The sequence below is a fragment of the Curtobacterium sp. MCBD17_030 genome, assembly GCF_003224255.1.
In the GTDB taxonomy this organism is placed as follows: domain Bacteria; phylum Actinomycetota; class Actinomycetes; order Actinomycetales; family Microbacteriaceae; genus Curtobacterium.
This window is the reverse complement of record NZ_QKLI01000004.1, coordinates 171,834-228,504: the sequence shown is the minus strand read 5'-3', so window position 1 is coordinate 228,504 and position 56,671 is coordinate 171,834. Positions and strand designations below refer to the sequence as shown.

General features: G+C 70.9%; 53 protein-coding genes and 2 tRNA genes (2 of these 55 only partly in view). 13 read left to right on the top strand and 42 right to left on the bottom strand.

Features of this window, described 5'->3' with window-relative positions:
* Positions 1–208 carry the 5' portion of a hypothetical protein gene (locus tag DEI89_RS06325; protein ID WP_110903179.1) on the bottom strand. 131 nt of this gene lie to the left of the window's left edge, so only the first 208 of its 339 coding nucleotides appear in the window; the start codon lies at positions 206–208; its stop codon lies beyond the left edge, outside the window.
* A 187-nt stretch (positions 209–395) separates the two neighbouring features.
* Here DEI89_RS06325 and DEI89_RS17310 point away from each other — a divergent pair, with 187 nt between their 5' ends.
* Positions 396–830 carry a hypothetical protein gene (locus DEI89_RS17310; protein ID WP_146236690.1) on the top strand — a complete coding sequence of 145 codons (435 nt, stop codon included), beginning with the start codon at positions 396–398 and terminating at the stop codon, positions 828–830.
* A 1,110-nt stretch (positions 831–1,940) separates the two neighbouring features.
* Positions 1,941–2,624, top strand: a complete 684-nt coding sequence (locus DEI89_RS06320) for a L,D-transpeptidase (RefSeq protein ID WP_110903178.1) — start codon at positions 1,941–1,943, stop codon at positions 2,622–2,624.
* On the opposite strand, the gene DEI89_RS06315 is transcribed toward DEI89_RS06320, so the two are convergent.
* Together DEI89_RS06315 and DEI89_RS06310 are read right to left on the bottom strand one after the other, a co-directional pair.
* Positions 2,617–3,546 carry an alpha/beta fold hydrolase gene (locus DEI89_RS06315; RefSeq protein WP_110903177.1) on the bottom strand — a complete coding sequence of 310 codons (930 nt, stop codon included), beginning with the start codon at positions 3,544–3,546 and terminating at the stop codon, positions 2,617–2,619. The two genes, DEI89_RS06320 and DEI89_RS06315, sit on opposite strands and share 8 nt — an antisense overlap.
* 72 nt (positions 3,547–3,618) lie before the next feature.
* The gene (locus DEI89_RS06310; protein WP_110903176.1) at positions 3,619–4,107 is read right to left on the bottom strand and encodes a peroxiredoxin; all 489 of its coding nucleotides are present in this window, start codon (positions 4,105–4,107) and stop codon (positions 3,619–3,621) included.
* Positions 4,108–4,349: 242 nt separating this feature from the next.
* Here DEI89_RS06310 and aceE point away from each other — a divergent pair, with 242 nt between their 5' ends.
* The 6 genes from aceE (at position 4,350) to DEI89_RS06280 (ending at position 12,078) form a co-directional block, all read left to right on the top strand.
* Entirely contained in the window at positions 4,350–7,094 is a 2,745-nt protein-coding gene (aceE, locus tag DEI89_RS06305; protein WP_110903175.1) for a pyruvate dehydrogenase (acetyl-transferring), homodimeric type, read from the top strand.
* 10 nt (positions 7,095–7,104) lie between these two features.
* Positions 7,105–8,328 carry a CdaR family transcriptional regulator gene (locus DEI89_RS06300; RefSeq protein ID WP_110903216.1) on the top strand — a complete coding sequence of 408 codons (1,224 nt, stop codon included), beginning with the start codon at positions 7,105–7,107 and terminating at the stop codon, positions 8,326–8,328.
* A gap of 79 nt (positions 8,329–8,407) precedes the next feature.
* Positions 8,408–9,352 carry an ACP S-malonyltransferase gene (locus DEI89_RS06295; RefSeq protein ID WP_110903174.1) on the top strand — a complete coding sequence of 315 codons (945 nt, stop codon included), beginning with the start codon at positions 8,408–8,410 and terminating at the stop codon, positions 9,350–9,352.
* A complete protein-coding gene (locus DEI89_RS06290) occupies positions 9,349–10,413 on the top strand; it encodes a beta-ketoacyl-ACP synthase III (RefSeq protein WP_110903173.1) in 1,065 nt (354 codons plus the stop codon). Before DEI89_RS06295 ends, DEI89_RS06290 begins: the two co-directional genes overlap by 4 nt.
* Before the next feature lie 83 nt (positions 10,414–10,496).
* Positions 10,497–10,745, top strand: a complete 249-nt coding sequence (locus DEI89_RS06285; RefSeq protein WP_058741348.1) for an acyl carrier protein — start codon at positions 10,497–10,499, stop codon at positions 10,743–10,745.
* Between the two features lie 88 nt (positions 10,746–10,833).
* Positions 10,834–12,078 (top strand): beta-ketoacyl synthase, encoded by a 1,245-nt coding sequence (locus DEI89_RS06280; RefSeq protein WP_110903172.1) that lies wholly within the window; start codon positions 10,834–10,836, stop codon positions 12,076–12,078.
* Between the two features lie 263 nt (positions 12,079–12,341).
* On the opposite strand, the gene DEI89_RS06275 is transcribed toward DEI89_RS06280, so the two are convergent.
* From DEI89_RS06275 to DEI89_RS06255, 5 genes are all read right to left on the bottom strand, one after another.
* Positions 12,342–12,875, bottom strand: coding sequence for a DUF3145 domain-containing protein (locus DEI89_RS06275; RefSeq protein WP_110903171.1), 534 nt, complete (start codon positions 12,873–12,875; stop codon positions 12,342–12,344).
* Between the two features lie 164 nt (positions 12,876–13,039).
* Entirely contained in the window at positions 13,040–14,110 is a 1,071-nt protein-coding gene (locus tag DEI89_RS06270; protein WP_220034517.1) for an AI-2E family transporter, read from the bottom strand.
* 64 nt (positions 14,111–14,174) lie between these two features.
* A tRNA-Ile gene (locus DEI89_RS06265) sits at positions 14,175–14,249 on the bottom strand.
* A complete protein-coding gene (locus tag DEI89_RS06260) occupies positions 14,240–15,472 on the bottom strand; it encodes a glycosyltransferase (RefSeq protein ID WP_110903170.1) in 1,233 nt (410 codons plus the stop codon). The genes DEI89_RS06265 and DEI89_RS06260 overlap by 10 nt, the downstream gene beginning before the upstream one ends.
* Positions 15,473–15,666: 194 nt before the next feature.
* The gene (locus DEI89_RS06255) at positions 15,667–16,581 is read right to left on the bottom strand and encodes a DMT family transporter (protein WP_181421525.1); all 915 of its coding nucleotides are present in this window, start codon (positions 16,579–16,581) and stop codon (positions 15,667–15,669) included.
* A 39-nt stretch (positions 16,582–16,620) separates the two neighbouring features.
* Between DEI89_RS06255 and def the strand changes: the two genes are divergently transcribed.
* A complete protein-coding gene (gene def, locus DEI89_RS06250; RefSeq protein ID WP_110903169.1) occupies positions 16,621–17,196 on the top strand; it encodes a peptide deformylase in 576 nt (191 codons plus the stop codon).
* An 11-nt stretch (positions 17,197–17,207) separates the two neighbouring features.
* On the opposite strand, the gene DEI89_RS06245 is transcribed toward def, so the two are convergent.
* The 11 genes from DEI89_RS06245 to dusB all read right to left on the bottom strand — a co-directional run bounded on the left by DEI89_RS06245 (position 17,208) and on the right by dusB (position 30,450).
* Positions 17,208–17,729, bottom strand: a complete 522-nt coding sequence (locus DEI89_RS06245; protein ID WP_110903168.1) for a hypothetical protein — start codon at positions 17,727–17,729, stop codon at positions 17,208–17,210.
* Positions 17,730–17,921: 192 nt separating this feature from the next.
* Positions 17,922–17,994: transfer RNA gene (locus DEI89_RS06240), tRNA-Asn, on the bottom strand.
* A 99-nt stretch (positions 17,995–18,093) separates the two neighbouring features.
* Positions 18,094–19,119, bottom strand: a complete 1,026-nt coding sequence (locus tag DEI89_RS06235; protein ID WP_110903167.1) for a D-isomer specific 2-hydroxyacid dehydrogenase family protein — start codon at positions 19,117–19,119, stop codon at positions 18,094–18,096.
* A gap of 86 nt (positions 19,120–19,205) precedes the next feature.
* Positions 19,206–20,081 (bottom strand): ATP-binding cassette domain-containing protein, encoded by an 876-nt coding sequence (locus DEI89_RS06230; RefSeq protein ID WP_110903166.1) that lies wholly within the window; start codon positions 20,079–20,081, stop codon positions 19,206–19,208.
* 143 nt (positions 20,082–20,224) lie between these two features.
* On the bottom strand, positions 20,225–21,931 hold the full coding sequence (locus DEI89_RS06225; RefSeq protein WP_110903165.1) for an ABC transporter ATP-binding protein: 1,707 nt from the start codon (positions 21,929–21,931) through the stop codon (positions 20,225–20,227).
* Positions 21,928–22,926, bottom strand: coding sequence for an ABC transporter permease (locus DEI89_RS06220; protein WP_110903164.1), 999 nt, complete (start codon positions 22,924–22,926; stop codon positions 21,928–21,930). Before DEI89_RS06220 ends, DEI89_RS06225 begins: the two co-directional genes overlap by 4 nt.
* Positions 22,927–22,928: 2 nt before the next feature.
* Positions 22,929–24,026, bottom strand: a complete 1,098-nt coding sequence (locus DEI89_RS06215; RefSeq protein WP_110903163.1) for an ABC transporter permease — start codon at positions 24,024–24,026, stop codon at positions 22,929–22,931.
* Between the two features lie 71 nt (positions 24,027–24,097).
* The gene (locus DEI89_RS06210; protein ID WP_110903162.1) at positions 24,098–25,717 is read right to left on the bottom strand and encodes an ABC transporter substrate-binding protein; all 1,620 of its coding nucleotides are present in this window, start codon (positions 25,715–25,717) and stop codon (positions 24,098–24,100) included.
* Between the two features lie 312 nt (positions 25,718–26,029).
* Positions 26,030–27,952: a DNA primase gene (gene dnaG, locus DEI89_RS06205; RefSeq protein ID WP_110903161.1), complete on the bottom strand. Its 1,923-nt coding sequence runs from the start codon at positions 27,950–27,952 to the stop codon at positions 26,030–26,032.
* 66 nt (positions 27,953–28,018) lie between these two features.
* Positions 28,019–29,299, bottom strand: coding sequence for a deoxyguanosinetriphosphate triphosphohydrolase (locus tag DEI89_RS06200; protein ID WP_110903160.1), 1,281 nt, complete (start codon positions 29,297–29,299; stop codon positions 28,019–28,021).
* Positions 29,296–30,450, bottom strand: a complete 1,155-nt coding sequence (gene dusB / locus DEI89_RS06195) for a tRNA dihydrouridine synthase DusB (protein WP_110903159.1) — start codon at positions 30,448–30,450, stop codon at positions 29,296–29,298. Before dusB ends, DEI89_RS06200 begins: the two co-directional genes overlap by 4 nt.
* Before the next feature lie 47 nt (positions 30,451–30,497).
* On the opposite strand from dusB, the gene DEI89_RS06190 reads away from it, so the two are divergent.
* Positions 30,498–30,986, top strand: a complete 489-nt coding sequence (locus DEI89_RS06190; protein ID WP_110903158.1) for an aminoacyl-tRNA deacylase — start codon at positions 30,498–30,500, stop codon at positions 30,984–30,986.
* Between the two features lie 260 nt (positions 30,987–31,246).
* Here the strand turns inward: DEI89_RS06190 and DEI89_RS17600 are convergent, their stop codons facing one another.
* The 4 genes from DEI89_RS17600 to DEI89_RS06175 all read right to left on the bottom strand — a co-directional run bounded on the left by DEI89_RS17600 (position 31,247) and on the right by DEI89_RS06175 (position 34,877).
* The gene (locus tag DEI89_RS17600; protein ID WP_181421524.1) at positions 31,247–31,414 is read right to left on the bottom strand and encodes a hypothetical protein; all 168 of its coding nucleotides are present in this window, start codon (positions 31,412–31,414) and stop codon (positions 31,247–31,249) included.
* The gene (locus tag DEI89_RS06185; RefSeq protein WP_110903157.1) at positions 31,411–32,130 is read right to left on the bottom strand and encodes a DsbA family protein; all 720 of its coding nucleotides are present in this window, start codon (positions 32,128–32,130) and stop codon (positions 31,411–31,413) included. The genes DEI89_RS17600 and DEI89_RS06185 overlap by 4 nt, the downstream gene beginning before the upstream one ends.
* 182 nt (positions 32,131–32,312) lie before the next feature.
* Complete coding sequence (locus DEI89_RS06180; RefSeq protein WP_110903156.1) at positions 32,313–33,698, bottom strand: glycine--tRNA ligase; 1,386 nt, start codon at positions 33,696–33,698, stop codon at positions 32,313–32,315.
* A gap of 99 nt (positions 33,699–33,797) precedes the next feature.
* Positions 33,798–34,877, bottom strand: coding sequence for an aminotransferase class V-fold PLP-dependent enzyme (locus DEI89_RS06175; RefSeq protein ID WP_110903155.1), 1,080 nt, complete (start codon positions 34,875–34,877; stop codon positions 33,798–33,800).
* 71 nt (positions 34,878–34,948) lie between these two features.
* Here DEI89_RS06175 and DEI89_RS06170 point away from each other — a divergent pair, with 71 nt between their 5' ends.
* Positions 34,949–35,899, top strand: a complete 951-nt coding sequence (locus DEI89_RS06170; protein WP_110903154.1) for a LysR substrate-binding domain-containing protein — start codon at positions 34,949–34,951, stop codon at positions 35,897–35,899.
* 20 nt (positions 35,900–35,919) lie between these two features.
* On the opposite strand, the gene DEI89_RS06165 is transcribed toward DEI89_RS06170, so the two are convergent.
* From DEI89_RS06165 to hrcA, 15 genes are all read right to left on the bottom strand, one after another.
* Entirely contained in the window at positions 35,920–36,717 is a 798-nt protein-coding gene (locus tag DEI89_RS06165; RefSeq protein WP_110903153.1) for an isoprenyl transferase, read from the bottom strand.
* On the bottom strand, positions 36,714–37,559 hold the full coding sequence (recO, locus tag DEI89_RS06160; protein WP_110903152.1) for a DNA repair protein RecO: 846 nt from the start codon (positions 37,557–37,559) through the stop codon (positions 36,714–36,716). Before recO ends, DEI89_RS06165 begins: the two co-directional genes overlap by 4 nt.
* Before the next feature lie 119 nt (positions 37,560–37,678).
* On the bottom strand, positions 37,679–39,448 hold the full coding sequence (gene leuA / locus DEI89_RS06155) for a 2-isopropylmalate synthase (protein WP_110903151.1): 1,770 nt from the start codon (positions 39,446–39,448) through the stop codon (positions 37,679–37,681).
* Between the two features lie 255 nt (positions 39,449–39,703).
* The gene (locus DEI89_RS06150; protein WP_110903150.1) at positions 39,704–41,110 is read right to left on the bottom strand and encodes an FtsX-like permease family protein; all 1,407 of its coding nucleotides are present in this window, start codon (positions 41,108–41,110) and stop codon (positions 39,704–39,706) included.
* Entirely contained in the window at positions 41,107–41,856 is a 750-nt protein-coding gene (locus DEI89_RS06145) for an ABC transporter ATP-binding protein (protein WP_110903149.1), read from the bottom strand. Before DEI89_RS06145 ends, DEI89_RS06150 begins: the two co-directional genes overlap by 4 nt.
* A 108-nt stretch (positions 41,857–41,964) precedes the next feature.
* The gene (locus DEI89_RS06140; RefSeq protein WP_258366490.1) at positions 41,965–42,663 is read right to left on the bottom strand and encodes a response regulator transcription factor; all 699 of its coding nucleotides are present in this window, start codon (positions 42,661–42,663) and stop codon (positions 41,965–41,967) included.
* 13 nt (positions 42,664–42,676) lie between these two features.
* A complete protein-coding gene (locus DEI89_RS06135; RefSeq protein ID WP_146236689.1) occupies positions 42,677–43,888 on the bottom strand; it encodes a sensor histidine kinase in 1,212 nt (403 codons plus the stop codon).
* Positions 43,889–43,944: 56 nt separating this feature from the next.
* Complete coding sequence (era, locus tag DEI89_RS06130) at positions 43,945–44,883, bottom strand: GTPase Era (protein WP_110903147.1); 939 nt, start codon at positions 44,881–44,883, stop codon at positions 43,945–43,947.
* Positions 44,880–46,202 carry a hemolysin family protein gene (locus DEI89_RS06125; RefSeq protein WP_110903146.1) on the bottom strand — a complete coding sequence of 441 codons (1,323 nt, stop codon included), beginning with the start codon at positions 46,200–46,202 and terminating at the stop codon, positions 44,880–44,882. Before DEI89_RS06125 ends, era begins: the two co-directional genes overlap by 4 nt.
* 5 nt (positions 46,203–46,207) lie before the next feature.
* Positions 46,208–46,669 carry an rRNA maturation RNase YbeY gene (gene ybeY / locus DEI89_RS06120; protein ID WP_110903145.1) on the bottom strand — a complete coding sequence of 154 codons (462 nt, stop codon included), beginning with the start codon at positions 46,667–46,669 and terminating at the stop codon, positions 46,208–46,210.
* Positions 46,666–47,709 (bottom strand): PhoH family protein, encoded by a 1,044-nt coding sequence (locus DEI89_RS06115; protein ID WP_375334558.1) that lies wholly within the window; start codon positions 47,707–47,709, stop codon positions 46,666–46,668. Before DEI89_RS06115 ends, ybeY begins: the two co-directional genes overlap by 4 nt.
* Entirely contained in the window at positions 47,699–48,052 is a 354-nt protein-coding gene (locus DEI89_RS06110) for a histidine triad nucleotide-binding protein (protein WP_110903144.1), read from the bottom strand. Before DEI89_RS06110 ends, DEI89_RS06115 begins: the two co-directional genes overlap by 11 nt.
* 76 nt (positions 48,053–48,128) lie before the next feature.
* Complete coding sequence (locus tag DEI89_RS06105) at positions 48,129–48,893, bottom strand: 16S rRNA (uracil(1498)-N(3))-methyltransferase (protein ID WP_110903143.1); 765 nt, start codon at positions 48,891–48,893, stop codon at positions 48,129–48,131.
* A complete protein-coding gene (gene dnaJ / locus DEI89_RS06100) occupies positions 48,893–50,005 on the bottom strand; it encodes a molecular chaperone DnaJ (protein WP_110903142.1) in 1,113 nt (370 codons plus the stop codon). Before dnaJ ends, DEI89_RS06105 begins: the two co-directional genes overlap by 1 nt.
* A 49-nt stretch (positions 50,006–50,054) precedes the next feature.
* Positions 50,055–51,077, bottom strand: a complete 1,023-nt coding sequence (gene hrcA / locus DEI89_RS06095; protein WP_110903141.1) for a heat-inducible transcriptional repressor HrcA — start codon at positions 51,075–51,077, stop codon at positions 50,055–50,057.
* Between the two features lie 119 nt (positions 51,078–51,196).
* On the opposite strand from hrcA, the gene DEI89_RS06090 reads away from it, so the two are divergent.
* On the top strand, positions 51,197–51,697 hold the full coding sequence (locus tag DEI89_RS06090; RefSeq protein ID WP_258368788.1) for a DUF4870 domain-containing protein: 501 nt from the start codon (positions 51,197–51,199) through the stop codon (positions 51,695–51,697).
* Between the two features lie 24 nt (positions 51,698–51,721).
* Here DEI89_RS06090 and hemW read toward each other — a convergent pair whose 3' ends face one another.
* Positions 51,722–52,939, bottom strand: coding sequence for a radical SAM family heme chaperone HemW (gene hemW, locus DEI89_RS06085; protein WP_110903210.1), 1,218 nt, complete (start codon positions 52,937–52,939; stop codon positions 51,722–51,724).
* Between the two features lie 29 nt (positions 52,940–52,968).
* Between hemW and DEI89_RS06080 the strand changes: the two genes are divergently transcribed.
* The gene (locus DEI89_RS06080) at positions 52,969–53,661 is read left to right on the top strand and encodes an HAD family hydrolase (RefSeq protein ID WP_181421523.1); all 693 of its coding nucleotides are present in this window, start codon (positions 52,969–52,971) and stop codon (positions 53,659–53,661) included.
* 185 nt (positions 53,662–53,846) lie between these two features.
* Here the strand turns inward: DEI89_RS06080 and DEI89_RS06075 are convergent, their stop codons facing one another.
* The 3 genes from DEI89_RS06075 to DEI89_RS06065 all read right to left on the bottom strand — a co-directional run.
* Positions 53,847–54,494, bottom strand: coding sequence for a DUF1990 family protein (locus tag DEI89_RS06075; protein ID WP_258366249.1), 648 nt, complete (start codon positions 54,492–54,494; stop codon positions 53,847–53,849).
* Positions 54,491–56,338, bottom strand: a complete 1,848-nt coding sequence (lepA, locus tag DEI89_RS06070) for a translation elongation factor 4 (RefSeq protein WP_110903139.1) — start codon at positions 56,336–56,338, stop codon at positions 54,491–54,493. Before lepA ends, DEI89_RS06075 begins: the two co-directional genes overlap by 4 nt.
* 83 nt (positions 56,339–56,421) lie before the next feature.
* Positions 56,422–56,671: the end of a pyridoxal phosphate-dependent aminotransferase gene (locus DEI89_RS06065; RefSeq protein WP_110903138.1), read on the bottom strand. Its footprint extends 917 nt past the window's final position; the window shows 250 of its 1,167 coding nt (coding positions 918–1,167); the start codon falls outside the window, past its right edge; it ends in the stop codon at positions 56,422–56,424.

Genomic DNA, 56,671 nt, shown 5'->3' with positions numbered 1-56,671 from the left:
TCACACCCGGGTAGGCGCGGGTCGCCTTTGCGACGGCCTTGCGGACGGCGACGGCGACTTCCTTCACCTGGACGTGCTTGTCCGGTCGTGGGGCGACGACGAACACGACGACGATGCCGGAGTCGGCGAGGCGATGCTTCGCGAGAAGCTTCGCCCACCGTTCCACCTTCGCTTCGAACGACGCACCGGTGGCTGCGGTGACCTCCACGGCGATGCGGAGCCCGTCCTCCCGGACGACGGTGACGTCCGCTGCTGCCTGTGTCCCACCCGACGGAGTGGTCCGCCGCTCCGGTGTGGGACAGCAGGTCGAAGCCTGAGAGCTTCTCCCCGAGGACCGTCCCGACACCGGGGCACCATTCGGCGGTGCGGAGGCCGAGCTCGACGGCGAGGAGGTTGTGCCGGTCGAACTGGGAACCGGACTCCCACGGGTACCCGCCGGTGACGGACACCATCTCCGGGAACGTCAGATGCGGGCGGACCTTCTGCTGGAACACAGTCGTCCGGCTCGGGCGGTACAAGGTGCCGCGGGCGGTGCCCTGGGTGTTGAACAGGCCGTTGGAGAAGATGCCGGTGTCTGCGACTCCGGCTGCGAACAGGTCCGTCCAGGTGCGGGCCTTCCCCGCGAGTTCGACGTCACCGGTGAGAGCAGCAGCCTGCTCGCCCGTGAGGATGCGCCACATGTTGAGGGCGCCCATCGCGTTCAGACGCTTCGGCAGCGCCGGTCCGGTGAGACGTTCGAGCGCGGTCTTCCGGTCCACGTCGAGGTGTGCAGGAAGCCGGCCGAGGCCTTCACGCTGCTGCGCGTGTGCCTGTTCGACGGACAGCCATGAGGCTTGCGAGCCGGTGGCCCAGAGGCCTGCGTAGAACGGGTCCACTCGGTTCGCGGTCGCGACGTCCGGAGTTGGGCACGCGGAGGGCACCTGGTTGAACGGGACGACGCGAGCCGCGGTCGGGGCGGTTGCGGTGATGGCTACTGGAAGAGCTCTCCGCGCGGCCACCCTAAATGGCGTGCTCCCGTTCATGCGTTCGAGCACCACAGATGCGGCGAAAAGGCGACAGCTGATACCCCTCCACAGAATCTCTGACATACCAATAACGCCCAAGCCGCGGCGGGAAAATCGCCCGCCGCCTCACCCGTCTCCCGCATCCCTTTCGTTCCTCAGGGTGGTCGTCTGGGTTCGCACCGTGCGGTGGGCGCCCCTTGTCTCGTTCCTCGTCTCGGGGGCTCACGTCCTCGTTCCTCGTCGTTCGCGCATCGCGTCGCTTCGCTCCAAGCGATGCCCTCGTCCACTCGTTCCTCGCGTCCGAGGCGGGTCCCTCCTTGAGCGCTGTCGCCCTCACCCAGGAGTGTCCCCGTCGGCTTCGTCCCGCGGGCGGTCCGCATCCGAGTCGCTCCCTCGGGGTCGCTCCGTCGTCGTCCCGCAGCCGTCCCGTCTGCGTTCCGTCTCCACGGTCCGCGATGCGTCCCGCCTCCGTCACGCCCCGTGGCTGGTTCCGCCCCGTCACGCACGCCCCATGGGTCTTCGTTACGGAGTCGTCCCGCCACCGTCCCGACGTCGTCCCGCCCCCTGCGTGTGGTCAGCGCTCCGCGCGGACACCGGTCACGTCAACGACGCACCGCCACCACTCCGACACCGTCACGCCCTCCGCCCACGCAACGACACCGCACCGCCACCACACCGTGAACGTCACGACGACGCGCGCGCAGCGCTGCGAGGGAGGAACGACCGAGCACCGGGGTACGAGGAACGAGAGCCCCGGTCAGGGACCGGCAGCCCCACGTCCACCCGCACCCCACCGACCCTGCTCCTCGTTACGGCCACGCACCGCCACCGTCCCGACGACGTGACGCCGCCCTGACGCTCCGACCACACGCCGCCGTCCCCGACCGCCCGTCGGACGAGGCCCTCGCCGCACTCCCCCTGGCGTTCCACGACGCCGTGATCGGTCAGCTCCTCGACGGCTCGCAGGTCGACGCCCGGAACCAGTGGACCACCGCGACCCCGAAGGCACCGCTGGTCCCGCTCTACGCCGCGCCCGACGCGGACGCCGCTCCGGTCGCGACGCTGTCCTCGTCGGTGTCGACGATCAACACACCGACCGCGACCGCTGTCTGGGGTCGATCGGCCGGCGAGGACGGCGGCATGGTCCTCGTCTCGACGCCGTCCCGGAACCGGACGCCGGGCGACGGCGGGGTCGCCGAGGCGCCGAGTTCGACGTTCGCCTGGGCCCGCGCTGCCGACTTCACGCTCGCGGGCACCGACCGGGAGGTCCGGGTCGACAACGCGACCGGCACGATCGCGATCGTGCACCGCGACGGCACGGTCGAGACGAGCGAGACCGCACGCCTCGGCACCCCGGACGATCCGACGCCGGCGGCCACGAAGACCTACATGGAGGCGAACTACGTCGACCCGCAGGTCCCGTACACGCAGGGGCACCCGATCGCGCTGACCGGGGCGCACTCGTCGAAGCTCGCCGGGTACGGCGGCAACGCGGCCCTCACCGCGCTGCACTTCTACCCGGACCCGACCGGGTCGTCGCACGGCTGCGTCCGCATCACCGCCGCGATGACGGACGCACTCGCGGAGCTGCCGATCGGGACGCCGATCGAGTTCAGCTGAGCAGTTCGCGGACCACCGCGTCGGGACGTTCGACGTGCGCGAAATGCCCGCAGTCCTCCAGGAGGACCGTGCGGACGTCCGGCAGGACACGACGGAGACGCGCGAGGTCGTCCACCCGCGCGAACACGTCCTGCCGTCCCGCGAGCGCGACGACGGGGCACCGGACCTCCGACCACCGTCGGGTGTCGTAGCGGGCGGCCGCGCGGGCCGCGCCGAGGAACCCGGCCGGCCGGAACTCCTCGACGAACGCCTGCAGCACGCTCGGGTCCAGCCGACGGACGGCGGCGAACACCGGCCCCGCGAGCAGCGGGAGCAGTCCGATCCGGGCGAGTCCGCGCAGGAGGCCGTGCGCGCCTCCCCGGGTCACCGCCAGCCCGGCACGCAGCAGCGTGAAGGCCGGCAGGGTCCGCAGTGCCCGGACCGGACGGCGCGCCGCGGCCGCGGTGGCGAAGGTCGTGCCGGAGACGAGGCCGAGAGAGCGCACCCGTTCCGGCCCGGTCACCGCGAGGTGGAGGCCCACGAAAGCCCCCATGGAGTGGCCGACGACGTCGACCTGGTCGAGGCCGAGGGCGTCGAGCACGTCGACGAGCACCTGCGACGATTCGTCGACGTCGAGCGCCACGGCCGGAGCGGGTGAGGATCCCCAGCCGGGCAGGTCGACGAGGACGAGTCCGCGGCCGGCAATGCCCGCCGCGGCCGTGAGGAGCGGGGTCCACGTGGTCCACGAGCCGGCGACGCCGTGCAGGAACAGCAGCGGGCGGGGTCCGGGGCGGTGGTGGACCACCGTCGGGCTGGCGATCGTCGACACGGTCGTCGTGATGAGGCCCCATCGTGCGGGGTCGTCGACGACGGGGTACGGCGCGTAGACGTCCGCGTGCCCGGTCCCCGCCTGTGGGACCGCGCCGGTGTCGATGACGGGCACCGTGCCTCCAGTCCGACGTCTGGTGACGTCACCCGGAGTTCGGAACCGACGCCGTCGAGGAGGGGTCGAGGCTCAGCCGACGGCGACCGGCGCGGCGCAGGCGGCCAGTCGATCGAGCGCTGCCCGGTACTCGGTCACGTCGCGAGCGACGCCGGGCTCGGTGATGATCGATGCCTTGATGCGACCGTTCACGTCGATGACGAAGGTCGCGCGGGTCGCGAAGCCCTTCTTCTCGAGGAACACGCCGTACTCCTTCGAGACAGCACCGTGCGGCCAGAAGTCCGCGAGCAGCTCGAAGTCGTAGCCGTTGACCTGCGCGAACGACCGCAGCGTCGCCTTGGAGTCGACCGAGATGCCGATCAGCTCGATGCGCTGGTCCTGGAACATCGCGATGTTGTCCTGCAGGGTGCAGAGCTCGTCCGTGCAGGTGGACGAGAACGCCAGAGGGAAGAAGACGAGTGCGACCGGGCGGTGGCCACGGTGGTCGCTGAGTCGGACGTGCTCACCGAACTGGTTCGGGAGCTCGAAGTCCGGCGCGAGTGAGCCGATCTCCAGAGCCATCGTTGAGGTGCTTCTCTCCCAGGGCGTTGGGTGTGCCCTACGGTTCCACACGTCCACCGGTCGCGGACGCACGGTCGGCCATGCTACGCCGACGCCCTCCGAACGCAAGTGCCGTCCGCCCTGCGTCGCGGTCAGCGGGACCGTCGGTGCGGGGGCCTAGAGTGGATGCGGCCCGTCCCCGGTCGTGACCCGACCACCGACGGCTCGACATTCCACCACCACGAGAACGAACGAGGTCAACGGTGACGGTGAACGACCAGGACCCGCGCAGCACCGCAGGAACGGACCAGGACCCGGAGGAGACCGCCGAATGGCGTGAGTCCCTCGACGGCCTCGTCCAGGCCCACGGACATCAGCGGGCTCGCGAGATCATGCAGAGCCTGTTGAAGCGCTCGAACGAGCTGCACCTCGGTGTGCCCATGGTCCCGACGACCGACTACGTCAACACGATCGCGCCGGAGGACGAGCCCGAGTTCCCCGGCGACGAAGAGCTCGAGCGTCGCTACCGCCGCTGGATCCGCTGGAACGCGGCCATCACGGTGCACCGTGCGCAGCGCCCCGGCATCTCGGTCGGTGGCCACATCTCGACGTACGCGTCGAGCGCCGCCATGTACGAGGTCGGCTACAACCACTTCTTCCGTGCGCAGGACCACCCGTCCGGCGGCGACCAGGTCTTCTTCCAGGGCCACGCCTCCCCCGGCATGTACGCCCGTGCCTACATGGAAGGGCGCCTCAGCGAGGACCAGCTCGACGGTTTCCGTCAGGAGAAGTCCCACGCCGGCGGCGGGCTGTCGTCCTACCCGCACCCTCGCCTCATGCCGCACTTCTGGCAGTTCCCGACCGTGTCGATGGGCATCGGCCCGATCAACGCGATCTACCAGGCACAGCAGGCCAAGTACCTGTCGAACCGCGGCATCAAGGACGCCATGGACCAGCAGGTCTGGGCGTTCCTCGGCGACGGCGAGATGGACGAGGTCGAGTCCCGCGGCCAGCTCCAGGTCGCGGCCAACGACGGTCTCGACAACCTGAACTTCGTCATCAACTGCAACCTCCAGCGCCTCGACGGCCCGGTGCGCGGCAACGGCAAGATCATCCAGGAACTCGAGGCGTTCTTCCGCGGTGCGGGCTGGAACGTCATCAAGGTCGTCTGGGGCCGCGAGTGGGACGACCTGCTCGCCCGTGACACCGACGGTGCACTGCTCAACCTCATGAACGCGACGCCGGACGGCGACTACCAGACGTACAAGGCCGAGAACGGTGCCTACGTCCGCGAGAACTTCTTCGGGCGCGACCCGAAGGCGCTCGAGCTGGTCAAGGACTACTCGGACGACCAGATCTGGAACCTCAAGCGCGGTGGCCACGACTACCGCAAGGTCTACGCGGCGTTCAAGGCCGCCAGTGAGCACAAGGGCCAGCCGACCGTCATCCTGGCGAAGACGGTCAAGGGCTACGGCCTCGGCCCGAGCTTCGAGGGCCGCAACGCGACCCACCAGATGAAGAAGCTCACGCTCGACAACCTCAAGCAGTTCCGCGACGAGATGCGCATCCCGATCACGGACGCGCAGCTCGAGGAGAACCCGTACACGCCGCCGTACTACCACCCGGGCAACGACGACGAGGCGATCCAGTACATGCACGAGCGTCGCCGTGAACTCGGTGGCTACGTGCCGGAACGTCGCACGAAGTACACGCAGGTCAACCTGCCCGACGAGTCGAAGTACCAGGTCGTGAAGAAGGGCTCCGGCAAGCAGGAGGTCGCCACGACGATGGCGTTCGCCCGTCTGCTGAAGGACCTGCTCCGCTCGCCCGACTTCGGCAACCGGGTCGTCCCGATCATCCCGGACGAAGCGCGCACGTTCGGCATGGACGCGTACTTCCCGACCGCGAAGATCTACAACCCGAACGGCCAGCACTACACGTCGGTCGACCGAGAGCTCCTCCTGGCGTACAAGGAGAGCCCGCAGGGACAGATCATCCACGTCGGCATCAACGAGGCCGGTGCCCTCGCAGCCTTCACCGCCGTCGGCACGTCGTACTCGACGCAGGGCGAGCCGCTCATCCCGGTCTACGTCTTCTACTCGATGTTCGGCTTCCAGCGCACCGGCGACGCCATCTGGGCCGCCGGCGACCAGATGACCCGTGGGTTCATGATCGGCGCCACCGCCGGTCGCACCACCCTGACGGGAGAGGGCCTGCAGCACGCGGACGGCCACTCGCCGCTCCTCGCCGCGTCGAACCCGGCGGTCGTGTCGTACGACCCCGCGTACGGGTACGAGATCGGGCACATCGTCCGGACCGGCCTCGAGCGCATGTACGGCACGAACGAGGACGGGACCCCCTCGCACGACGACCCCAACGTCATGTACTACCTGACGGTCTACAACGAGCCGCTCGTGCAGCCCGCCGAGCCGGAGGGCGTCGACGTCGACGGCATCGTCAAGGGCATGTACCTGCTCAAGTCGAGCGAGCACGACGGCCCGAAGGCGCAGCTGCTCGCGTCCGGCGTCGCGGTGCCGTGGATCCTCGAGGCGCAGCAGCTCCTCGCCGAGGACTGGGGCGTGTCGGCCGACGTGTGGAGCGTCACCAGCTGGGGCGAGCTCTACCGCGACGGTGTGGCCGCCGAGCAGCACGCGTTCCTCAACCCGAACGAGCAGGCGCGCACCCCGTACGTGACCGAGCGTCTGCTCGGCACCGAGGGCCCGGTCGTCGCGGTCAGCGACTTCATGCACGCCGTGCAGGAGCAGATCCGTCCGTTCGTCCCGACCGACTACGCCACGCTCGGCGCCGACGGCTTCGGCTTCTCGGACACCCGTGCGGCAGCCCGCCGCTTCTTCCACATCGACGGCCCGTCGGTCGTCGTTCGGACGCTGCAGCAGCTGGTCCGTCAGGGCAAGCTCGACGCCTCGGTCGTGCAGCAGGCGATCGACAAGTACCGTCTGCACGACGTGACCGCCGGGACGACGGGCAACGCGGGCGGCGAGAGCTGACCCGCTGGTGATGGCACCACGCACCGACACCGCCGGAGCCAGAGAGGACGACCGGGCACGGGCGCTCTCCTGGCTCCGGCAGGTGTCGGGCGAGCTCTCGACGGCCACGATCAAGCGGCTGGAGGACACGCTCCCCTGGTACAGCGAGATGCCGCCGGGACGCCGCTCGGCGGTCGGCATGGTGGCGCAGGCCGGCATCACGTCGTTCATCTCGTGGCTCGAGGGCAGTGCGTCGACGCCGTGGATCGCGGCAGCCGACGTGTTCGGTTCGGCACCGCGGGAGCTCCTCCGCTCGGTGAGCCTGCAGCAGACCCTGCAGCTCATCCGCGTCGTCGTGACCGTCGTCGAGGAACGCGCCGCCGACGACGAGATGCTCCAGGAGGCGATCCTCAAGTACTCGCGCGACATCGCCTTCGCCGCCGCTGACGTCTACGCCCGTGCCGCCGAGGCCCGTGGGCTCTGGGACGCCCGTCTCGAAGCCCTCGTGGTCGACTCGATCCTGTCGGGCGAGTACGACGACGAGCTGCCTTCGCGGATCGCCGCGCTCGGCTGGCACGGCCATGGTGAGGTCGCGGTGCTCGTCGGCACCGCACCGCGGCAGCTCGAGGTGGACCAGGTCCGCCGGACGGCCCGACACCAGGACGCGGACGTGCTGATCGGCGTCCAGGGCTCCCGGCTCGTCGTGGTCATCGGCCGGGCCACGCCGCGTGACGACGTGCCCGAGGGCGAAGAGCCGGTCTCGTTCATGTCGATCGCGCAAGAGCTGGAACCGCTGTTCGGCGAGGGTCACCTGGTGCTCGGCAACGAGGTACCCGGGGTGGTCGACGCCTCGACCAGCGCCAAGGCCGCACTCGCGGGCTTCGCCGTCGCACGCGCGTGGCGTGGCGCACCCCGTCCGGCCCTGGCCGACGACCTGCTCCCGGAGCGCGCACTGGCCGGCGACCCGCTCGCCCGGTCGGCGCTCGTGCAACGGATCTACATCCCGCTGAAGGACCAGTCGACCGAGCTCCTCCAGACGCTCTGGTGCTACCTGGACACCGGGCGCTCGCTCGAAGCCACCGCGCGTGAGCTCTTCGTGCACCCGAACACCGTGCGCTACCGGCTGCGCCGTGTCGCCGACGTCATCGGATGGGACGCCACCCACGCCCGCGACGCCCTCATCGTGCAGTCGGCGCTCATCCTCGGCGCGATGTCCGAGTCGGCGTCCACTCGCCGTCGTCCGACCCGCCGGTAGGGGTTCCTACAAGGCATCCGCGGAATCCGTGTGGGGAGTCCACACGGGTTCCGGGAACCCCGACCGGGAGGATTGTGCGGTGATCGTCGTCGTCGCGCCCGGACAGGGCTCCCAGACCCCCGGATTCCTCGCCCCCTGGCTCGAGGACTCCGCCGTCCGTGACCGAGTCGGGCAGTGGTCCGAGGCGATCGGCGTCGACCTGGCCGAACACGGCACGAACTCCGACGCCGACACGATCAAGGACACCGCGCTGGCGCAGCCGCTCATCGTGGCCTCCGGGCTCGTGGCCGCCGACGCACTCCTCGCCGACGGCCGTCGTGACCTGGTCGGCGGGGTCGCCGGCCACTCGGTGGGCGAGTTCACCGCCGCCGCCGTCGCCGGGGTGCTCACGCCGAGCGACGCCGTCTCGCTGGTCGCCGAGCGTGGCCGGGCGATGGCGGCCGCCGCCGCACTCGAGCCGACCTCGATGGCCGCCGTCCTCGGCGGCGACGCCGACGAGCTCACCGCCGCACTCGAGTCCCTCGGGCTCACCGCCGCGAACCACAACGGCGGTGGGCAGACCGTGGTCGCCGGGTCCGCGGACGCCATCGTCCGTCTGGCCGAGCAGCCACCCGCGAAGGCCCGGGTCATCCCGCTCGCGGTCGCGGGAGCGTTCCACACCCGCTTCATGGCCCCCGCGGTCGACCGGGTCGCCCCCGTCGCCGCCGCCGCCGCCGTGCAGGATCCGACCCTGCCGCTCTGGACCAACGCCGACGGCTCCCGGGTCGAGGACGGCCGTCACTTCGTCGACCTCATGGTCCGCCAGATCGCCAGCCCCGTGCACTGGGACGCCGTGATGACCTCGTTCCAGCAGGCCGGCGTCACCGGCATCATCGAGCTCGCTCCGGCCGGCGCGCTCGTCGGTCTGGCGAAGCGTGGACTCCGTGGCACGCCGACCGTCGCGATCAAGACGCCGGACGACCTGCCCGCCGCGGTCGAGCTGCTCCAGAGCGCCGCCGCCGACACCACCGAGGGCACCCGATGACCGACACGAGCAGCACCACCGACGCCGGAAGCAGCGACGCGGCCACGGGCCTCCCGTCCGGTGCCCGCCCGGTCCTCGCCCAGCGGCGCGGCCACGAGTTCACCCGCATCCTCGCCTTCGGCGCCGCGCGCGGCGAGAACGCGGTCCCGAACGAGGACCTGGTCGGCCCGATCGACTCCTCGGACGAGTGGATCCGCCAGCGCACCGGCATCGTGACCCGGATGCGTGCCGGACGCGACGTCGCAGCGGTGGACCTGGCCGAGACGGCCGCGCGCGAGGCGATGGCGAAGTCCGGCCTGACGCCCGACCAGATCGGTGTCGTGCTCGTCGCGACCGTGACGCACTCGGTCGCCACGCCGTCGCTGGCCTCGCTCCTCGCCGAGCGGATCGGAGCCACGCCGGCCGCCGCGTACGACATCAGCGCCGCGTGCGCCGGGTACGCGTACGGCATCGCCCAGGCCGACTCGTTCATCAAGTCCGGCATCGCCGACCACGTGCTCGTCATCGGCGCCGAGAAGCTCAGCGACGTCGTCGACCCGACCGACCGCTCGATCTCGTTCCTCCTCGGGGACGGGGCGGGGGCGGCGGTCGTCGGTCCGAGCGAGTTCGCCGGCATCGGCCCGAGCATCTGGGGTTCCGACGGCTCGAAGTGGGACGCGATCGGCATGACCGCGACCTACAACGAATGGGCGGCCGGCGCACCCCGGCCGACCATGCGTCAGGCCGGTCAGACGGTGTTCCGCTGGGCGGTCTGGGAGATGGTGAAGGTCGCTCGTCAGGCACTCGAGGCTGCCGGCGTCCGCGCCGACCAGCTCTCGGCGTTCGTACCGCACCAGGCGAACATCCGGATCATCGACGAGTTCGCGAAGCAGCTCGGCATCCCGGACTCGGTGGCCATCGCACGCGACATCACCACCACCGGCAACACCTCCGCCGCGAGCATCCCGCTCGCCACGCACCGCCTGCTCTCCGAGCACCCGGAACTGTCGGGCGGACTCGCCCTGCAGATCGGCTTCGGCGCCGGACTCGTGTTCGGCGCGCAGGTGGTCGTCCTCCCCTAGTCCCACGCGCCTCCGGGCGCGGGCAGTGCCCGTGCCCTAGGCTGTCCCACGGTCAAACGACACCCCCCTCAAGGAGAACACTCATGGCCCTGTCCAACGAAGAAGTCCTCGCCGGCCTGGCCGAGCTGATCAACGACGAGACCGGTATCGCTACCGACACCGTCGCCGCAGACAAGTCGTTCACCGACGACCTCGACATCGACTCCATCTCGATGATGACCATCGTCGTGAACGCCGAAGAGAAGTTCGACGTCAAGATCCCCGACGAAGAGGTCAAGAACCTCAAGACCGTCGGCGACGCCGTCGACTTCATCGTCAAGGCCCAGGCCTGAAACGAGCTTCCTGAGCGCCGCGGGCCGCTGACCCTCGAGTCGTGGCCCGCGGCGCTCGTCTTGTCCCTCGCAGAAAGAACCGTCGTTCATGACCAAGAGAACCGTCGTCGTCACCGGGATCGGTGCGATCAGTCCCCTCGCTGCGACCGCCAAGGAATCCTGGGCGGCGCTGCTCGCCGGTGAGTCCGGTGTCACCCGCATCGAGGACCCGCGCTACGCCGAGTTGGAGCTCCCCGTCGAGTTCGCCGGCCAGGCGCGCCGCTTCGTCACCGACCAGCTCACCCGCCCCGAGTCGAAGCGCCTGGACCCCTCGTCGCAGCTGTCGCTCATCGCCGCACGAGAGGCCTGGGCCGACGCCGGCATCGACGCCGAGACCGTCGTCCCGGAGCGTCTCATCGTCGACTGGGCCACCGGCATCGGCGGCGTCAACACGCTGCTCGACGCGTGGGACACCCTGCGTGAGCGCGGTCCCCGCCGGGTCCTGCCGATGACCGTCCCGATGCTCATGGCGAACGGTCCCGCCGCAGCCATCGAGATGGAGTTCGGCGCCCGTGGCGGCGCTCGCACCTACCTGTCCGCGTGCGCCTCGAGCACCGAGTCGCTCGCCGAGGCGTACCGGCACGTCGCGTTCGGCGACGCGGACATCGTCATCGCCGGTGGTGCCGAGGCCGCGCTGCACCCGCTGCCGCTGGCCGCCTTCGCCGCGATGCAGGCGTTGTCCCGTCGGAACGACTCCCCCGAGACCGCCTCGCGTCCCTACGACGTGACACGGGACGGCTTCGTGCTGGCCGACGGTGCCGCTGCGCTGATCCTCGAGACCAAGGAGCACGCCGAGGCCCGCGGTGCGCACATCTACGCCGAGGTCGCCGGGTCCGGCATCACCTCGGACGCGTTCCACATCACCGCACCGGACCCCGAGGGTTCCGCGGCCGCCCGTGCCGTCATCATGGCGCTCGAGCACGCCGACGCCAGCCGCGAGGACGTCGCGCACGTCAACGCCCACGCGACCTCCACCCCGGTCGGCGACGTGGCCGAGTACCACGCCATGCGTCGTGTCTTCGGCGACCACCTCGACTCCGTCGTCGTGTCCGCCACGAAGGCGTCGACCGGGCACCTGCTCGGTGGGGCCGGCGCGATCGAGGCGGTCTTCACCGTCCTCGCGCTCGAGAACCGGGTCGCCCCGCCGACGATCAACCTCACGAAGCAGGACCCGGAGATCGTGATGGACGTCGCGACCGCGCCGCGCGACCTGCCCCAGGGCGACCTGCTCGCGGTGAGCAACTCGTTCGGCTTCGGCGGGCACAACGCCGTGGTGGCGTTCCGTTCGGTCTGATCCGCCGTCGGCCTGGAGGCCCGTCCCGCGTCGCGGGGCGGGCCTCCCGTCCGTCCGGGTCCGGCCGGGCTCTGCGGGCGCATGCCGTGCGGCGAGGGTGCACAACGCGCCGCTCATTGCCGCGGCGATGCCGCAATGCGGCCGCCTCGGAGCCCGAGGCTGCAGAATTCTGGCATCTCGACGCTCGGCGCCCGGTGCACCGCCCGCAACGCCGAACGCCGCCCGGAGGACGGCGTTCGGTGTGACGGGAGGAACGGATCGGTTCAGCCGACGCGGTGCAGCCAGACGACGGGGTTGCCCTCGGCAGCGTGGCGGAAGGGCTCGAGCTCGTCGTCCCACGCCTGCCCGAGCGCGAGCCGGAGCTCCCGGTGCAGCTCGAGGGCATTGCTGCCGGCGATCTCCATCGCGTAGCGGATGCGGTCCTCGGGGACCACCATGTTGCCGGTGACGTCGGTCTGCGCGTAGAAGACGCCGAGGTCCGGCGTGTGCATCCAGCGTCCACCGTCGGAATCGGTCGTCGCGTCCTCGGTGACCTCGAAGCGCAGGTGCTCCCACCCGCGGAGCGCAGAGGCGATCGCCGCACCGGACCCGGTCGGCCCCGACCAGGTGAACTCGGTGCGGCGCGAACCGTCGAGTGCGGGCTGGTCGAGCCACGAGAAGTTCACGGCGCGGTTCATCGCGCGACCTGCTGCCCATTCGACGTGCGGGCAGAGCGCGCGTGGTGAGGAGTGCACGTAGAGCACTCCTGACGTTGTCCCAGTCACGATTCCTCCGATCGTCAGGTGCGACTTCCCCATCGACCTGTACAGCGGAGGACCCGTTCGGGACCATCGGTATGCGATTGTGACGTCCCGGAGGACACGCTCATCATGACAGGTGCCGACTGGGAACGGCAACCATCCGCACCATGTCGATGGAGAACCGCACGGTGCAACCCACCGAGCAGGCCGGATCGAGCGTGCTAGGAGAGCTCCTGGCGCGGGTAGATGACCTTCTGCACGATGATGATCACCGACGCCGCTGCCGGCACCGCGACGAGGGCGCCGAGCACCCCGCCGATCGTGGCACCGGCGACCGCGGCGATGACCACGAGCGCCCCCGGCACCTGGACGGCCCGCGACATGATGCGCGGCGAGATGATGTACGCCTCGACCTGCATGTAGACGAGGTAGTAGATCGCTGCGGCCAGCGCCGTCGCGGGTGACGCGAAGAAGCAGAGCAGCGAGATGAGGACGGCCGCACCGAGCGTCCCGACGAGCGGGATGAGCGAGCCGAGGAACGCGAAGGACGCCAGCAGCACCGGCAGCGGCGCCCCGATGACGAGCAGCCAGATGATGCTGAGCACACCGTTGATGCCGGCTTGGGTGATCTGCCCGACCACGTACCGGCCGACGGAGGAGGTCACCTGCTCGCTCACCTCGACGAAGTTGTCGCGGCGGGAGGCCGGGACGAAGCGGTAGACCATCGTCTTCAGGCTGCGCATCGAGGCGAGGAAGTAGAGCATCAGGATGATGACGATGAGCGCACCGGTCAGTCCGGACAGGATGCCGGTGCCGACCGCCAGGATCCCGCCGCCGAGGCTGAGCAGGTTGCCCGGGTTCTCGACGAACTTCTGCGCGGAGTCGAGTGCGTGGTCGATGTCGAACGAGCCCTCGAACTGCCGCGCCAGGTCCTGCACCCACCCCTGCTCCGAGATGTCCCCGACGATCTCCGGGAAGTTCTGCACCAGGTTCGTGGCCTGGTTCACCAGGATCGGCACGATCGCGAAGACGACGCCGACGAAGGCCCCGAGCACGACGACGACCACGATGAGGATCGCCGCCCAACGCGGGATGTACCGCTCGAGCAGGGTGACGAGCGGGTCGAGGCCGAGTGCGATGAACAGCGCCACGCCGATGTACACGAGCACTGTGCTGAGCTCGTGGACGAGCGAGCCGGCCAGCAGCGCGACGAGCACCCCGATCGCGCCCATGAACCCGATGCGGAAGGCGTTCACACGCACGCCCGTGCCCGCCCGGCTCACCTCGAACATCACGTTCGGGGTGGGCGCGTGACTCGTGTCTTCGGGAGGGCGCTTCTTGGTCGGCAGGTGCACGTAGGGCGGGCGGGACTTGAACCCGCGAATCGTTCGGTTATGAGCCGACTGCCTTGACCAGCTTGGCTACCGCCCCTCGGGGGCCGAGGCCACCGGCTCCCCACGATACAGCGCCTCGAACGTCGAGAGCGTGCGGTTGATGTCGTGTGCCTCGATCATGGTCAGGCTGCGCTGCCGCATGTCCTGGTACTCGGCGTCCGACCCGGTCAGCACCGAGGTGAGCTTCGCCGCGAGGTCGTGCTCGTCGCCCGGGGTGAACAGGTACCCGTTGCCGTCGATCAGGTGCGGCAGCGCCATGGCGTCCGCCGCCACGACGGGCAGCCCGGAGGCCATCGCCTCGAGCGACGAGATGCTCTGCAGTTCCGCGGTGGACGGCATCACGAAGACGGAGCCCTCGGTCAGCGTCCGGAGCTTCACCTCGTCGGACACGAACCCGAGGAACCGGACCCGGTCCTCGACCCCGAGCTCCTTCGCGAGGGCGGTCAGCTTCGGGATCATGTCGCCGTCGCCGACGATGGTGAAGCGGGCGTCGAGCGAGGCGGGCAGCAGCGGGAGTGCCCGGACCATGACGTCGAGGTTCTTCTCCGGCGCGACCCGGCCGACGAAGACGATGTCGTTGCCCGCGGGTCGTCCGGTCCCCGGCGTGTAGCGGGAGGCGTCGATCCCGCACGAGATCGCGAGGACCGGCTGCCCGGCGATGGCGTCACGCAGGTAGTCGGCGGCGAGCTCGGTCGGCGTGGTGATCGCTTCGGCCAGCCGGTAGGTCTTCGCCGCGTCCGCCCAGGCGATCTTCAGCGCGAGCGGCGTCGTGCGCTTGCCGAACGGCGTGTACTCGAGCAGGTTCTCCGGCATGAAGTGGTTCGTGCCGATGATCCGGATCCCCCGGTCGTGCGCCTCGCGGGCGACACCGCGGCCGACGACGATGTGGGACTGGATGTGCACGACGTCGGGCTGCAGCGCCGCGATGATCGGCGCGGTGTGCTTGCGGACCGTCCAGGGCCACGCGAAGCGGTACCACTCGTGGGCGGGCCACCGGTACGAGGCGAGGCGGTGCACCGTGAGCGTCACGCCCCGGTACTCCTCGTCGAACGACCCGGCGTGCCACCGGTTCCAGGACGGGGCGATGACGTGCACCTCGTGCCCACGTGCGGCGAGGCCGAGGGCGAGCTCCTCGGTGAAGGTCGCGGCACCGTTCACGTCGGGCGCGAAGGTGTCGGCGGCGATGAGCACCCGCAGCGGCCGTCGCCCTCCGGTGGCGGCCGTGGTGTCGGTCGTCTCGGTCGTGGCGTCTGCTGACACGGCGGGGGTCGTCCTCTCGTCGCGAACGCCGGCGCGCGTGGTCGTCGCACGCCGGTCTGGTCGGTTCGGAACGCTACCGCACCCCTCTGGCCGCCCGCCTCAGCCGCGCGGCGGACCCGCGTCATCCCCCGGTACGGCACCGAGCGGCGGACGCGGGCAGGGAGACGGACGGGAGGCGCGCCTCCCGTCCGTCGTCACGGTCGCGAGTCGGGGTGGTGCTTCGCCAGGAGGAACACCCCGGTGATCGCGATCGCACCGGCGACGAGGAAGCCGATCCCGGCACCGACGGGAGCGCCGGCGGCCTCGTCCAGGACGATGACACCGATCCCGACGGCGACGATCGGATCGACGACCGTCAGGCCTGCGATGACGAGGTCGGCCGAGCCGCTCGAGTAGGCGTTCTGCACGAAGTACGCGCCGACGGCCGAGGCGACGACGACCCCGACGATGGCGAAGGCGGTGACCCAGTCGAAGGTGCCGTTGACGATGCGGTTCAGCGTGACTTTCGCCAGGGTGGCGACGAAGCCGTAGAGGATGCCCGCGCCGATGATGTAGTACAGCGCGTTGCGACGCTTGGCGACCAGGCGGAACGAGATCACCACGAGCGTCAGGACGACCGCCAGGACCACCAGCACCGTGATGAGCTGCCCGCGGCCGATCGGGCTCTCGCGGCCGTAGAGCGCGGCGATGAGCACGAACAACCCGACGCCACCGATGCACGTCCACACGGCACGCCGAGCCCGGGTGCCGAGCGGGACGCCGGAGCTCCGCGACGAGAACCACGTCGTGACCACGAGGGCCACGGCACCGAGGGGCTGCACGACGATGAGCGGCGCGTAGGTGATGCTCACGAGCTGGAGCACGATCGCAGCACCGAGCATCAGCGTGCCGAGCACCCAGTTGCCGCTGCCGAGGAGCGCGAGGACGTGGCGGACCGACAGCCCCTTCGACTGCTGCCCGAGACGCGCCTCCACCCGCTGCACCCCGCGGCTCTGGAACTGCGCGCCGAGCGACAGGAACACGGCGCCGACGAGGGCGACGGGGATCATGAGCGCCTGGAACGGGGTCAGGTTCTGCACCACGTCGGGGATCGGCAGGTCCGGTGTCACGGGTCGAGGCTATCCGACGCGCGCAGATACCCTGGTTGCATGGCCGTCCTCCCGATCCGGATCACCGGTGAACCCGTCCTGCACACCCCCGCGACCGAGGTTCTCGTCTTCGACGACGACCTGCGCACTCTCGTGGCCGACATGTTCGAGACGATGGACCTGGCGCCGGGCGTCGGGCTCGCCGGACCGCAGGTCGGGGTCGGCCAGCGGTTGTTCGTCTACTCGTGGACCGACGACGACGACGTGCTCTGGCGGGGCGTCGCGATCAACCCGGTGCTGTGGACCACTCCCCCGGTGCCGGAGTCGATCGAGGAACTCGACGAGGACGACGAGTCCGAGGGGTGCCTGTCCGTGCCCGGAGAGCGGTTCCCGCTCCGCCGTTCCGGGTCCGCGCTGCTGCGGGCCGTCGACGAGCACGGCGAACCGTTCGAGATCGAGGCGCACGGGTGGCTCGCCCGCGTGTTCCAGCACGAGTACGACCACCTCGACGGCGTCCTGTACGCCGACCGGCTGGTCCACCCGTACGCCAAGCAGGTGCAGAAGGCGATCCGCAAGGCCAGCTGGGGTGGCCCCGGGCAGTCGTGGCTGCCGGGACGTGACCACCCCGAGGGCTGACCGCAGCAGCGTCAGCCGCGGTGCGCGTCCAGTGCGTCCCGGAGTCGTGCCATGTCCGGATGTCCCGGGCAGTACCGCTCGAGTCCGGCGGCCAGGTGTTCCTGCTCGACGGTCTCGACCGCCGAGCGCCACGGCCCGGTCCCACTGACCGCGCAGCCCGCGGCGAGTTCCTCGAGCGTGGCGTCCCCGCGAGCGGCGTCGAGTGCGGACTGCTGCTGTGCCGACGGGACCGTGCCCGTGATCGGGGCGGCCGTGCACGAGGTGCGCCGGTCCTGCCACACAGCGGACGAGGTCGTGTAGGTCTGGACCTCCGGACCGTCACCGACGGTGCAGGTGAACGCGAAGACGACCGGGGAGGTGCCGCTCGGAGCGGAGGACCCTGGCGGCGCCGTGGTGGCTGCTGCCGCCGACCCGCTGGCTGCCTCGGCGCGCGCCACGGTCTCGGTCGACGAGCACCCGGTGAGCGCGGTGGCAGCGACTCCGAGCGCGAGCACGGCGACGAGCGTCGCGGAGCGTCGAGGTCGGAGGAGCACCTGTGGACGTTAACAGGTTCCGCCGGCACCTCGCCTGTGGAAGCGCACCACGACGCCCGGGAACCGCAGACATGGAGCGCCGGACCTGCGGCAACACGAGCACCGAGCATCAGCGCTCCGGGCACCGGGCACCGGGCACTGGGGCACCAGGGGAACGAAAAGGCCCCCACCCCGGAGGGTGAGGGCCTGTCGCTCCCCGAGTTGGACTCGAACCAACAACCTGCCGGTTAACAGCCGGCTGCTCTGCCAATTGAGCTATCGAGGATCACTGTCCGCTTGAACAGCAGGTGAAACTGTAGCAGACCCCCGAGTGGCACCGGGACATCGGCTGTGCATCCCGGGCGTGGCGTCCGGGACCGGCGGATCAGTACCCCGCGGCCGGGTCCACGACCCCCACGAACCCCGTGCCGTCACCGCCGAGGAACGCCCGCACGTTCGTGCCGACCCGCTCGGCCAGGAGCGGTGCGACCATCTCCGGTGTGTCAGCCTGGTGCGGCGTGATGAGCGCGCCCGGCTCGCTCCAGAGCGGGTGTCCGTCCGGCAGCGGCTCCGGGTCGGTCACGTCGAGTCCGGCCGCGGTGATCGCCCCGGAGCGCAGCGCGTCCACGAGAGCGTCGGTGTCGACGAGTCCCCCGCGCGCGATGTTCACCAGACGAGCGTGGTCGGGCATGATCGCGAACTGGTGCGCGCCGAGCAGCTTCGACGTGTCCGAGGTCATCGCCGCCGCGACCACGACCACGTCGGCGTCCGGCAGGACCGAGTCGAGCTGGTCGGTGGTGACGGTCCGCGCTGCGCCGGGCACCGCCTCCGGCGACCGGCGGACGACGGTCACGCGGACGTCGAACGGTGCCACGAGCCGCAGGTACTCGAGCGCGATCCCGCCCGCGCCGATGAGCACCACGTGCCGCCCGTACAGCGACATGCCCTCGGGCTCCCGCGACCAGGTGGTGGTCCGGGCGCGCTTCTGCAGCACGCGGAGCGTCGCGAGGGTCAGGGCCAGCGCGTGCTCGGCGACCGGTTCCGCGTAAGCGCCCTTGGCCGAGGTGAAGAGCACGCGGTCGCCGTGCTCGGCGATCAGGTGCGCGAACGCGTCGACGCCCGCGAACGGCAGCTGCACCCAGGTCACCCCGGGCGTGGTCGTCAAGGCGGCCTGCAGCCCGTCCGGATCGCCGGCGTCGAGCCACACGATGCCGCGGGTGTCGTCGCCCAGGTCGGTCAGGGAGCCACCGGCGCGGCGCACGGCGTCCTCGTGCAGTGCGGTCGACGTCGGCAGGATCGTCACCGACCCGGGCGTCGGGGTGCCGACGGGCAACGGTCGCCCGGCGTCGGTCACCACCGCCCGGTGACCCCGTGCCTGCTGCTGCTCGCCCGCGCCTGCCGCACCGCTCATGTCTGTCACACCACTCATGCCTGTCGCACCGCTCATGCCTGTCGCACCGCTCATGCCTGTCGCACCGCTCATGCCTGTCGCACCGCTCATGCCTGCCGCACTCCTCCGCGTCCGGCCGTGGCCGGCTTGCGTTTCACCGGTCGCGACGCCGTCGCCGCGAGTGTCCTGACGTACGGGTCCAACGGGTTGTCGAGGACCTCGTCGAAGGGACCGAGCCCGACGAGTCGTCCCGCGCTCATGACCGCGACCCGGTCCGCCAGCGCCCGTGCTTCACGGAGGTCGCTCGAGACGACGATCGCCGAGAACTGGCGGCGCCGCTGGAGACCGGCCAGGGCCTCCAGGACGGACTGGCGGACGAGCACGTCGACGCCGCGGGCGGGTTCGTCCGCGACGAGCAGCTCCGGCTCGAGGACGAGCGCACGGGCCAGGGCGACGCGCTGGCGCTGCCCGCTGGACAGCTCCCACGTGTTGAGCCGGAGCACGCCGAGCGGCAGGTGGACGGCGTCGACCAGGCGGGCGACGATGAGGCCGGCCTCCTTCCGGTCGAACCGGCGGTCGCGGGCGTAGATCGGTTCCGCGATCGCCTCGCCGACGAGCAGGTCCGGCCGCAGCCGGTCCGCGCCGTCCTGCGGCAGGTAGCCGATCTGCCCGGTCAAGCGCGTGTAGCGCCGCGAGGACTGCCGGAGCCGACGTGTCGGCTGACCGAGCACACTGAGCTCCCCGCCGACGATCCGACGACGGTGCGCGCCCTCGCCCTCGCCGTGCGTGCCGAGCTGCCCGGCGACGGCGGCGGCGAAGGTGGACTTCCCCGAGCCGGACTCGCCGAGCACCGCGAGGATCTCACCCCACCCGAGCGTCAGGCTCACGCCGTCCACCGCGCGCATCGGGTTCTTCACCGGCCCGCCCCGGTACTCGATGCTGACGTCGTCCGCGACGACGGCCGGACCGTTCTCCCCGGTCATGGAACCCCTTCTCCTGCCGCGTGCGCCCTGCCGCGGTCCACACCGGACGGGAGGCCCGGACCATTCGTCCGCGCGACGTGCGTCGCGGACGTGGCCGGGCCTCCTGGCTGGTCGGGGTGCACCCGACGGTGTGTCACCGTCGGTCAGGCCCCGGCCTGCTCCAGTCGCTCCAGCGTACGCCGTCGCTCGGCCTGCTCCGTCGGGTCCGGCACCGGCAGCGAGGCGAGCAGCCGCCGCGTGTACGGGTGCTGCGGGGCGCCGAGCACCTCGGCCGTGGTGCCGGTCTCGACCAGGTCACCGCGGTACAGCACGGCGATCCGGTCGGACAGTGCACCGACGACGGCGAGGTCGTGGCTGATGAACAGCGACGCGAAGCCGAAGTCCTGCTGGAGCTCGAGGAACAGCTCCAGCACGCGCGCCTGGACCGACACGTCGAGCGCACTCGTCGGCTCGTCGGCGATGAGCAGCTTCGGCCGGAGCGCCAGCGACCGCGCGAGCGAGGCACGCTGCCGCTGTCCGCCGGAGAGCTCGTGCGGGTACCGGTCGCCGTACGCGGCGGGCAGCTGCACGGCCTCCATCAGCTCGTCCACCTGTTTGCGCGCGGCACGCGGCGACGAGGCGACCCCGTGCACGACGAGCGGCTCGGCGACGCACTCGGCGATCGTCAGCAGCGGGTTGAAGGAGGTCGCCGGGTCCTGGAAGACGAACCCGATGTCCTTCCGCAGCCGCTTGAAGTCACGCTCCTTGTACCCGAGCATCTCGGTGCCCAGGACGTTGAGCGAGCCGCCGGTGATCTTCGTCAGGCCGGCGATGGCGCGACCGATGGTGGTCTTGCCCGAGCCGGACTCCCCCACCAGGCCGAGGACCTCACCAGGCCGGATCACCAGGTCGACGCCCTTGACCGCGCGGAAGGCGGGTGAGCCGAGCCGCCCCGGGTACTCGATCTCGAGCCCCTTCGCGGACACGACCGGCTCGACGTCCTCGGTGATGAGGGCACGACGGGCCACGCCGGTCGATGCCTCGAGCCGGGGGACGGCAGCCAGCAGGCGCTTCGTGTAATCGGCCTGCGGGGCGGCGAAGAGCTGCTCCACGGGGGCCTCCTCGACGACCTCGCCCTGGTACATCACGGCGACGCGGTCGGCCAGGTCGGCGACCACGCCCATGTTGTGCGTGATGATGACGATCGCCGCGCCGAACTCGTCGCGGCAGCGGCGGAGCAGGTCGAGGATCTCGGCCTGCACCGTCACGTCGAGGGCGGTGGTCGGCTCGTCGGCGATGATCACGCTGGGCTCGAGGGCGAGCGCGCTGGCGATGACGACGCGCTGCTTCTGTCCGCCGGAGAACTGGTGCGGGTAGTGGTCGACGCGCGTCTCCGGGTCGGGGATGCCGACACGGCGCAGGTAGTCAATCGCCTTCGCGCGGGCCTCCTTCTTGGAGACACCGCCGTGTGCGCGCAGCCCCTCGGCGATCTGCCACCCGACCGTGAACACCGGGTTGAGCGCCGTGGACGGTTCCTGGAAGACCATCGCGCCGGCGGTGCCGCGCAACTCACGCAGCTTCTGAGAACCCACCGCGACGACGTCGGTGCCGTCGAGCAGGACCGCACCACCGAGCGTCGCGGTCTCGGGCATCAACCGGAGCATGCTCCGCGCCGTGACCGACTTGCCCGAGCCGGACTCGCCGACCAGCGCGAGGACCTCGCCGGGTCGGACGTCGATGCTGACGCCCTTGACCGCGTCCACGGCGCCGCCGTCGGTCGCGAAGGTGACGGTGAGGTCGTCGACGACGACGACCGGGTCGGCCGCGGTGCGGCCGGTGTCGGGCTGGAGGCCCGTGGATGCGTTGCTCATGCTGCTGCCCCTTCCGCGTTGGTCGCCTTGTCGCGCGTGGAGACCAGCTGCTTCAACCGCCGGCGTGCGCGCAGGCGGGGATCGGAGATGTCGTTGAGGCTCTCACCGATGAACGTCACACCGAGGACGAGCAGCACGATGGCGACACCGGGGAACACGCCGGTCCACCAGACGCCGCTCGCGACGTCGGACAGTGCACGGCTGAGGTCGTAGCCCCACTCGGCACCCTGGGTCGGGCCGATGCCGAACCCGAGGAAGCCGAGGCCGGCCAGGGTCAGCACCGCGTCACTTGCGTTCAGGGTGAGGATCAGCGGCAGCGACCGGGTCGAGTTCCGGAGCACGTGCCGCGTCATGATGCGCCACGGGTTCGTGCCGATGACCCGGGCGGACTCGACGAAGGCGTCGTTCTTCAGGCGCACGGCCTCGGCACGGACCACCCGGAAGTACTGCGGGATGTAGACGACGGTGATCGAGATCGCCGCCGCCGTGATGCCACCCCAGTAGTTCGAGTTTCCGCCGGAGACCACGATCGAGACGACGATGGCGAGCAGCAGCGACGGGAACGCGTAGATCGCGTCGGCGACGACCACGAGCACGCGGTCGAGCCAGCCGCCGATGTACCCGGAGACCATGCCGAGGACGACGCCGATCGCGATGGAGACCACCACCGCGACGATGACGACGAGCACCGCGGTGCGCGCGCCGTAGATGACGCGACTGAACACGTCGAGGCCGCCGACGGTGGTGCCCCAGATGTGCTCGGCGCTCGGGGCGCCGGTGCGGGGGAAGTTCACGCCGTCGGCACCCTGCTGGTCACCGAAGCCGTACGGCGCGATGAGCGGGGCGAAGACCGCGACGAGCAGGTAGAGGGCGCAGATGACCACGCCGACGATGAGCATGGCGCGTTGCCACCCGGTGCTCCGACGGAGCTGGACGACGACGGGGAGCCGCTTCCACAGCGGCTCGTGGCGGTCGACGAGGGTGATGTCGGACATCGTCAGAACCTCACTCTCGGGTCGATGAGCGCCGCGACGACGTCGACGACGAAGTTCGTGACGGCGACGATCACCGCCAGCATCGCGACGATGCCCTGCACGGCGACGAAGTCACGGGCGGACAGGTACTGGTTGAGCTCGAACCCGAGCCCCCGCCAGCCGAAGGTGGTCTCGGTGAGCACCGAGCCGCCGAGCAGCATGGCGATCTGCAGCCCCATCACGGTGATGATCGGCACGAGCGCCGGACGGAACGCGTGCGTCCGGACGAGCCGTGACTCGCGCACACCCCGGGAGCGGGCGGCGTCGACGTACTCGGACCCGAGGGAGCCGATCATGTTCGCCCGCACCAGTCGGAGGAAGATGCCGGCGGTCAGCAGGCCGAGCGTCAGCGCCGGCAGGACCGCGTGCTGCAGGACGTCGCTGATGATCTGGCCGTTGCCGGTGCGGATCGCGTCGATGAGGAACACCCCGGTGGGGTTCTCGATCCGGTCCAGGATGAGTTGCACCCGGGTCGAGGCCCGGTCGCCGAGCGGCAACCACCCGAGCCAGACCGAGAAGACGAGCTTGAGCAGCAGGCCGCCGAAGAACACCGGCGTGGCGTACGTCAGGATCGCGAGGGCACGGAGCAGCACGTCGGGCCACTTGTCGCGCAGGTAGGCGGCGAGCATGCCGAGCGGGATGCCGAGCACCAGGGCGACGATGAGGGCGTAGAACACCAGCTCCGCCGTGGCGCCGCCGTACTGCAGGATGATCTCGGTCACCGGGCGGTTGTCCGTGACGGACGAGCCGAAGTCACCTCGGACGATCTGGCCGAGGTACTCGATGTACTGGACGATCACCGGGCGGTCGTAACCGGCGGCGTGCAGGCGTTCCTGCAGCTGCGTGGGCGTGAGCCGCCCACCGACCGAGGCGGTGATCGGGTTCCCGACGACACGCATCAGGAAGAAGACCAGTGTCACCAGGATGAACACGGTCGGGAAGATCAGGAGGAAGCGGATGAGGATGTACCGGCCGAGTCCGCCGCCCTGTCCCTTGGCACGTCGCTGTGCCTGGGGTTTCGTGGGCTCGGTCTCGATCGCCTCGGGGTTCGTGAGGGTCACGGGGTCTGTGCCTTTCGCATGACGCCGAGAGGGGGCGCCCCTCGTGGGAGCGCCCCCTTCCGTCCGTCTGGTTACTTGGTGATGGTCCCGTAGCGGAACTTGAAGGACGCGTCGAGGGTGACACCCTTGACGTCCTTGCCGGCCACGGCGACCGACTTGCCCTGCAGGAGCGGGAGGGTCGAGATCTGCTCGGCCTCACGCTGCTGGGCCTTCTCGATGATCGCGGCACGCTTGTCGGCGTCCGACTCTTCCTGCTCGTCGGCGATCAGACCCTGGATGGTCGGGTCGTCGTAGTGGTTCTGCACGAAGTTGTCCTTCGTGAAGAACGGCGAGAGGTAGTTGTCGGCGTCCGAGAAGTCCGGGAACCAACCGAGCTGGTACAGCGGGTAGGCGTCCTTCGTGCGCTCCACGGCGTAGGTCGTGTAGACCGTCGACTGGATGTTCACGGTGAACAGGCCGGAGTCCTCGAGCTGGGTCTTCAGCGTGGCGTACTCGTCGTCCGAGGCCGAGCCGTAGTGGTCCGGCGAGTACTGGATGTCGAGCTCGATCTTGCCCGAGACACCGGCGTCGGCCAGCGTCTTCTTGGCCTTGTCGACGTCCGGCGCACCGTTGCCGTCACCGTAGAGCGACTTGAACGGCGTGGCGGCACCGGTCAGACCGTCCGGCACCATCGAGTAGACGGGCGTGTAGGTGTCGTTGTAGACCTCCTTGGCGAGCTCGTCACGGTCGACGACGTCCGCGACGGCCTGGCGCACGGCCAGGGCCTTCGCGTCGTCGGCGTCGCTCTGGCCGGTGCCGAAGGGCTGCGTCTTGAAGTTGAAGACCACGTAGCGGATCTCGCCGCCGGGGCCGTCGATGACCTGCAGCTTCGAGTCCTTGCGGAGCGACGAGATGTCGGTCGGGGTCAGGGAGCGGTACGCCACGTCGACGTCGCCCTTCTGGACCGCGAGCTTCAGGTCGGTCTCCTTGGTGAAGTACTGGGCGGTGACGTCCTTGGTCTTCGCCTTGTCGAGGACACCGTCGTACTTGTCGTTCGCCTCGTACGCGATCAGGTCGTTCTCCTTGTAGGAGGTGATCTTGTACTGGCCGGCGAAGGCGTTGCCCTTGACGATGTCGTCCGCGCTGGTGAGCTTCGTCGCCGAGAACACGTCCTCGTCGACGATCGGACCGGCGGGGCTGGAGAGCACCTGCGGCCAGGTCTGGTCGGCGTGGTCGAGGTGGAAGACGACCGTCGTGGCGTCCGGCGTGTCGATGCTCTTGAGGTTCGCGAGCAGCGACCACGGGCCGTTGTCGTTCTTGATCTTCAGGTCACGCTCGAACGAGAACTTGACGTCGCTCGAGGTGAGCTTGTTGCCGTTCGCGAACTCGAGACCCTTCTTCAGGGTGACCTCGTACGTGGTCGGGTCGGTGAACTCCGCCTTCGTGGCGATGTCCGGCTCGACGTCCGGGCTGCCCGTCGGGGTGTTCATGAGGAACGGGAACACCTGGTTCTGCACGGCGAACGAGCCGTTGTCGTACGAGCCGGCCGGGTCGAGCGACGTGATCTTGTCGGTCGTGCCGATGATCAGGCCGTCGAGGTCGCCGGAGCCACCGCTGGTGCCGCCTGCGCAGCCGGTGAGGACGAGCGCGGTCGCCGCGGCGCCGGCGCCGAGTGCGAGGGTGCGCTTGCCCCATGTGGAAACGGATGCCATGTCCGATTGCCTCTCTGATGTGGTTGCAGGAGTCCTGGGACCGAGTGGAACGGGCTGTGTCCGGTCGCAGGGACGTTCAATGGTCACACCATGCCAGACATCAGGAGGCACCGGGGACCGATTGTTTACACCGCTGTAACGCAGGATCGCGCCTGCGAGCGCATGATCGGAGGCGGTGTGTCCGGCGCGGCGCGCAGCTTCCTTGCGCCCCGACGTCGACTGTTGCGTGGGGCAACTCCTCGGTTCCGCGGGGATCGCGGGCGTCCCGAGCGCACCCGACGCTCCTCGGCAGGGTGCGGTGCCGTGGCGCGCTCAGGCGCCGGGAGTGTCCGCGCGGAGCCGCATCCGCTGGGCGTCGAGGTCCATCAGCTGGCGCTGCACATCTGCCCGACGCTCCTGGTCGGACGGGTCGGTGCGCTGCAGTTGTCCGAGCAGCGATGCCTTCCGCGCGAGCAGGTCGCGTTCCACCAGGGCGACCACGATGCCTCGGCAGTAGATCGCCAGGTCCTCGTCCGAGCGGGCCGGGATCGGTGCGAGTGCGAGCTCCTGCACGAGTGATCGGAACGGGGCCGGTACGTCGCCGAGCAGCTTGTCGAGCCACGCCCGGTCCCCCACCGCGTCGATGTTCGCGATGACGGCGTCACGGACGACCGAGAGCATGCGCGCCGAGAACGTCGCCGACGCCGCCAGCACGAGCAGTGGGACGCCGACGGACTGCGGCTGCTGCACCATCGCCATCACCGCGTCGCGCTCCATCCGCGCGATCGGGTCGTCCGGCAGCGACCGGATGCTCGCCTGCGGCTCCTCGGGCACGACCGGACCATCGCCGTTGTGTCCGGACCCGGTCTGCCCGGCGCCGGACGCGCCTCCCGCACGAGAGCCCTGCGCGCCGTCTGCCGGACGACGACGGACCGCGGCGACCGCACGGCGGACGTCCTCGATGTCCATCCCGAGCCACCCGGCGGTGTTCCGGATGTAGCCGTCGGCGAGTGCCCGGTCGCGGATGTCCGCGATGACGGGTGCGCACTCGCGGAGCCCGCCGACCCGGCCCTCTACCGTGTCCAGGTCGTGGCCGTCGAGCCGGCGGCGGATCATGAACTCGAACATCGGGCGGCGGTTCTCCACCAGGCGGCGGATCGCGTCGTCCCCGCGGGCCAGTCGGAGGTCGCACGGGTCGAGCCCGCCCGGAGCGACCGCGACGTACGTCTGCGAGGCGAAACGCTGCTCCTCGGCGAACGCGCGGGAGGCGGCGCGCTGCCCCGCCTCGTCCGGGTCGAACGTGAACACGATCTGCCCGAGCTGCGAGACGTGCTGTCCGGCGGAGTCGCCGAGCATCGGGCGGAGGACCTTGATGTGGTCGACGCCGAACGACGTGCCACAGGTGGCGACCGCGGTGGTGATGCCGGCGAGGTGGCACGCCATGACGTCGGTGTAGCCCTCGACGATGACGACCTGCTTGCCCTTCGCGATCTCCTTGCGGGCCAGGTCGAGCCCGTAGAGCACCTGGCTCTTGTGGTAGATCGGGGTCTCCGGCGTGTTCAGGTACTTCGGGCCCTTGTCGTCCTCGAGCAGGCGGCGGGCTCCGAACCCGATCGTCGCCCCGGTGACGTCGCGGATCGGCCACATCAGGCGTCCGCGGAACCGGTCGTACGGGGACCGGTCACCCTGGCTGACCAGACCGGCCGCGACGATCTCGTCGATGCTGAACCGCAGGCCGCGCAGGTGGTCCTTGAGTGCGTCGAACGACTTGGGGGCGAACCCGACGCCGAAGTGCTGCGCGGCCGCCGGGTCGAAGCCGCGCTCCCCGAGGAACCGGCGTGCCGGCTCGGCGGCAGCCGTGGTCAGCTGCGCGGTGAAGAACGCCAGCGCGGCCTCGTTCGCCGCGATCAGCCGGGCACGGGCGTTGTAGTCGGTGCGGGGGCCGTCGCCCTCTTCGTAGTGGAGCGTGAAGCCGATCTTCGCGGCCATCCGCTCGACGGCCTCCTGGAAGGTCGTGTGGTCCTGGGACATCAGGAAGCTGAAGACGTCGCCGTCCTCGCCACAGCCGAAGCAGTGGTACCGGCCGACCTGGGGGCGGACGTGGAACGACGGGGTGCGCTCGTCGTGGAAGGGGCACAGGCCCTTGAGCGAGCCGACGCCGGCGGACTTCAGCGTGACGTAATCGCCCACGACGTCGGCGATGTCGACGCGCGCGCGGACCTCGTCGATGTCGTTCCGCGCGATCAGCCCTGCCACCCGACGATTCTAGTTCGGCGCGCCGACGACGACCGACCGGCGTGGACGGCGGTGGTCGGCGACGGCTCAGACCGCGATGTGGACGGGCTCGCGCTCCCCCACGACCAGGCGCTTGTGCCACGCCAGGGCACCCTGGTCCGTGAGGCTGGCGACCTGGTCGACGACGGCCCGGAGTCGCCCGGCGTCGTCCCCGGCGGCGCGCCAGTCGGCGGCGAACCCGGGCTCGAGCGCCGAGTCCTCGCGCGCGGCTATCGCGTCGAGCAGCTCGGTCAGGATCCGCCGCTGGTCCTCGTAGACGGGCTGTCGGTCCCCCTGCGTCATCACGAATGCCGCGACGATGCCCTTGAGGACGGCGATCTCGCCGATGATCTCCGGCGGGGTGACCACGCTCGCCGCGAACCGGACGAGCGACCCGGAGGCGTACGCCTGCCGCGTGGCGGTCGTCGCGGTGCGGGCGAACCGCCCGATGAGCTGACTGGTCAGGTTCTTGAGACGGGCCTGGTCCTGCCGGGAGCCGTCGTAGGCGGTCATCCAGAGCGACATCCCACGCAGCCGGTCGAACGCCTCGAGCAGTTCGTCGCGGCTGAGGTCGTCGCCCACCCACGCGTGCATGGCGGTGACGATGTCGTTCTCGCCGACCCGGTCCCCGAGCGCTGCGACGTCGATGAAGCCCGCGACCACGGCGTCCTCGAAGTCGTGCACCGAGTACGCGATGTCGTCGGACAGGTCCATCACCTGGGCCTCGATGCAGCGCTGCCGACGGGGTGCGCCGGCACGGAGCCAGGCGAACGCCTCGTGGTCGTCGTCGTAGAAGCCGAACTTCGTGCGCCCGGACGATGCTTCGCCGACGCCCTGGGACGCCGGCCACGGGTACTTGCAGCTGGCGTCCAGGGAAGCGCGCGTCAGGTTCAGTCCGTAGGCGCGTCCGTCGTCGCCGTAGACCTTCGGCTCGAGCCGGGTGAGCAGTCGGAGGGTCTGCGCGTTGCCCTCGAACCCGCCGATGCCGACGGCCCAGGCGTTGACCGCGGTCTCGCCGTTGTGGCCGAACGGTGGGTGGCCGATGTCGTGCGCCAGGCATGCCGTGTCGACGACGTCCGGATCGAGCCCCAGGCTGTCGGCGAGCTCGCGCCCGACCTGGGCGACCTCGAGCGAGTGCGTCAGGCGGTTCCGGGCGAAGTCCAGGCCCGTCGTCGGGCTGAGCACCTGGGTCTTCGCGGCCAGGCGTCGCAGCGCACTGGAGTGCAGCAGGCGGGCACGGTCGCGGGCGAAGTCGCTCCGCCGGTTGCCGTGTTCCTCGGGGAACCAGCGGTCGGCGTCGGCCGGACCGTACGACGAGGTGGCGCTCATCCGCCGCTGTGGTGCATCTCGGCGGCGGCCAGGACCTTGCGGAACTCCGAGTCGACGTCGCGGCTCTCGAGCCAGCGGTCCGGCAGCGCGGTCCGCTTCGCGTGACCGGCACGACCACGCGGGCCCTCGACGTCGGCGCCGGGGTAGGGCGCGGCCCAGTCGAGCTGGCCGAGCAGGTCGTCGATCTCCTGCAGGCTGGAGGCCATCGCCAGGCCGGAGCGGACCTCGCCACCGATCGGGTAGCCCTTGAAGTACCAGGCCACGTGCTTCCGGATGTCCCGGCAACCGTGCTCTTCCGACTCGAAGAACTCGACGAGCAGTTCGGCATGCCGACGGAAGGCGACCGCGACGTCGCCGAGGCTCGGCGCCGCACGGAGGTCCTCGCCACGGAACGCCGCCGCGAGGTCGCCGAACAGCCACGGGCGGCCGAGGCACCCACGACCGACGACCACGCCGTCGCAGCCGGTCTCGTCGACCATCCGCAGGGCGTCGGCGGCGGACCAGATGTCCCCGTTGCCGAGGACCGGGATGTCGGTGATCGTCTCCTTGAGGGTCGCGATCGCCGACCAGTCGGCCTGCCCGGAGTAGTGCTCGTTGGCGGTGCGGGCATGCAGCGCGACGCTCGCGACACCGGCGTCGCGCGCGATGCGGGCGGCGTCGAGGTAGGTCAGGTGGTCACCGTCGATGCCCTTGCGCATCTTCACGGTGACCGGGACGTCGCCTGCGGCCTTGACGGTCTTCGTGACGAGGTCGCGGAACAGGTCGAGCTTCCACGGCAGTGCCGCTCCGCCGCCCTTCCGCGTGACCTTCGGCACCGGGCAGCCGAAGTTCAGGTCGATGTGGTCCGCGCGGTCTTCGCCGACCAGGATCGTGGCGGCTTCTGCGACGGTGTTCGGCTCGACGCCGTACAGCTGGATCGACCGCGGCGTCTCGGACTCGTGGTGCCGGATGAGCCGCATCGACTCGGGCGTCCGCTCGACCAGGGCACGGGACGTGATCATCTCGCACACGTACAACCCGGCGCCGTACTCACGGCAGAGGCGGCGGTACGCCATGTTCGTGATGCCGGCCATCGGGGCGAGCACGACGGGCGCATCGACCTGGATCGGGCCGATGCGCAGTGGTGCTGCTGCTGCTTGTGTGATCGTCATACGACACCCATTCTCCCACGTCGTCGCCCGCGGGTAGCGTTCTCCACATGACCGTTCCGGATGCCGTCACCCGCTTCGACTCCGACGCCGCCGCCCGCGGCCTCGACGTGCAGGTCGTCGAGCGTCCTGCCGCCGACTCGCTGGAGGGCGCCGCGGCACTGCTCGGCATCGATCCCGGCGACATCGTGAAGACCCTGGTCGTGAAGCGGCACGACGGTGGCTTCCTGCTGGCGCTCGTCCCCGGCGGGCGGAGCATCGCGTGGAAGAAGCTCCGCACGGTCGTCGGCGTGAACAAGCTCTCGATGCCCGATGCGGCGACCGCCCTCGATGCGAGCGGCTACGAGCGCGGCACCATCACCCCGATCGGCGCGACCGGTGACCTGCCCGTCTTCGCCGACGAGCGGGTGCTCGGGCGACGGATCGCCCTCGGTGCCGGGCGGCACGGCGCGAGCGCCTTCGTCGACGGCGATGCCCTCGTCGCCGCCTACGGCGCGACGGTCGCCGACATCACCGACGAGGAACCCGTCCGCCCTTGACGGGCGTCGCGCAGCGCGCGGGTCGCGCCCCACTGCGCACGTCGCACCGGTCGAGCCCCGCCGCGCACGTCGCACCGGTCGCGCACCCGTGCGCGCGTCGCGCCCCGTTCCGCACGTAGCGCCCCGTCGGAACAGGGCGCGATGTTCGTGACGGGGCGCCACGCCGCCGACGGCGGACACGGAACGGGGCGCGGCGACGCGGACGGTGACGGCGCGCACGGCACCGAGCGGGCCGCGCCGCCCCGTGACGGCAGGCGCCGTCAGTCCGGGACCTCGGACCAGTCCCCCTCGGCGCCCGGCACGAAGCACGAGTCGCCCTCGCAGACGGGGGCGCCGCCGGGCGTGACGAACGTCAGCAGTGCGGGTCGTCCCTCCAGGCCGGCCGGGAGGCCCGACCCGGCACCCAGCGGAACCGCCGCGCCCGTCATCGGGTCGCCTCGGCATCCGCTGCCGCGTCGTCCTCGGCGCGCTGGGCGGCCTCGGCCACCTCGGCGGGGGTGGCCTCACGGAGGGCGACCACCTGACGGAGGACCTGCTCGAACACCGCCGGGTCCTGTGCACCGGAGACGCCGTACTTGCCGTCGATGACGAAGAACGGGACGCCGTTGATGCCGTACGCCTGGGCCTGCTCCTGGTCGGCGCGGACGGCGGCGAGCTGGGCGTCGTCGCGGAGGGTGGCGAGGACCTCGTCGCGGTCGAGCCCGACCTCGGCGGCGAGGTCGGCCAGCGACTCGTCCTGCCCGACGTGCTCGCCGCGTTCGAAGTAGGCGGTGAAGAGCCGCTCGACCATCTCGAGCTGCTTGCCGTGCTGCTTCGCGACGTGGATGACCTGGTGCGCCTTGACGGTGTTCGTGTGCCGCAGGGCGTCGTAGTCGTAGTGCAGGTCGACCTGGGCGGCGATGCCGGCGACCTGGTCGATCATCTGCTGGGCTTGCTGCACCGGGAGGCCCTTGTGCTGCGAGAGGAACTCGGCCTCGGTGCCCTCGAAGTCGACGGGGGTGTCCGGGCTCAGCTCGAAGGAGTGGTACTCGACCTCGACCGGGCCGCCGAACGCGGAGACGCCCGCCTCGAACTTGCGCTTGCCGATGTAGCACCAGGGGCAGGCGATGTCCGACCAGACATCGACCTTCACGGAGTCGTCCATGCTGAGCCCAACGCGCGCCGGTGCCGCGCATTCCCGGCGCCGACACGGCGCTACGCCGGCACGGCGGCACGGCGTCGTCCGGCTGGGCACAACGGAAACCGCCCCGCGCCACGGGATCCCGTGGCGCGGGGCGGTTCCTGTTGGGCGAGTCCGACCGGCACCGCGCGGCCGTGACCGCGCCGCTACGCGCCGAGCAGCCGCTCGGCCAGGAAGCCCTGCAGGCGGTCGAGGCCGACGCGCTCCTGGCCCATCGTGTCGCGCTCGCGCACCGTGACGGCCTTGTCCTCGAGCGTGTCGAAGTCGACCGTGATGCAGAACGGCGTACCGATCTCGTCGTGGCGCCGGTAGCGACGGCCGATCGCGCCGGCGTCGTCGAAGTCCACGTTCCAGGTCTTGCGCAGGTCGTCGGCCAGGCCGCGGGCGACCGGCGACAGCTGCTCGTTGCGGGACAGCGGCAGGACCGCGGCCTTCACGGGCGCCAGGCGCGGGTCGAGGCGCAGCACGGTGCGCTTGTCGACGCCGCCCTTCGCGTTCGGGGCCTCGTCCTCGTGGTAGGAGTCGAGCAGGAACGCCATGAGCGCACGGGTCAGGCCGAAGGACGGCTCGATGACGTACGGCACGTACTTCTCGTTCGCGGCCTGGTCGAAGTAGCGGAGGTCCTGCCCCGACGCCTCGATGTGGTTCTTCAGGTCGAAGTCGGTGCGGTTCGCGACGCCCATGAGCTCGCCCCACTCGGTGCCGGCGAACCCGAAGCGGTACTCGATGTCGGCGGTCGCGTCGGAGTAGTGCGCCCGCTCGCCGTCCGGCACGTCGAAGCGGCGGAGGTTCTCCGGGTCGATGCCGAGGTCGGTGTAGAACGCGACGGCGTCGGCGATCCACTGCTCGTAGTGCTCCTGGGCCGAGGCCGGCGGGACGAAGTACTCGATCTCCATCTGCTCGAACTCGCGGGTGCGGAAGATGAAGTTGCCCGGCGTGATCTCGTTGCGGAACGCCTTGCCGACCTGACCGATGCCGAACGGGGGCTTCATGCGGCTGGTCGTGACCACCTGCGCGAAGTCGACGAAGATGCCCTGCGCCGTCTCCGGGCGCAGGAAGTTCAGGCCCTCCTCCGACTCGACCGGCCCGAGGTAGGTCTTGAGCATGCCGCTGAACTCGCGGGGCTCGGTCCACTCGCCGCGGGTGCCGCAGTTCGGGCAGGCGATCTCGGCCATGCCACCCTCGGGCGCGCGGCCCTTCTTCGCCTCGAACGCCTCGAGCAGGTGGTCCTCGCGGAAGCGGTGGTGGCAGTGCAGGCACTCGACGAGCGGGTCGGTGAAGGTCGCGACGTGCCCGGAGGCCTCCCACACCTTGCGGGGCAGGATGACGGCGGAGTCCAGGCCGACCATGTCACCGCGGCCGCGGACGAACCGCTGCCACCACTGGCGCTTGATGTTCTCCTTGAGCTCCACACCGAGGGGCCCGTAGTCCCATGCGGAGCGGGATCCGCCGTAGATCTCCCCCGACTGGAAGACGAACCCACGGCGCTTGGCCAGGGCGATGACGCTGTCGAGACGGGAGGGCTGTGCCACGTGGAGCTCCTGTGTTCGCCGAGCTGGGTGCTCGGTGTTGCGGGCGGACCCGGCAATGCTAGCGGCCCGGGAGGCCCATCCCGCCCCCGCCCGGACGCCTCACCTGCTCGACGCGCCCGGCTCCACCCCCGCCAGCGCCGCCGCCGCGGTGCGCACGTCGTCCTCGTCGTTCCACAGGTGGAACGCGATCCGCAGCCGTCCGGCCCGCCCCGAGGCGGTGAGTCCTGCGGCGGTGAGCGCACGCAGCCCGGTGCCGTCGGCGTCTGGGAAGGTGATGATCGCCTGCCCGCCCGAATGCTGCCCCTGCCGCGGCGCCCCCAGGGCGTCGCAGAGCCGGTCTGCGAGACCGGTGGCGTGCCTCCAGGTCGACTGCGCGTCGAGCGAGGTGGCGTGCCGGAGGGCGGCGACCGCGCCGGGCCACGCCTGCCAGGCCGGCGAGACGTCGAAGCGGCGGGCGTCGTCGGCCAGCCGCATGGCGGGCCCGTAGCAGGAGGACCAGACGTCCTGCCCCGCGTACCACCCGGCCTGCACGGGCCGCAGTCGGCCGAGCGCGGTGTCGGAGAGCGTCATGAAGGCGACCCCGCGGGGTGCGCAGAGCCACTTGTAGGCGTGGGTGATGGTGACGTCGAAGGGAGCGGCGGACACGGGGAGGACGCCGGCGGCCTGCGTGAGGTCGCACAGCGTGAGTGCTCCGACGCGTCGGGCCGCGGCGACGACCGGGTCGGGGTCGGTGACGACGCCGGTGGCGGACTGCACGGCTGACCAGGCGACGAGCGCGGTGTCCGGGCCGATCGACGCGGCGAGTTCGACGAGGGGGACGCTCCGGACCCGGACGCCGCGGTGCGCCTGCGCCAGGAAGGGGAAGACGACGGAGCTGAAGTCGCCGTCGGGGACGACCACCTCGGCGCCGTCGGGCAGGGCGTCGGCGACGACGGCGGCCATCACCGAGGTCTGCGATCCGGTCGCGACCCGCGCTGCCGGGACGTCGACCAGGTCCGCGAAGAGCGCGCGCCCCTCCTCGACGAGGGCGCCGTAGTGGGCCGGCGAGGTCTCGGCACGGGACCAGGCGTCGAGGTCTGCGCGTTGCGCGGCGAGGGTGCCGCTCGACGGGAGGCCGGCGGTGCACGCAGCGAGGTACCCGCGGCCGGCGGGGAACGAGTCCGTGGGGAACGAGTCCATGTCCGACAGGGTCCCTCCACCGGAGCCATCACGCCAGAGCAGCTTCGTTGTGCCACCGGTAACATCGCGTGATGGACGACATCGACCCGCAGCTGCTCCGAGTCCTCCGAGCCGTCGCCGACAGCGGGTCGATCACCCGCGCTGCCGTCGCGCTCGGGTCGAGCCAACCGGCCGTCAGTCAGCTGCTCACCCGGGCGGAACAGCGTCTCGGGCACGCGCTCGTCCTACGCGGTGCACGCGGCGCGACCCTCACACACGCCGGGCAGGTGCTCGCCGACCATGCCCTGCACGTGCAGGCCGCACTGACCGCCGCCCGCGAGGACCTCGACGCCGTCGGCGGGCTCACCCGTGGGCGCGTGCGGTTGGCCGGCTTCCCGAGTGCCTCGTCCGCCCTGGTGCCCGCGGTGCTCGCCCGGATGGCGGTGACGGCTCCGGGCGTGACGACCTCGTACGTCGAGGTCGAACCGCCCGAGGCGCTCGATCTGCTGCGTGGCGGCGAGGTCGACGTCGCACTCACCTTCACCTACGCCGGCGACGAGGTCGGGGCCGTCCCGGACCCGGGGCTCGTCACCCGTCCGCTCGGGCGTGACCCGCTCGCCCTGGTGACGCCGGTCGCTGCGGACGGTGGCGGCCTGCCGGGAGGCCCGGATGCCGTCCGCCCCGCCGGCTCCACCGCCGTGGACCTCGCGTCCCACCGCGACGCCCGCTGGATCGGCGGGTGCCCGCGGTGCCGCGGCCACCTGCTCGCCTCGTGCGCGACGGCGGGGTTCACGCCGGAGATCGTCCTCGAGACGGACAACGCGGCCGCGGTCGTGGGACTCGTCGCCGCCGGGCTCGGGGTGGCGCTGCTCCCCCGGCTCGCGCTCGCGACGACGGTCATCCCCGCCGGAGTGTCGGTCGACCCCGTGGACGACGACCTGGCTCGGCGCGTCGAGGTGGTCGTGGCCCGCGGGGCGGAGCGCGTGCCGAGCGTCCGGGCGGCGCTGGAAGCGGTGCGGTCGGCGGCACACCTCCTCGCCTGACGCGCGGCCGACTCCCGTGCCTACGCGGTCGGTGTGTCGACCGCGCCGCCGTAGCGGCGGTCGCGGCTGGCGTACTCCTCGATCGCACCCCAGAGGTCGGTGCGCCGGAAGTCGGGCCAGAGCCGGTCGAGGAACACCATCTCGGCGTACGCCGACTGCCAGAGCAGGAAGTTGCTCGTCCGCTGCTCACCCGAGCTGCGGAGGAACAGGTCGACGTCCGGCAACTCGGGCACGTACAACCGCTTCGCCAGGGTCTTCTCGGTGACCTGGCTCGGCTTCAGGCGCCCGGCCGCCACGTCGTCCGCGATCCCGCGCACCGCGTCGGCGATCTCGTTCCGACCGCCGTAGTTGACGCACATCGTGAGGGTCAGGACGTCGTTCGAGGCCGTCATCTCCTCGGCGGTCTGCAGCTCGTCGATGACGCTGCGCCAGAGCTTCGGGGTGCGACCGGCCCAGCGGACCCGCACGCCCCACTCGTCGAGCTGATCCCGACGACGGCGGATGACGTCGCGGTTGAAGCCCATCAGGAACCGGACCTCTTCGGGCGAACGCTTCCAGTTCTCGGTCGAGAACGCGTACGCGGAGACGTGCGTGACGCCGATCTGGATCGCGCCGGCGACGACGTCGAGCAGTGAGGCCTCACCGGCCTTGTGCCCCTCGATGCGGGTGAGCCCGCGCTGGTTCGCCCACCGGCCGTTGCCGTCCATCACGATCGCCACGTGGCCCGGGACGAAGCGCTTCGGGATCGCCGGGGGCTGCTCGCCCGTCCAGTCGACGGGCAGGAACGGACCCGGCTCGGCGGCGGGGCGAGGGCTCATGCGCGGGTTCCTCCGGGGACGGGGTCGTGGTCGTCGGGCGTCGGCACGTCGGGCGCCGGCACCGCTGCGACCGCCGCCGGCACACCACCGGGGTGCGGGGCGAGCGGCGACGGGTGCTCGGTGCGGTCGACGTGCGGCAACGAACGGAGCGATCGTTCCAGGTGCCACTGCGCGTACGCCGCGACCACGCCGGAGGCCCGTGATCTCGTCCGCTCATCGGTCACGTCGACACTGCCCCAGTCCCCCGCCAGCAGCTGCCCGAGGACGGCGAGCGTCGCCGGGTCCAGGCGCGGCGTGCCGGGAGGCGCGGCCGAGTCCGCCACGACCCCGCCGAGCTGCACGACGAACGCCGAGTGCGGTCCGGGCTCCCCGGTGACGGCGCAGTCGCTGAAGGACGGCGCCCACCCAGCGATGCTCATCGCGCGGAGCAGGTACGAGTCGAGGGTGGCACTCGGCTGGTGCTCACCGCGCGACAGTGACCGCAGTGCACCGACGAGCAGCAGGTACTGCTGCAGGCCGGCGTCCGCCTCGCTCAGTCGGTCGGCGGTCTCGACCATCGCGCTCGCGGCGGTGTACGCGCCGTAGTCGGCCACGATGCGGGCGCCGTACGCGCCGAGGGACTCCGCCTGCGTGACGATGTCGAGCGAGCGGCCCTCGTAGAACTGGGCGTCGACGACCATGAACGGTTCGAGGCGCGAGCCGAACTTCGACGCGGTGCGCCGGACGCCCTTCGCGACGGCGCGGATCTTGCCGTGCTCCCGGCTGAGCATCGTGACGATGCGGTCGGCCTCACCGAGCTTGTGGGTGCGCAACACGACGCACTCGTCCCGGTACAGCGGCATGCCCCCAGTATCCCCCGCGCCGCCGACAGCTCGCCCCGTGCGCGGGACACCGGTCTTCGTCCCGAACACCGCGCGATGCCGGTGCTCGGCAGACGAACACCGTTGTTCCGCCGGAAGGGCTACGCGGAGACGAGCTCCGGGGCGCCGGAGGCGGCGCCGGCGCGCACGGCGCGGTTCACCGCGGAGACGATCGCCTTGAGCGAGGCCGTCGCGATGTCGGCGTCGATCCCGACGCCCCACAGCCGGACGCCGTCGACGTCGAGCTCGACGTAGGACGCCGCCTGCGCGTCACCCGAGGCGCTCATCGTGTGCTCCGAGTAGTCGTACAGCGTGACCGCGACGCCCTGCTCCTTCATCACCGTGAGGAACGCGTCGATCGGACCGGTGCCGACGGCCTCGGACGTGATCGAGCCCTCGTCGACGCGCATCGCGACCGACAGCTTGGTCGTGCCGTCGAAGTCGCTCGACGTGGCGGTCTTCGTGATCTCGTACCGACCCCACTTGTCGTCATCGACGTGGGCGGGCAGGTACTCGTCGTGGAACAGGTCCCAGATCCGGTCAGAGGTGAACTCGCCGCCCTCCGCGTCGGTGCGCTGCTGCACGACCCCGCTGAACTCGATCTGCAGCTTGCGGGGCAGGTCGAGCGCGTGGTCGGTCTTCAGCAGGTACGCGACGCCGCCCTTGCCGGACTGCGAGTTGACGCGGATGACGGCCTCGTACGAGCGGCCGATGTCCTTCGGGTCGACCGGCAGGTACGGCACCGCCCAGACGACGTCGTCGACGCCGACACCCTCGACGGCTGCACGGGCCTCGAGGGCCTCGAGCCCCTTCTTGATGGCGTCCTGGTGCGAGCCGCTGAACGCCGTGTAGACGAGGTCACCCGCCCACGGCTGGCGCTCCGGCACCGGCAGCTGGTTGCAGTACTCGACCGTGCGCTTGACCTGGTCGATGTCCGAGAAGTCGATCTCCGGGTCGATGCCCTGCGTGAACAGGTTCATGCCCAGGGCGACGAGGTCGACGTTGCCGGTCCGCTCACCGTTGCCGAACAGGCAGCCCTCGATGCGGTCGGCACCGGCCATGTACCCCAGCTCGGCAGCGGCGACGGCGGTCCCGCGGTCGTTGTGCGGGTGCAGCGACAGGATGACGTCCTCGCGGTGGGCGAGGTTCCGCGACATCCACTCGATCGAGTCGGCGTAGACGTTCGGGGTCGCCATCTCGACGGTCGCGGGCAGGTTGATGATGACCTTGCGCTCGGGCGTCGGCGCGAAGACCTCGAGCACGGCGTTGCAGATCTGCACCGCGACCTCGAGCTCGGTGCCCGTGTAGGACTCCGGCGAGTACTCGTAGTAGACCGTCGTGTCGTGCTGCAGCCGGGCCTCCGCCGCCTTGCACATGTGCGCTCCGGCCACGGCGATGTCGACGACACCCTGCACGTCGGTGCGGAAGACGACCTCGCGCTGCACGATGCTCGTCGAGTTGTAGAGGTGCACGATGGCCTGCTTCGCCCCGTCGATTGCCTCGTACGTGCGGTCGATGAGGTGCTCGCGGGCCTGGGTCAGGACCTGGATCGTGACGTCGTCGGGGATCGCGTCCTCGTCGATCAGGCTGCGGACGAAGTCGAAGTCGGTCTGCGAGGCGCTGGGGAACCCGACCTCGATCTCCTTGTAGCCCATGCGCACGAGCAGGTCGAACATCGCCCGCTTGCGATCGGCGTCCATCGGGTCGATGAGCGCCTGGTTGCCGTCACGCAGGTCGACGGCGCACCAGCGCGGCGCACGGTCGATCTGCTTGGTCGGCCAGGTGCGGTCGGGCAGGTCGACGGTGATCTGTTCCGAGAAGGGGACGTACTTGTGGGTCGGCATCCCGGAGGGGCGCTGCGCGTTCTGCATCGGTTCGCTTTCGTCGGTGTGGTTGCGGTGCGGCCACGACGGACTCCGCGACGAGGTGGGCCGGTTGTCAGGCCTCGTCGCGGCGACGAAGGAGGAGGAGTGCCGAGTACATCGGGTTCACGGTAGCACCGTGGGCCTCGGGTGGCGCACAGTGTGACGGGAGCACGGACGGACGGGAGGCGCGGTGCCGGCTGGCACCGTCCCTCCCGTCCTTCCCGTCTCTCTCGTCCGACCGTCGTCACCGACGCGACCGCGTCAGTCCACCGCGAGCGCTTCCGTCGGCGGGACGCGCATCGCGCCGCGCACGGGCGCGACCGTCGCGACGACCGCGAGGACCAGGGCTCCGACGACCACGATCGCGATCGTCAGCGGCGGCAGGACCGGCGTGACCACGGAGCCCAGGATCCCGAGCAGCGTCTGCCCGCCCAGCCAGCCGTAGAACGTGCCGAGCACGAGTCCGGTGACCACGGCGGCGACGACCATCTGGACGGCCTCGGTGACGATCATCCGGCGGACCTGCGCCCCGGTCAGACCGAGGACGCGCAGCAGTCCGAGTTCCCGGCGGCGCTGCAGGACGCCGAGGGCGAGCGCGTTGACGACCCCGACGGCAGCGATCACGGCGGAGAAGCCGACCACGACGCTGACCACGGCGTTGAGCTGTGCGAAGAAGGTGCGCTGCTGCTCGAGCATGGCGGGCGTGATGCCGCTCTGGCCCGAGAGGGTGGACTCGGTGACGTGCTGCATGATCCCGAGTGCGACCGCGAAGGTGACGAGCAGGGTGACGCCGATGACGAGGCCGATCGTGGCGCGCGCGGACCGTGCCGGAGCGCGCATCGCGTTCCGCCCCGCGAGCAGGACGACCGGGTCGGCGGACCCGACGCGCCCGATGGCGTGCAGGACCGGCGGCATCACGATCGTGGCTCCGACCGAGACCCCGGCGAAGGACACGAACCCGCCGAGCGCTGCCGGGAAGACGGCGACCGGTGTGGTGCCGCTGAGCGCCAGCCCGAGCAGCGCGAGCAGCGCTCCCCCGGACATCAGGATGATCGCCCAGACCTTGCGCGCGGTGCCGGACCGGACGTCCTCGTGGCTGACCTCGACGCTCGAGGAGAGTGCCTGGAGCGGGGTCACCGTGAGCACGCGTCGCGAACCCGCTGCGAACGCACCCCAGGTGGCGAGGACGACAGCGACGACCGGCAGCACGAGCTCCCAGGGCAGCAGGGTGTACGAGCGGTCGGGCAGGAACCCGTTCCCGCGGAGCACGGCGACGAACACCGCCGAGAACCCGGTGCCGACGACCGCGCCGATGACCCCGCCGAGCAGGCCGACGACGAGCCCGGTCCGCGTGATCCGTGCCCGGAGCGAGGCACCGGTCGCGCCGACGAGCCGCTGCAGGGCGATCACCCGGGTCTGGCCGGCGATGAGCGTCGCACAGGTGTTGGCGGTGACGATCGCACCGACGTACAGGGCGATGCCGAGGAACAGCCAACCGATCACCGAGAGGACCGACTTGACCGATCGGAGGTCGTCGAGCCCCGTGGCGGCCATCGCCTCGGCGACGATGCCCGGGGCGATGACGAGCGCGGACCCGAAGGTCGTGCCGAGCGCTGCGACGAGGATCGTCGGTGCGAACTGCCGGACGCCGTTCACGGTGCCGATCACGCTGCCGCCTCCATGCCGAGCATCGTGGCGGAGATCTCGGCGGCACCCATGCGCGGCCGGTCGTCGACGACCCGGCCGTCGGCGAGGAACAGGATCCGGTCGGCGTTGGCGGCGGCGACGGGGTCGTGCGTCACCATCACGACGCTCTGGCCCCACTCCTCGACGGCGCCACGGAGGATGGCGAGCACGTCGCGTCCGGTCCGCGAGTCGAGCGCTCCGGTCGGTTCGTCGGCGACGACGACGGCGGGGCGCGAGGCGAGCGCCCGAGCGATCGCGACCCGCTGCTGCTGTCCGCCGGACAGCTCGTGCGGGCGGTGCGTGAGCCGGTTGCCGAGCCCGAGCATCTCGACCAGACGGTCGATCCACGCCGACTCCTCGCGGTCCGGTTTGTGCCCGCCGAGCAGGAACGGCAGCCGGATGTTCTCGCTGACGTCGAGCGTCGGGACGAGGTTGAACGACTGGAACACGAAGCCGAGCCGACGGCGACGGAGTTCGGTGAGCTCGCGGTCGCCGAGGCCGGTGATGTCGGTCCCGTCGATCGTGATGCGACCGGCGGACACCTGGTCGAGACCGGCGGCGACGTGCATGAGCGTCGACTTGCCGGAACCGGAGGGGCCCATCACGGCGGTGAACTCACCGGCGCCGATGTCGACGCTGACGTCATCGAGGGCGGTCACCCGGCGAGCGGCGTCGCCGTAGTGCTTGGACACGTGGTCGAGTCGGATGATCGGATCGTGGCTGGTCATGACTCCACGATCGCGTCCGGGAGGCACGTGCCGCGTCCGTCGACCGGCGCGCGTCCGTCATCCCATCGGTGCGGATCCGCGGCCGGTCTCCCTCTGGCGGATGATGTTTCAGTCGCCCCTGGTGACGAGGCCGTGCTCGTGCGCGAACACGACGAGCCGCACCCGGTCGCGCAGCTCGAGCTTCGTGAGGACCCGCGAGATGTGGGTCTTCACGGTCGCCTCGCTGACGTACTCGTGGGCCGCGATCTCGGCGTTGCTGAGCCCGCGCGCTGCGAGGTCGAAGATCTCGCGCTCTCGCGGGGTCAGGCCGGCGAAGGCCGGGGGCACCGTCGACCTGAGGTCGGCCGGGTCCTCGTAGCGCCGGAGCAGCTCGCGGGTCGCGGAGGCGGCGAACACCGTCGTGCCGGCATGCACGGTCCGGATCGCCGCGAGCAGGAACTCCGGGTCGGCGTCCTTGAGGACGAAGCCGCTCGCCCCGGCGCGGATGGCCTTCGCGGCCGCCTCGTCGAAGTCGAACGTGGTGAGGACGAGCACCTTCGCGTCGGAGCCGCTCGAGACGATGTCGGCGGTGGCGCTGATGCCGTCCTTGACGGGCATCCGGATGTCCATGAGCACGACGTCCGGGCGGTTCCGGCGGACGAGCTCGATCCCCTCGGCGCCGTCGCCGGCTTCTCCCACGAACTGCAGGTCCGGCTGGGAGCCGATCAGCATCCGGATGCCGGTGCGGAACAGCGCCTGGTCGTCGACCAGGGCGACGCGGATGCGCGCCGCCTCGGGAGTGCTCGTGTTCGTGCTCATGTCGGTCATCCCCTGCTCGTCGTCATCGGGTCGGGATCGTGTTCCGGGGCATCTGCCCGGTCGACGGCTGGGCGGGCATCCGGACCGCCACCGCGAAGTCCTCGCCCCGGGGTCCGGCCGTCATGCTCCCGCCGGACATCGTGGCACGCTCGCGCATCCCGACGAGTCCGTGACCGGTACCCGGGCCGGGTCGGCCGTCCTCCGAGCGCCGGTTCACCACGTCGATCTCGACGGTGTCCGGGCGGTAGGTCAAGCGGGCACGGACGGTCGAGCCGGGAGCCCCGTGCTTGTACGCGTTCGTCAGGCTCTCCTGCACGATCCGGTACACGGCGAGCTGGGTGGTGGTCGGCAGGGTGGACGGGTCGCCCTCACGCTCCACCTGCACCTCGAGCCCGACGTCGCGCATCTGCCCGACGAGCCGCTCGATGTCGTCGACGTCCGGGGTCGGAGCGGTGCCCTGCTCGTGCCGCAGTGCCCCGAGCAGCTCGCGGACGTCCCCGAGCGCGCGTCGGGCGGTCGAGCCGATCGTGTCGAGGGCCTCGTCGGCGACGCCCGGGTCGGCGCGGAGGGCGTACCTGGCACCGTCGGCCTGGGCGATCACGACCGCGAGCGAGTGCGCCACGATGTCGTGCATGTCGCGGGCGATCCGGACGCGCTCCTGCTCGATCGCGACGTTCCGGTCCGCTCGCGCGGCGTCCCGTTCGGCGAGGAGCTGCGCCTCCCGGCTCATCCGCGCCGAGCGGCGGGCCCGGACGGCCAGGCCGGCGAGCCAGGGCAGCAGCAGGACCGCGAGGACGACGACGAACAACATCGCGCCGTACTGCACGGCCTGGTTCAGGGTCTCCGGACCACCGACGCCCGGTACGCCGTAGATGCGGAAGCCCATGTAGGTGCCGGCGACGACCGAGCCCACGATCGCGGAGACCAGGCCGGCGACCCGGATGCGCCGGGTGCCGTAGACGCTCGTGGTGTAGAGCACTCCGGAGATGAACAGGTCGGCCATCCCGGCGGTCTGCATCGTCGCCATCTGGACGACGGCACCGATCCAGGCGATCCCGAGGGCGAGCCCCGGCGCGACCCGGCGGAGGGCGAGCGCCAGGGACAGGATCGCGGTCGTGACGAGGGCCGCGACGTCGTCCACCCCCTGCGCCGACAGGATCGCGACGAGCGCGCCGAGCAGGACCGCCGTGCCGATGTCGACGACGAGCTGGGTGCGGAGAACGGGACGGAACACCACCCCACGGTACGGCGCGCGCCTGCCCGGCGCGTCCGACCGTCGGATGACCCGGGTCAGAACCCCAGTCGGCCGAGCTGCTTCGGGTCGCGCTGCCACTCCTTGGCGACCTTCACGCGGATGTTCAGGTAGACGTGACGACCGAGCAGGCCCTCGATCTCGACCCGGGCGCGGGTGCCGACGTCCTTGAGCCGGCTGCCCTTGTGGCCGATGACGATCGACTTCTGGCTGTCGCGCTCGACGAACAGGTTGGCGAAGATGCGCAGCGGGCCGTTCGGGTCGTCGTCGGCGTCGGGTTCGACCATGTCCTCGATGACGACGGCCAACGAGTGCGGCAGCTCGTCGCGGACGCCCTCGAGCGCGGCCTCGCGGATGAGCTCGCCGACCCGCTCTTCGTCGGTCTCCTCGGTGACGGCGAGGTCGTCGTACAGCTGCGGTGACTCCGGCAGCAGCGACACGACCTCGTCGAGGAGGTCCTCGAGCTGCAGGCCCTCGGTACCCGAGGTCGGGATGATCGCGTCCCATTCGCGGAGCCGGGACACCGCGAGCAGCTGCTCGGCGATCTTCTCCTTGCCGGAGCGGTCGATCTTCGTGACGATCGCGACCTTCTTCGCCCGGGGGTACTGGTCGAGGGTGTCGTTGATGAAGCGGTCGCCCGGCCCGATCGGTTCGTTCGCGGGCACGCAGAACCCGATCACGTCGACGTCGCCGAGCGTGGACTGGACGAGGTCGTTGAGTCGCTCGCCGAGGAGGGTCCGCGGGCGGTGCACACCGGGGGTGTCGACGACGATGACCTGCCCGTGCGGACGGTGGACGATGCCGCGGATGGCCCGCCGGGTGGTCTGCGGCTTCGACGAGGTGATCGCGACCTTCTGGCCGACCAGGGCGTTGGTCAGCGTCGACTTGCCGACGTTCGGGCGACCGACGAAGGAGACGAAGCCCGCGCGGTAGGGGGTCGTCGCCTCGGGCGCGGTGTCGGGTCCGGAGTCGGTCATGTGGTTCGTGTTCCCGTCGTGGAGTGGTCGGAGTCGCCGAAGGCCTGCTCGGCGGACGCGAGGTCGGCGGTCCGTTCGGCGACCACGGTGATGAGGTGTCGGCGCTTGCCCTCGACGCGGTCCGCGGTGAGCAGGACCCCGGACACCGTGACGGCGTCCCCGGCGGAGGGCAGGTGCCCGAGCTCCTTCGTGAGCAGGCCACCGGCGGTGTCGACGTCGTCGTCGTCGAGTTCGATCCCGAACAGGTCACCGAGCTCGTCGATGGGCAATCGAGCCGAGATGCGCCAACGCCCCGGTTCGATCTCCGCGCGGTCGACCACGGCGCGGTCGTACTCGTCCGAGATGTCACCGACGAGTTCCTCGATGAGGTCCTCCATCGTGACGAGGCCCGCGACGCCGCCGTACTCGTCGACCACGAGCACCAGGTGGTTCTTCGCGAGCTGCATGTGCCGCAGGGTCTCGTCGGCGGGCTTCGACTCCGGCAGGAACTCGGCCGGCCGGAGCATCGTGCGCACCGGGCGGACGCCGACCTCGGGGCGCTCGTAGAGGCTCCGGGCCACGTCGCGCAGGTACGCCACCCCGAGCACGTCGTCGCTGTCCCGGCCGATGACCGGCATGCGGGACACGCCGGTGGCCAGGAACTGCTCCATGACCGCCGCGATCGTGTCGGCGGCGTCCGCGGTGACCATGTCGGTCCGGGGCACCATGACCTCGCGCACCAGGGTGTCGCTGAACGCGAAGACCGAGTGGATGAGTTCGCGGTCGTCCGCCTCGAGCACGTTGCTCTCGGTGGCTTCGTCGACCAGCGAGAGCAGCTGCTCCTCGCTCGAGACGCTGGACGCACTGCGGACGCGGCCCGGGGTGACCCGGTCGCCGATCGCGACGAGGAGGCCGGCGAGCGGCCCGAGCACGATGCGGACCCCGCGGACCAACCCCCCGGTGGCGGCGATGATGCCCTCGGCGTGGGCGCGTCCGACGCTGCGCGGGCTGGACCCGACGAGCACGAACGACACCGCGGTCATCACGGCCGCGGACACGATCAGGGCGACCCACCACGTGTCGAACACCGTCACGAGGGCGATCGTCACGAGCACCGCGGCGGCCGTCTCGGCGAGCACCCGGAAGAAGTTCAGGGCGTTGACGTGCGCACCCGGGTCGTCCGCCAGGGCCTCGATCGCACGGCGGCGCTTGCTGCCGCGGGCGATCTCCTCGAGGTCGGCGCGCGAGAGGACCGACAGCGCGGAGTCGGCGGCCGCGAGCAGTCCGCCGAGGACCACCAGCAGGAACGCCACCGCGAGCAGCCCGGCGACGAGCAGCACTGCGGTCACCGCCCCCGACGCGCGGCGGCGAAGGCGGTCAGGATCTCGCCCTGCAGACCGAACATCTCGGCCTTCTCCTCGGGCTCCGCGTGGTCGAAGCCGAGCAGGTGCAGGATTCCGTGGCAGGTCAGCAGCAGGATCTCGTCGAGCGTCGAGTGGCCGGCGGTCTTCGCCTGTTCCTCGGCGACCTGCGGGCAGACCACGATGTCTCCGAGGAGCCCGGCGGGCGTCGGCTCGTCCTCGGTTCCCGGACGCAGTTCGTCCATCGGGAAGCTCAGGACGTCGGTCGGGCCGGGCTCGTCCATCCACCGGATGTGCAGCTGCTCCATCGCGCCCTCGTCGACGAACACGATCGCGAGTTCGGCGTCCGCGTGCACGTGCATGGCGTCGAGTGCGAAGGCGGCGAGGCGCTGCACGACGTCCTCGTCCACCGCCACACCGGACTCGTTGTTGAGCTCGATGCTCACCGGGTGCCTCCTCGGCGGTCGTCCTGCTGGTGGGGGCGCTTCGCGGCCTGCTCGACGAGTCGTTCCTCGTCGTAGACGGTGTAGGCGTCGACGATCCGGCCGACCAGGGTGTGGCGCACCACGTCCTCGCTGCCGAGGCGGGCGAAGTGGATGTCGTCGACGTCCTGCAGGATCCGGGTCACCAGGCGCAGGCCGGAGACGTTGCCCGGCAGGTCGACCTGGGTGATGTCCCCCGTGATCACCATCTTCGAGCCGAAGCCCAGACGCGTCAGGAACATCTTCATCTGCTCGGGCGTGGTGTTCTGCGCCTCGTCGAGGACGACGAACGAGTCGTTGAGCGTCCGACCGCGCATGTAGGCGAGCGGAGCGACCTCGACCGTGCCGGCGGCCAGGAGCTTCGGGACCAGCTCGGGGTCCATCATCTCGTTGAGCGCGTCGTACAGCGGGCGGAGGTACGGGTCGATCTTGTCGGTGAGCGTGCCCGGGAGGAACCCGAGCCGCTCGCCGGCCTCGACCGCGGGACGGGTGAGGATGATGCGCGAGACCTCGCGTCGCTGCAGGGCCTGGACGGCCTTCGCCATCGCCAGGTAGGTCTTGCCGGTACCGGCCGGGCCGATGCCGAACGTGATCGTGTTCTCGTCGATGGCGTCGACGTACGCACGCTGCCCGTCGGTCTTCGGGCGCACCGACTTGCCGCGGCTCGAGACGATCGGGGTGCCGAACACGTTCGACGGGCTGCGCTCTTCGTCGATGATGCGCGCAGAGGTCGGGATGTCCGACTGCCCGATGTCCTGCCCGCGCCGGACCATCCCGACGAGTTCGTCGACCAGGGCCCGGGCACGCGTGACGTCGCGCTCCGGTCCGGACAGCGTGACCTGGTTGCCGCGCACCAGGACGCGGACGGACGGGTACTGGCGCTCGACGGTCTTCAGCAGGCGGTCCTGCGGGCCGAGCAACTGCACCATGGCGATGCCGTCGACGGTGAGTTCGGAGGTCGAGACGGAGTCCGGCTCGGTGGTGGCTGGTTCGTCAGCTGGCAAGGGTGCCTTCCTGCAGGTCTCCTGCGAGTACGTGCGCGTGCACGTGGAACACGGTCTGGCCGGCGGCTTCGCCGGTGTTGAACACGAGTCGGAACTGTCCGCCGGCGCGTTCGTCGGCGATGCGCTGCGCCGTCGTGACGACGTGCGCGAGCAGGTCGGGGTCGGCGGCCGCGAGCTCGCCCACGTTCGCGTACGCCTGGGTCTTCGGGACGACGAGCACGTGCACGGGTGCCTTGGGCGCGTTGTCCTCGAAGGCGATGACGCGGTCGTCCTCGGCGACGATGGTCGCCGGGATCTCGCGCGTGACGATCTTCGTGAAGACGCTGGGCTCGGTGCTGGTCATGGGCACCATCGTAGAACGCGCGACCGACGCCGCGCCTTCCCGATGTCTCCGGTGCTCCGATCCACGCCGTACGGACTCACCAGCGTCCGAGCCGCGACTGCAGGACGGCCAGGGCCGCCGGCCCGGCGGTGGAGGTCCGCAGCACGGTGCCGCCGAGTCGGACCCGCACCGCGCCGGCCGACTCCAGACGCTCGAGCTCCGACGGCTCGATCCCACCCTCCGGCCCGACGACCAGGGCGATCTCGTCGACGTCAGCCGGCGGCTCCCAGGTGGCGAGGCGCACCGAGGCGGTCGGTTCGAGCAGGACCAGCTGCCGGCGGGCCTCCTGGCCGTCCGCCGGTGCTGCCGCTCCTGCGCCGCCGGCGAGCTGCGCCGTCGTCACCGGCGCGACCACGTCGGGGACGCGCGAGCGCACCGCCTGTTTCGCTGCCTCGTGCGCGATGGCCGCCCACCGGGCGCGGCCCTTCTCGACCTTCGGGCCGTCCCAGCGCGAGACGCTGCGCGCGGCTGCCCACGGCACCACCCGGTCGACACCGATCTCGGTCGCGGCCTGCACGGCCATCTCGTCGCGGCCGCCCTTGGCGAGCGCCTGCACGAGGGTCAGGGACGGACGCGGAGCCGGTTCGACGCCGACGGTCGCGACGGTGAGCAGGAGCGAGTCCTTGCCGACCGACGCGACCGTCCCGGCGACCACGGTGCCGCGGCCGTCCGAGATCCGGAGCTCCTCCCCGACCCGGACACGCGACACCGTCACGGCGTGGCGCCCCTCGGCACCCTCGAGCGGCACCTGGCCGCCCACCGCGACGTCGTCGAGCGTGTCGACGAGGTAGAGCGAGGCCATCAGAAGTTGAAGAACCGGTCGCGGAGCTTCCCGAACATGCCCTGCTGGAAGCGGGACAGCTGCGGGGCACCGGCCTTGTGGGACTTCGCGAGCTGTTCGACCAGCTGCCGCTCCTTGTGCGAGAGCTTGCTCGGGGTGACGACCTGGATGCCGACCTTGAGGTCACCGCGGCCGGAACCGCGGAGCTTCGTGACGCCGCGGTCCTTGATGACCAGTACGTCGGCGCTCTGCACGCCCGGACGGAGCTCGAGCTCGACCGGACCGTCCAGGCCGTCGATCGTGGTCGTCGCACCGAGGATGGCGTCGGTCATCGGGACCTCGAGCGTCGCGAGGAGGTCGTCTCCGTCACGGCTGAAGACGTCGTGGTGGCGGACGCGCACCTCGAGGTACAGGTCACCGGCGGGTCCACCGGCCGGGCCGACCTCGCCCTGGCCGGGCATCTGCAGGCGGAGGCCCGAGTCGACGCCGGCAGGCACGTCCACCGGAACGGTGCGACGGGCCCGGACGCGGCCCTGACCCTGACAGGTGGGGCACGGGTTCGGGATGACGGTGCCGTAGCCGCGGCAGGTGCCACACGGAGCGCTCGTCACGACGTTGCCGAGGAGCGAGCGGACCTGGCGCTGGATGTGGCCGGTCCCGCCGCAGATGTCGCACGTCTGCGGGCTCGTGCCGGGCGCGCAACAGGAGCCACCGCACGTGTCGCAGAGCACGGCGGTGTCGACCTCGAGGTCCTTGTGCGTGCCGAAGACGACCTCGTCCAGGTCCACCTCGAGCCGGAGCAGGGCGTCGCCGCCGCGCTCGGCACGGCTGCGCGGACCGGTCCCACGGCCGCCACCGCCACCACCCCCGCCGAAGAAGGCGTCGAAGATGTCGCTGAAGCCGCCGGCGGCGGCACCGAACCCGCCGTCCTGGGGGCCGGCATCGAAGCGACGGCGCTGTTCCGGGTCGCTGAGGACGTCGTACGCGTGGGTGACGTCCTTGAAGCGCTCAGCGGCGTCGGGGCTCGGGTTCACGTCCGGGTGCAGTTCGCGAGCAAGCCGCCGGTACGCCTTCTTGATGTCGGCGTCGGAGGCGTCGCGCGGGACGCCGAGGACGTCGTAGTGGTCTGCCAAGTGTTCCTCAGGGGGTGCGTGGGTGGACGGGGTGGGGGTGTCCGGCGGGTCAGTTCTCGCCGAGCAGCCGGGACAGGTAGCGGGCGACCGCACGGACCGCGGCCATGTTCGTGCCGTAGTCCATCCTGGTCGGACCGAGGACGCCCAGTCGGGCGATCTCACCGCGGGCGGCCAAGTAGCCGCCGGCGACGATGCTCGTGGCGTCGAGACCGTACTCGGCGTTCTCACGTCCGATGCTCGCTGCCACGGCGATGTCGTCGACCTGCATCTCGCCGAACAACCGGAGCAGGGTGACCTGTTCCTCGATCGCCTCGAGCACGGGGAAGAGTCCGCCGGAGAAGTCCTGCTCGCTCTTCGCCAGGTTCGCGGCACCCGCCATCAGCAGGCGGTCCTGCCGGTTGGCGGCGACCTGCTCGACCAGGCTCGCGACCACGACGCCGGCGAGCGGCTGGACCGCGGGCCGGAGCTGGCCGGGGATCTCACGGAGCGCCGGCGGAGCGTCCTGCAGCAGCAGGCCCACGGTCGCGCCGTTGACGAGGGTGCGGAGTTCGGAGAGCGCGGACTCGTCGAACGGGACGTCCGTCTCGATGACGCGCTGCTCGACCCGGGCGGTGTCGGTGATGAGGACCACCATCAACCGGTTGTCCGCGAGGCGGACGAGTTCGACGTGCTGGACACGCGCGTGGCCCATCGTCGGGTACTGCACGAGCGCGACCTGGTTCGTCAACTGGCTGAGCAGCCGGACGGTGCGGGTGAGGACGTCGTCGAGGTCGTTCGAGGCGCCGAGGAAGGTCTCGATCGCCTGCCGCTGCGCGCCGGAGAGCGGACGCGCCGCCGCCAGGTGGTCGACGAACACCCGGTACCCCTTGTCCGTGGGCACACGGCCGGAGGAGGTGTGCGGGGCGATGATGAGCTGCTCGTCCTCGAGCTGAGCCATGTCGTTGCGGATCGTTGCGGCGCTGACCCCGAAGGCGTGGCGCTCGACGATGGTCTTCGAGCCGACGGGTTCGCGGGAGGCGACGTAGTCGCGCACGATCGCCTTGAGGACCTCGAGGCTCCGTTCGCTGACCATCGGTTCCCTCCGCTCGTGTCGATCCGTCCGGCTGGCACTCTCGCATGCCGAGTGCTGATCCTACGCCCGACCGCCGACGAGACGGGACTTCTCCACCGGTCGCTCGGTACGCTGCGGGCATGAGCGACGGACACGGACCCGGCGGCCCGGGCGACCAGTACCCGGGCGGGAAGCAGCCCGGCGGGCAGTACCCCGGCGGCCAGTACCCCGGCGGGCAGTACCCCGGTGGGCAGTACGGCGGCGGGCAGCAGCCCGGGCAGCAGTACCCGTCCGGCTACCGGCCCCCGCAGCCGATGACCCCCGAGGACCAGCGCCTCTGGGCGACCCTGACGCACGTCGGCGGGATCTTCTCGAACGTCCTGGTGCCGGTCATCGCCTACTTCGTCCTGCGGGACCGCGGCAACTTCGTCCGGGAGCACACCCGGGCGGCACTGAACTTCCACATCACGATGGCCATCGCCTACTTCGCCGGCATCCTGACGTCGGTGCTCGGCATCGGGTTCCTCGTGATCACGGCCACCGGGATCGTGTCGATCGTGTTCGGCATCCTGGCCGCCCTCGCTGCGAACCAGGGGCAGTTCTACCGGTACCCGCTCACCATCGAGTTCATCAAGCAGTAGCGAGCACGTACCGGGACCGACCGGTCAGTCGAGCAGGTCGCGGACCACGGCGTCGGCGAGCAGCCGTCCCGGCAGGGTCAGTTCCAGCGTCCCGCCGAGCGCTGCCCGGCCGTCCACGAGACCACGGGCGATGAGGCCGGCGACGCGGCCACGGGCCTCCCGGCGGAGCTCGTCGATCCGCAGCTCGCCGCGGACCCGCGCGGCGAGCAGGACCCGCTCGACGTAGCGCGTCTCGTCGTCCAGGGTCTCGCGCCCGGCGGCCGGGGACACGTCCTGCAGCACCTTGTTCGCGTAGGCGGCCGGGTGCTTGACGTTCCACCAGCGGGTGCCGGCGACGGCGGAGTGCGCGCCCGGGCCGATGCCCCACCAGTCGTGGCCCTTCCAGTAGGACAGGTTGTGCCGACTGGCGTGTCCGGCGCCGCGCGACCAGTTCGAGACCTCGTACCAGTCGTAGCCGGCGTCACGCAGCACCTGGTCGGCGAGCTCGTACATGTCCGCCGCCAGGTCGTCGTCCGGGGCGGGCAACTCCCCGCGGGACACGGCACGGCCCATCGCGGTCCCGTCCTCGACGATGAGCGAGTAGGCGGACACGTGGTCCGGAGCGCAGGCGATCGCCGCGTCGAGCGAGGTGCGCCAGTCGTCGAGCGACTCCCCCGGCGTCGAGTAGATGAGGTCCAGGCTGACGTCGAGACCCTGCTGCTTCGCGAGGTCGACGACCACCGGCACCCGCTCGGGGTCGTGCGTGCGGTCCAGGGTCGCCAGCACGTGCGGCACTGCCGACTGCATGCCGTAGCTCATCCGGGTGAAGCCGGCGCGCTGCAGCGTCGCGATCGACTCGGCGTCGACGGAGTCCGGGTTGGCCTCGGTCGTGACCTCGGCCCCGGGCAGGATCCCCCACGTGTCGTCGACCGCCCGCAGGATCATCGCCAGGTCGGACGCCGGCAGCATCGTCGGGGTGCCGCCGCCGAAGAACACCGTCGAGACCGGCCGCCGCGGGACGCCGGAGCGCTCGAGCACCTGGTCCGCGAACGCGATCTCACGGAGGGCGTGGCCGGCGTAGTCGTCACGCCGGACTCCGCGGAGCTCGGAGGCCGTGTACGTGTTGAAGTCGCAGTACCCACACCGCACCCGGCAGAAGGGCACGTGGACGTAGACGCCGAACGGCACCTGACCCGCTCCGGGTGCCGGTTCGACCAGTCCGTCCGACGGAGCGGGATCGGCGATCGGGAGAGCACTCGGCATGGAGTCCATTGTCCGTCATCATGGACGGCATGGAGCACCATCCGGTCACCACCACGGTCCTCTGGGACATCGACGGCACCCTCGTGCGCAACGCCGCGGCACCGGGGAACCTGTACCACCTGGCGCTGGAACGAGCGCTCGGCCGCGACCTCCCGCAGCTCGTCGGCCACCAGCACGGTCGGACCGACGCCGGCATCATCGTCGAGCACGTCCGCGCGCACCACCTGGGCGACGACCTGGTCCCCACCGTCAGCGGACACCTCCGCGACCTGTCCGAGGAACGGCACCGCTCTGGCGACCGACGCATCCCGGCACCCGGCGCGATCGACTTGGTCCGACGCTTCGCCGACCTCGGCTGGCGGAACGGCCTGCTCACCGGCAACTCCGCGTACCGAGCCCGCGTCAAGCTGCTCGGCGCGGGCTTCGACGTCGACGTCTTCGACTGGGAACACTCGTACTTCGGCGACACCGAGGTCGAGCGGGCCGGCATCACCGCCGTCGCCGCCGCAGCCCTGTCCGGCACCCGGGCGGTCATCGTCGGGGACACCCCGCGCGACGGCGAGGCGGCGGATGCGGTCGGGATCCCGTTCGTGGCGGTCGCGACCGGCGCGTACGACGTGGCGGCGCTCCAGGGGACGAGCGCGGTGGCCGTGGCGCGGGACTGCGTCCAGGACGCGGGGCTCATCGAGGACGCGATCGCGGGCCTGGCGCCGCTCGCCTGAGCAGACCGGTGGTCTGCCTGCTGGTCCCGGTCGGCCCCGTGGCCGCCGGGCGGCCCCGTTGCTGCCGGTCGGGCGCGGGGCTGCCGGTCGGGCGCGGGGCTGCCGGTCGGCGCCTGTCGGGCGCGGGGCGGGCCTCCCGGCCGGGAGGCACGTGACCGGTCTCCGGGACCGGTCACGTCGTCGGGTCAGTCGCCGCGCAGGGCGGCCAGGTACTTCTCCGCCATCACCCGCTGCTGGCGGCGCAGCAGCGGCGCGACGAAGCGCCACTTGCGGCTGGCCGGCTGCGAGAACTGGCGGACCTGCAGCCAGACCGAGCCGTCCGGGGTCCGCTCGACGACGAAGGACTCTTCACCCGAGAGCGGGTGGCCGTCGAGTGTGCCGTACGCGAAGCCCTTACGGTCGCGCTCGTCGATGATCGCGACGACCCGCACCGGCGCCTGGACGGTCTGCCCGAAGGCGTGCATCGTCAGCGTCGCCGTGGTGCCCGCCGTGATCAGCGGGGTGCCGTCGGGCGTGGTCTTCTCCACCCGCGGCGTGCCGATCGAGGCGGGGGCGATCGGGACGCCCTGTTCGTCGAACGTGACCGGGTTGTAGCGGACCTCGTCGTCCTCGGGCGTGTCCTCGACGCGGACCCCCATCCCGCTGCGCTCCTGGATCTGCCAGGTGAGCGCCTGCATGACGGCGGTCTCGAAGCGCTGGTCGCCGTGCCCGATGCGGGCGCGGGACTCGGCCGGTACGAAGCCCTCCGGCGGGTACGTCATGAGGTCCGACGCCTGGGTCGCGCCGACGGCGCCGTACGTCAACGCCGTGCGGTGCTGGTGTCCGCGGCTCACTTCTTCTTCTCTTCCACGTCGCCGGAGAGTGCGGCGATGAAGGCCTCCTGCGGGACCTCGACCCGGCCGATCGTCTTCATGCGCTTCTTGCCCTCCTTCTGCTTCTCGAGGAGCTTGCGCTTGCGGGTGATGTCACCGCCGTAGCACTTCGCCAGGACGTCCTTGCGCATGGCACGGATGCTCTCACGGGCGATGATGCGGGCGCCGATCGCGGCCTGGATCGGGACCTCGAACTGCTGGCGCGGGATGAGCTTGCGCAGTCGCTCGGTCATCAGCGTGCCGTAGGCGTACGCCTTCTCGCGGTGCACGATGGCGCTGAACGCGTCGACCTGGTCACCCTGCAGCAGGATGTCGACCTTCACGAGGTCAGCGGCCTGGTCACCGACGGGCTCGTAGTCCAGGCTGGCGTAGCCCTGCGTCTTGCTCTTCAGCTGGTCGAAGAAGTCGAACACGATCTCGCCGAGGGGCATCTCGTAGCGGATCTCGACGCGGTCCTCGCCGAGGTACTCCATACCGAGCAGTGAGCCGCGCCGCTGCTGGCAGAGCTCCATGATCGCGCCGACGTAGTCCTTGGGCGCCAGGATCGCAGCGCGGACCATCGGCTCGCGGACCTCGAGGATGCGGCCGGTCGGGAACTCGGACGGGTTCGTGACCTCGGTGACCTCGTTGTCCTCGGTCGTGACCTCGTAGACCACGCTCGGGGCGGTGGTGATGAGGTCGAGGTCGAACTCGCGCCGCAGTCGCTCGGTGATGATCTCGAGGTGCAGCAGGCCGAGGAACCCGCAGCGGAAGCCGAAGCCCAGCGCCACGGACGTCTCCGGCTCGTAGACCAGGGCCGCGTCGGACAGCTTGAGCTTGTCGAGCGCTTCGCGGAGCACCGGGTAGTCGCTGCCGTCGATCGGGTACAAACCCGAGAAGACCATCGGCTTCGGGTCCGTGTAGCCGGCCAGCGCGTCGGTCGCCGGACGCTGCGCGCTCGTGACCGTGTCGCCGACCTTGGACTGGCGGACGTCCTTGACGCCGGTGATGAGGTACCCGACCTCGCCGACGGAGAGCCCCTTCGTCGGGGTCGGCTCCGGGCTCGACACCCCGATCTCCAGGATCTCGTGCGTCGACTTGGTCGACATCATCTGGACCTTCTCGCGCGGCTTGATCGAGCCGTCGATCATGCGCACGTAGGTCACGACACCGCGGTAGCTGTCGTACACCGAGTCGAAGATCATCGCGCGGGGTGCGGCGTCGACCGTACCGACGGGAGCGGGCACGGTGCGGACGACCCGGTCGAGCAGCTCGGCGACGCCCTCGCCGGTCTTGCCGGAGACCCGCAGGACGTCCTCCGGCTTGCCCCCGATGAGCTGCGCGAGCTCGGCGGCGTACTTCTCCGGCTCGGCGGCCGGCAGGTCGATCTTGTTGAGGACCGGGATGATCTCGAGGTCGTTCTCGAGCGCCAGGTACAGGTTCGCGAGCGTCTGGGCCTCGATGCCCTGCGCGGCGTCGACGAGCAGGATCGCTCCCTCGCACGCGGCCAGGGAGCGAGAGACCTCGTACGAGAAGTCGACGTGCCCGGGGGTGTCGATCATGTTCAGCGCGAAGGTCTCGCCGTCGAGCTCCCACGGCATGCGGACGGCCTGGGACTTGATCGTGATGCCGCGCTCACGCTCGATGTCCATCCGGTCGAGGTACTGCGCACGCATCGCCCGGTCCTCGACGATGCCGGTGATCGACAGCATGCGGTCAGCCAGCGTGGACTTGCCGTGGTCGATGTGCGCGATGATGCAGAAGTTGCGGATCGCGGCGGCCGGTGTCGAGGCGGGCTCGAGCGGCGCAGATGCTTGTGGGCTCACGGTTCCTCGGGGTGGGTCGGACGGTCCGTCGATTGTCCCATGCTCACGCCCCGACAGCGCGCACCGGGCGGGTCCGGCTCTGGTCAGGCGTCGGTCGCGTGCGTGCCCGCGGTCGGGACCGGCAGCGCGCCGAGTCCTCGGCGCAGGTCCTCCGCCGACGCCGCGAGGCACACCCGGATCCACCCCTCACCCGTCCGGCCGAACGCGCTGCCCGGCGCGACCGCCACCCGCTCGCGCTGGAGGAACGCCAGGGCCCACTCCGCGACGTCGCCCCGGGCCGCGTGCGAGACGTCGATCCACAGGTAGAACGCTCCTCGAGGATCGAGGTAGCGG

What these genes read in the sequence shown, in the direction of transcription:
- DEI89_RS06310 (WP_110903176.1), bottom strand. Translation starts at nt 4,107, where the DNA reads ATGGCTCTGGAGATCGGCTCACTCGCGCCGGACTTCGAGCTCCCGAAC.
- DEI89_RS06300 (WP_110903216.1), top strand. Translation starts at nt 7,105, where the DNA reads ATGGCACCACGCACCGACACCGCCGGAGCCAGAGAGGACGACCGGGCA.
- DEI89_RS06290 (WP_110903173.1), top strand. Translation starts at nt 9,349, where the DNA reads ATGACCGACACGAGCAGCACCACCGACGCCGGAAGCAGCGACGCGGCC.
- DEI89_RS06285 (WP_058741348.1), top strand. Translation starts at nt 10,497, where the DNA reads ATGGCCCTGTCCAACGAAGAAGTCCTCGCCGGCCTGGCCGAGCTGATC.
- DEI89_RS06280 (WP_110903172.1), top strand. Translation starts at nt 10,834, where the DNA reads ATGACCAAGAGAACCGTCGTCGTCACCGGGATCGGTGCGATCAGTCCC.
- DEI89_RS06275 (WP_110903171.1), bottom strand. Translation starts at nt 12,875, where the DNA reads ATGGGGAAGTCGCACCTGACGATCGGAGGAATCGTGACTGGGACAACG.
- DEI89_RS06270 (WP_220034517.1), bottom strand. Translation starts at nt 14,110, where the DNA reads ATGTTCGAGGTGAGCCGGGCGGGCACGGGCGTGCGTGTGAACGCCTTC.
- def (WP_110903169.1), top strand. Translation starts at nt 16,621, where the DNA reads ATGGCCGTCCTCCCGATCCGGATCACCGGTGAACCCGTCCTGCACACC.
- DEI89_RS06235 (WP_110903167.1), bottom strand. Translation starts at nt 19,119, where the DNA reads ATGAGCGGTGCGGCAGGCGCGGGCGAGCAGCAGCAGGCACGGGGTCAC.
- DEI89_RS06230 (WP_110903166.1), bottom strand. Translation starts at nt 20,081, where the DNA reads ATGACCGGGGAGAACGGTCCGGCCGTCGTCGCGGACGACGTCAGCATC.
- DEI89_RS06225 (WP_110903165.1), bottom strand. Translation starts at nt 21,931, where the DNA reads ATGAGCAACGCATCCACGGGCCTCCAGCCCGACACCGGCCGCACCGCG.
- DEI89_RS06220 (WP_110903164.1), bottom strand. Translation starts at nt 22,926, where the DNA reads ATGTCCGACATCACCCTCGTCGACCGCCACGAGCCGCTGTGGAAGCGG.
- DEI89_RS06210 (WP_110903162.1), bottom strand. Translation starts at nt 25,717, where the DNA reads ATGGCATCCGTTTCCACATGGGGCAAGCGCACCCTCGCACTCGGCGCC.
- DEI89_RS06200 (WP_110903160.1), bottom strand. Translation starts at nt 29,299, where the DNA reads ATGAGCGCCACCTCGTCGTACGGTCCGGCCGACGCCGACCGCTGGTTC.
- dusB (WP_110903159.1), bottom strand. Translation starts at nt 30,450, where the DNA reads ATGACGATCACACAAGCAGCAGCAGCACCACTGCGCATCGGCCCGATC.
- DEI89_RS06190 (WP_110903158.1), top strand. Translation starts at nt 30,498, where the DNA reads ATGACCGTTCCGGATGCCGTCACCCGCTTCGACTCCGACGCCGCCGCC.
- DEI89_RS17600 (WP_181421524.1), bottom strand. Translation starts at nt 31,414, where the DNA reads ATGACGGGCGCGGCGGTTCCGCTGGGTGCCGGGTCGGGCCTCCCGGCC.
- DEI89_RS06185 (WP_110903157.1), bottom strand. Translation starts at nt 32,130, where the DNA reads ATGGACGACTCCGTGAAGGTCGATGTCTGGTCGGACATCGCCTGCCCC.
- DEI89_RS06175 (WP_110903155.1), bottom strand. Translation starts at nt 34,877, where the DNA reads ATGGACTCGTTCCCCACGGACTCGTTCCCCGCCGGCCGCGGGTACCTC.
- DEI89_RS06170 (WP_110903154.1), top strand. Translation starts at nt 34,949, where the DNA reads ATGGACGACATCGACCCGCAGCTGCTCCGAGTCCTCCGAGCCGTCGCC.
- DEI89_RS06165 (WP_110903153.1), bottom strand. Translation starts at nt 36,717, where the DNA reads ATGAGCCCTCGCCCCGCCGCCGAGCCGGGTCCGTTCCTGCCCGTCGAC.
- recO (WP_110903152.1), bottom strand. Translation starts at nt 37,559, where the DNA reads ATGCCGCTGTACCGGGACGAGTGCGTCGTGTTGCGCACCCACAAGCTC.
- leuA (WP_110903151.1), bottom strand. Translation starts at nt 39,448, where the DNA reads ATGCAGAACGCGCAGCGCCCCTCCGGGATGCCGACCCACAAGTACGTC.
- DEI89_RS06145 (WP_110903149.1), bottom strand. Translation starts at nt 41,856, where the DNA reads ATGACCAGCCACGATCCGATCATCCGACTCGACCACGTGTCCAAGCAC.
- DEI89_RS06140 (WP_258366490.1), bottom strand. Translation starts at nt 42,663, where the DNA reads ATGACCGACATGAGCACGAACACGAGCACTCCCGAGGCGGCGCGCATC.
- era (WP_110903147.1), bottom strand. Translation starts at nt 44,883, where the DNA reads ATGACCGACTCCGGACCCGACACCGCGCCCGAGGCGACGACCCCCTAC.
- DEI89_RS06110 (WP_110903144.1), bottom strand. Translation starts at nt 48,052, where the DNA reads ATGACCAGCACCGAGCCCAGCGTCTTCACGAAGATCGTCACGCGCGAG.
- DEI89_RS06105 (WP_110903143.1), bottom strand. Translation starts at nt 48,893, where the DNA reads ATGGCCTCGCTCTACCTCGTCGACACGCTCGACGACGTCGCGGTGGGC.
- hrcA (WP_110903141.1), bottom strand. Translation starts at nt 51,077, where the DNA reads ATGGTCAGCGAACGGAGCCTCGAGGTCCTCAAGGCGATCGTGCGCGAC.
- DEI89_RS06090 (WP_258368788.1), top strand. Translation starts at nt 51,197, where the DNA reads ATGAGCGACGGACACGGACCCGGCGGCCCGGGCGACCAGTACCCGGGC.
- hemW (WP_110903210.1), bottom strand. Translation starts at nt 52,939, where the DNA reads ATGCCGAGTGCTCTCCCGATCGCCGATCCCGCTCCGTCGGACGGACTG.
- DEI89_RS06080 (WP_181421523.1), top strand. Translation starts at nt 52,969, where the DNA reads ATGGAGCACCATCCGGTCACCACCACGGTCCTCTGGGACATCGACGGC.